This window comes from Chryseobacterium sp. CY350 (genome assembly GCF_027945075.1).
In the GTDB taxonomy this organism is placed as follows: Bacteria; Bacteroidota; Bacteroidia; order Flavobacteriales; family Weeksellaceae; genus Chryseobacterium.
Map to the genome: position 1 here is coordinate 980,414 of NZ_CP116034.1, position 57,671 is coordinate 1,038,084.

The window sequence follows — 57,671 nt, forward strand, 5'->3', positions numbered from 1 at the left end:
TATTTCAATATTGGTTTCTGCAATTTCTTTGTTTTTCGCGTTCACCATGTAAGCGAAAGCAACTGTAAATAACACCGGTAATGCAAAAATTCTACGCGCATAACCGAATTTGGTTTGTGGTTTTTGTAACATTTTAAGTCTTTTTTTAAGGTTTGAACTTAGAAACGGACTGGTCGCTGGCAACTCTTTTCCGGAAAAGTGGCTCGCTAATAGCATCTGCGCAAATGCTTTGGTGTCCGATTTTTTGACGGCTTTTTTATCAGCCAGATATTCGTGAATTAAGCTTATTTCTTTTTTGATGATATGAAAAAACGGATTGAACCAGAAAATCGAGGTAATAATCTCCATTAAAATCTTATCGTAAGAGTGTTTCTGTTCGATGTGAACCATTTCGTGCTTCAAAATCTGCTTTCCGATGTCCGAATTGATGACGATTGTATTCTTCCAAAACAGATTTTTAAAATATGAAAACGGAGCTTCTGAAAGGTTAGTCTGGTAGAAATTGACGCCTTCAAAAGTTTCTTTCTGAAACTGATTTTTAAACTGAGCAATTTTTAGAATGCCATAAAGTAATTTCCCTAAAAAATAGAGAGACACCAATCCCAGAGCTGAAAAAATAATTCTAAAATAAATGTTATCATGGTCTGTAGAGTTATTTGAATTAAAATTTTGCAACTTATTAAGAAGCACATAAAGATCGTTGCTCACCTCAATTGTAAAATCTTCTACTTTCACCAGCGGCAGTAAAATCGAGATCAACATGGCCGACAAAAGATAAAATCTGTTATAATGATGAAACGTCTTGTCTTTCAAAGACAACTGATAATACAAAAACATTACACCCGAACAGATGATTACTTTTCCAAAATATAAAATCAGTGTTTCCATGTTAATCCTTGTTTTTTAGTTCATTTAAAAGCATTTCAAGATCTTCAACAGTCATTTCGTTTTTTTCAACTAAAAATGAAACGGCACTTTTGTATGATCCTTTGAAATAATTTTTCACCAGACTTTTCATGGTCTTACCAGAATATTGCTCTTTAGAAACAAGAGGAAAATATTCGTGCTGCCTTCCGTAAACGTTATAATCTACAAATTCTTTATCCTTTAAAACTTTCAGAATCGTAGAAACGGTATTGGTATGAGGTTTCGGCTCCGGGAAAAGATCCAGAACATCTTTTAGAAAACCTTTTTCGATTTTCCATAAATACTGCATGATCTGCTCCTCCGCTTTTGTTAAGTTCTGAATTTTCATAAAATCATTTTTAAGATTCTAATTGGTAGCATTTATCAAATATCACTATCAAATTAGTTATACAAATGTAGAAATAAAATTCATCCCGACAACTATTTTTTTAGTGATAAACGCAAATTAGATATATGTAACTGATAATCAGAAAGATATTTTTAACCCAAATATATTGAATTACTAACAAACTAACTTTTATGTGTAATCGATTGTTACTAAAAATCATGTTTAAATTGTAAATTCTTAAAACTTGTTAATATTTATTAAATAAAATTAAAATCTACTTGCTTAAACTGAGAAAATATATTTATTTTAGTGCTTTAAAAATTTCTCATGAAAAGATATAATCTACTTACTGTTTTATTATTGTTTATTTTTAGCCTTACATCAGCGCAGGTTTCTTCAGTTTTCGGTTCTGTGACCGAAGCAAAATCAAAAATAGAAGCCACAGTTCCGGTTGTAGTGGAACATTTAAAAAAGATCAGTGAAAAGCAAGGTGATGCAACAGTTTTAACAAACGGAAAAGCAGCCTTAAAAAATGAATACAACAAAGTTTCTCAGGAATTCGAGCTATACAAAGGAAATATGGCAAGCTGTATTTTGGGAAAATCAAAAAAAGCGACAAAGTGTATGAACTATCATACACAATTCTTCAGAAATACTTTGGGAATCTACGAAAACTACATCAATTACATTACTAAAAAGAACGGTTATCTTGGTGTATCTGATGACAGTATCAAACTTGATTTTAAACCAACAGAGCTCGCTACGAAAATTGATAAAGATTTTCAAGGTGCAGCAGGAGCGGTAAAGAAAATGAAAGGAAACAGCAAATCTAGCTACTTCGATCATCTGAAGTCAGAAGATATGAAACTTCAGAACTTTGATACTTTGGCAAACTAAAAAAAAATATCCCGCTTCATGAAGCGGGATATTTTTTTCTTATAATTAACTTACAATATATTCTGATATCAAAGGCTGATCTTTAGTGTTGTCCCAAAATAGCTTCCAGTCTTCTGTAACGTCCATATCTATCTTCTGATCTTTCATTTCTGCCACGTAACGCACCTTAAAATTAACTGCAAACCAATCTTTACCTTCTTTCGTAATTTTTACATCACTAATATGATGTTTGGTGTTTGACAACATATTATTTTTCGATTCGGTAAACCAATTTGAGAAAGCTGCATGACCCATAAAAAGATCATTTCCAGGAAATTTCATCTTCACATCTTCAGATAAATATTGAGTGAAAAAGCTATTATCATCTAATTGATCAAAATGCTCAAACCATTTGTTCATAAAAGATCTTATCTTTTCTAAATTATTTTCTCGTAAATTTTCCATTTTTATATGTGTAATAATATTTAATTCTTTCGATTCGAATTTCAAACTCTTTCCTTTTAACCGCATAAGTAGAAAAGACAATAAATTTCATTATCTTAATTTAATTTCTCTTTTTATAGACTAATAAGATTTGCATATTCTTGTGAACTTTGGTAGCACATTTCATTCCAATAATGAATTCAAAAATAAAAGCACAAAAAAAGGAGAACTACTTTCGTAATTCTCCTGTTGGTAGCGGGAACCGGACTCGAACCGATGACCTTCGGGTTATGAGCCCGACGAGCTACCTACTGCTCCATCCCGCGGTGAATTTTTAGAGTGCTTACCGAAAGCACTGATCTTAGTAGCGGGAACCGGACTCGAACCGATGACCTTCGGGTTATGAGCCCGACGAGCTACCTACTGCTCCATCCCGCGGTGTATTTTTAGAGTGCTTACCGACAGCACTGATCTTAGTAGCGGGAACCGGACTCGAACCGATGACCTCCGGGTTATGAGCCCGACGAGCTACCTACTGCTCTATCCCGCGATATTGGATTGCAAATATACGAATTAATTTTAAAAATGCAAGTTTTTCCTGCAAATAAAGCAGTTCCCGAAAATAATTTAAATATTTGTACCTTTGTTTATGGCAAAAATTTTAAGAATATATCCCGACAATCCGCAGGAAAACCTTATCAATGAGGTCATTAAAACCTTAAATAATGGCGGGTTGATTATTTATCCTTCTGATACCGTTTACGCATTGGGCTGTAATATTTTTGATATTAAAGCCATGGAAAAACTGGCGCAGATCAAAAAACTGAAGTTAGATAAAGCTAAATTTTCTATCATCTGTAACGATCTCAGTCATCTTTCGGATTTTACTAGACCGGTAGACACTTCTGTTTTCAGATTTTTAAAGAGTCATCTTCCTGGTCCGTTTACGTTTATTCTTGAAGCTAACAAAAGTTTACCGTTAGCTTATAAAAATCATAAAACTATCGGGATTCGTGTTCCGGATCATTCTATTCCTCAATTGATCGTAGAAAAGCTGGGTCATCCTATTGCGTCAACATCCATCAAAGATGACGATGAAATTATCGAATATTCTACAGATCCTGAATTGATTGCTGAGAAATACGATCATCTGGTAGATATCGTGATAGATTCCGGTTATGGAGACAACGTAGCTTCTACTATAGTTGATCTTACATCTGGTGAGCCGGAAATAATCAGACAGGGAAAAGGGGAAATTTAGAAGAGTTTATGATGAGTCTTAACGGGAAATATTCTATTGGCATTCTACTTACGTTTGTATTACTTGCCTTTTCAATGCTTTATTCGATTCCTTTGATCAATTATTTTTTTCATTTTAAAACCATTACTGCTGATCTTTTCTTTTATAACAGACTTTCGATCTGGTTTGTATTGATACTTATCGTTGTCTACAATTTATCTTTTGAGAACAGGTCATTCTTCGTTTGGGCAGACAAAAAATATTCTTTAGGATTTTATTTTGCAGCAGTATTTGCTCTTTACCTAATATGCGTGGTCGGGGGCACTGTTCTTAATGGAATCATCATGCTCATCACTCATGAAAAAATAAGTGACAAGCTGGTGCAGCTCAGTTCGATTTTTAAAAACAATTACTTTCTGATTATTTTCACGTGTCTTACTGCGGGAGTTACCGAAGAATTATTAATGCGCGCTTACATTCAGCCAAGAATTGAAAAAATTTATAACAGTCCATCTTTGGGAATTATTGTCTCTTCATTACTGTTTGGGATCTTACACAGTACTTACGGAACAATCGGTCAGGTTGTTGTACCATTCTTCATAGGAATCGTTTTTTCATTATTTTATAAAAAATATTCCAACATTAAAATTTTAATTATCTGTCATTTCATGTTTGATTTTATTTCTGTAATGCTGATGAATACGATTGATCTTAAACAATTATCTGCCTTTTAAATTATGAAAATCATTACGTCACCTGCAAAATTAATGAATACGGAATTCTCGACAGATCTGTTAAGAAGTACCACTCCGAAATTCATTGATGATTCAGAATTTATCCATTCATTTTTAAAACCTAAATCTCCAAAATATCTTTCCGAGCTGATGGAAATTTCCTCAAAACTCGCAGATGAAAACTGGGACAGAAATCAGAAATGGAAACCAAAACCCACAGCAACAGATTCTGCTCCTGCAATGTATGCATTTACCGGAGAAGTCTACAGAGGTCTGGATGCTAAAACTTTAGATAAAAAAGCAGTCGATTATTTACAGAAAAATTACAGAATACTTTCGGGATTATACGGTTTGCTGAAACCATCCGATAAAGTGATGCTTTACCGACTGGAAATGGGAAGACCATTTGAGTTTGATGAGTACAAAAATTTATATTCTTTCTGGACGGAAAAAGTGACAGAACATCTCAATTCTGAGATGAAAAAAAATGAACTCCTTCTCAATCTCGCAAGCAACGAATACTTTAAAGTAATAGATCGGAAGAAACTTAATCATAAAATCATTGATTTTGAATTTTACGAATTGCGTGAAGGAAGCCTGAAAACCATCGTTGTTTATACAAAACATGCGAGAGGTTTGGTGGTAAGATTTTGTGCTGAAACACAGGCTAAGACATTGAATGACGTAAAAGCTTTCAACTATGAAGGCTACAGAATTGATGAAGAAAAATCGACAGATATTAAATTGGTTTTTACAAGATAAATGACAATTTCAGAATTTAAAAGACATTTTAAAAAAGAACTTTCAGATTTGTATACAGATTCTGAAACCGACTTTTTATATTCAATTTTTGCTGAAAAGTTGTTAGATTTAAATCAGATTCAACTTAGAATGATGTCTGAAAATGATTTATCAGATGAAGACGAAAGTAAATTTCAAGAAATAATTTCAGAATTAAAAACAGGAAAGCCATATCAACATATTTTAGGTGAAACCGAGTTCTACGGAATGACTTTTTTTGTGAATGAAAATGTATTGATTCCACGTCCGGAAACTGAAGAATTGCTGGAAATTGCAATTAGTAAAATTCAAAATTCAGATTTAAATTCTAAAGGTTTAAAGATTTTAGACATTGGTACCGGAAGCGGCGTAATTCCTTTAGTTTTAAAGAAATACTTTCCAAATTCTGAAATTTCATCCATTGATTTTTCAGAAAAAGCATTGGAAGTTGCAAAAAGAAATGCCGAATTTCATCAGCTTGACGTCAAATTCATTCATTCAGATTATCTGAATTTAGATCTGACCGAAAACTATGATATTATCATTTCAAACCCACCATACATCGGGATTGAAGAAGAAGTAGAAATCAAAGATTCTGTAAAAGGATTTGAGCCTAATATGGCATTATTTTCACCAACTTCAGATGCATTAATTTTTTATAGAAAGATCGCCAAAGATGCCGAAAAATATTTAAACAAAAACGGACTATTGTTTTTGGAAATTAATCAGAAATTGGGTCAGGAAACTTTAGAATTGTATGAAAACACTTTTTCGAAAGCTGAATTGATAAAAGATTTATCCGAAAATGACCGTTTTATTTTTGCCATTAAGTAAATTGTTCTATTAAAAAAATCTTCAAAAAAATCGGTTATTTCTAACCGATTTTTTTCTTTATAAATATTTCGTACGATAAATAGAGAAGTGGCAATGCCATAATTCCTATAAACATAGAATTTTCTATGGCCGCTTCAGGCTGAGTAGCAATTGCATAAACCAATCCGAAAAACGCTCCACCTAAGTGTGCAGCGTGTCCTAAATTATCCCATTGTTTAGGATTTAGCATCATATAGACTGAGTATCCAAAATATAAAAGTCCAAAAACAAAACCAGGAATTGGAATTGGGATAAAAAACATATATAGACTCATCTTAGGAGCCATCGCAATTGCCGCGAATAGCACCCCAGAAACACCACCACTTGCTCCGATTGCCGAGTACCACGGTTGTTTTTGATAAATAAACAGAGAGAAGATGTTGCCTAAAAGTATGGAACCTATATATATAATAATAAATCCTGCCGCACCAAATCCCTCCAAAATAACCGGTCCGAAGAAATATAAAGTCATCATATTAAACAACAGGTGCATCATATCTGCATGTAAAACCCCTGCAGAAAGCAATCTTATATATTCCTTTTTGTTCAGAATTGCGCCTACATTGAATTTATACTGTTCAAAAATACTCTGGTTGTTAAAAGCTATAAAGCTGATAATTGCGGTTATTGCTATGATTAATATTAATATACTCATATTTTAATTTTTAGTCTTCAGTATTCCCGGCATCAAACAAATCACCAATCGTGCCACCATCTTCATCTGCAGAAGGGGAAAATGGCTCATCATCGACTTCAGGCTCTTCTTCTTCCTCCGGTTCGGGAATAGTGACATTAATCGTCTTAACTTTAAATTTTGTAAACTGATTTCCTATTGCTTTTATTCCTTTCACGGCAATAAATTCATCAATATTAATCACTTCAGGATCACGTTCTTTTCCTTTATCTTTTGCAAAAATAATTTCTGCAGTTGCACCATTTGAAACCAAAATTCTTTCTATAAAAGATTTCGGATGTTCTGACGGCATAAAAGTCTGCGGATTGGTAGTATTCTCCAGCAAAAATCTCTTAATAAAATAAATATCTTTTTCGCCGTCATAATAAATACAGGTAATCGGTTGCTGTGGCCTCCACTTTTCCAGAATAATATATTCATCATCAAAGCGGTTTCCAAGGTCAAAACTGATCAATTTTGCTTCACCATGAGAATTGACAGTTAGTATCTTATCATCACCTTTGAAACTCCCCAGCAAAGTTCCGCGCACATCTGCATTGAGACGTCTCACCGTATCATCAAACCAGATTTTTCTCGGCGCCAAAGTAGAAACTCCTTCTTCTTTTAAATCTACTTTTTTCACTGAATATTTGGTTACCAGATTTCCTTTAGAATCCCGGCCTTTGATTCCTATTTCTGAAAAATCAATATCCATTTTATTTTTTCGGATTCTCGGATTTGGCTTTAAAAGTACTGTCACGGTCTCTGCCTCACCATTCGGATTTGCCGAGAAATAAAGAGTTTCAGAACCCCGCGCGTCTGAAGCTAACCGATAATCTGTATTTCTAGTCACTCCCGTTACCGAAAAACGCTTCATATAATACGGCCCCTGCATTCCTTCTCGGTAAATCATATTATAGACCGTTCTTTTGTCGTTTTTTTTCCAGATAGCAACGTGAAGAATATCTTTTCCGATGAAGGTTTTGGCTTCCACTTTTACGACTTTCATGCTACCGTCTTTTCTGAAGGTAATGATGTCGTCAATATCTGAACAGTCAAATAAAAACTGATCTTTTTTAAGCGAAGTTCCAATAAAACCTTCCTCAAAATTGGCGTAGAATTTTTCATTCGCAACCGCAACTTTTGATGCATCGATGGTATCAAAAATTCTCAGTTTAGTTTTGCGTTCTCGCCCTTTTCCGTATTTTTTCTGAATATTTAAATAATAGTCAATTGCGTACGTAATCAGATTTGCTAAATGATGCCTTACCTGCTCAATTTTACCTTCGAGCGATAATATATTTTCTTTAAATTTATCTAGATCAAACCTTGAAATTCTCTTAATTCTAATCTCCGTAAGCCTAAGAATATCTTCTTCTGTAACTTCTCGTAAAAGATGTGCTGTGTGAGGTTTTAGACCAATTGCGATTGTCTTCAAAACATCTTCCCAGCTTTTTACTTCTTCTATATCGTGATAAATTCTGTTTTCGATAAAAATTCTCTCTAAAGAAGAAAAATGCCAGCTTTCCTGCAATTCATTCAACTCAATCTCCAATTCTTTTTTCAACAATGAGACCGTATGATCGGTGTTCATTCGTAAGATCTCAGAAACATTTAAGAACATTGGTTTATCACCAACAATCACACAGGCATTAGGCGAAATCGTCACCTGACAGTCTGTGAATGCATACAAAGCATCAATTGTTTTGTCTGGCGAAACTTCGTTGTGGAGATAAATCAGAATCTCAACCTTATCTGAGGTATTATCTTCAATTTTCTTTATTTTAATTTTACCTTTTTCATTGGCTTTGATGATAGAATCGATCAGATCGCCGGTATTTTTTGAAAAAGGAAGCTCAGAAATCATCAAAGTATGCTTGTCTACCTGAGAAATCTTGGCTCTTGCTCTTACTTTTCCGCCTCTGTGACCGTCATTGTATTCTGAAACATCCAGAAAACCTGCCGTCAGAAAATCTGGAAAAAGCTCGAACTTTTTTCCTTTTAAATAGGCTACAGAAGCACTGATTAATTCATTAAAATTATGAGGAAGAATTTTTGTGGAAAGTCCAACACCAATTCCCTCAACTCCTTGTGCCAAAAGCAAAGGAAATTTAACGGGCAAATCTACTGGTTCATTATTTCTTCCATCGTAAGATTTTGACCAGACGGTTGTTTTCGGGTTAAAAACCACTTCCAAAGCAAAAGGCGTGAGTCTTGCTTCAATATATCTCGCTGCCGCAGCAGAATCTCCTGTATAAATATTTCCCCAGTTTCCCTGCGTATCAATCAGCAATTCTCTCTGCCCGATTCCCACCATTGCGTCGGTAATCGATGCGTCACCGTGAGGGTGATATTTCATTGTATTTCCAACGATATTGGCAACTTTATTATATCTGCCGTCTTCCAGCTCACGCATAGAATGCATAATTCTACGCTGAACCGGTTTGAAGCCATCGTAAACTGACGGTATTGCTCTATCTAAAATTACATAAGATGCATAATCCAGAAACCAGTCTTTATACAGTCCTGAAACTTTTTTTAAGCTTTCGCCTTCGTGAGAGTTTTCTTCTATCATTACTTCTTACTATCTTCTTTCTTTGTTTGCTTTGATTACTTTATTGAGCGAAAATTTGAGGTCGTTGATTTCTTTTTTTGTAAGGTATGAGATTTCATATTTTAAAGTCGTAGATCCGTTGTTTTTGCTGGAGATCGTCACGTACAATCTCTTGATAAAAAGCATAGTTATGGTCTCAAATTTTATTAATTTATACTTGGGAAATTCATCGCTCAGCGGCTTGCTGAGAAACGGGATAATATTCCTGTTTTTGATGTGGAGAGCCTCACCGTCACTGTCGTACTCGAAAATCTGGCGTCCGTTGACATAGAAAGTAATTAATAATATGAGAGGCAAAATAATCAAAAGATAGCTAAATCCCCCAAGAATATTAAACTTATATTTTTCTAATATAAAACCTACAACTCCTATACACAGTGACATTAGTATAAGTGTATTGAAGAAACTATAGACAGGAGTTTTCTTACGGTTACTTAATCTCATAAAAAATTAACTAAATTTTCTTTAAAGCTCTTCTGCTTCTGTGACAATCTCTTTGTCACTTATATTTGAATCTTCCACTACCAGATTTTCAAGGATAAAAACCTGTCTGTCCGGAGTATTTTTTCCCATGTAAAATTCCAGCAACTGCTCAATCGTCTGGTCTTTACCGAGAACGACAGGTTCTAAACGAATGTCTTTTCCGATGAAATTTTTAAACTCATCTGGCGAGATTTCCCCTAACCCTTTAAATCGGGTAATTTCCGGGTTTTTACCTAATTCATTTAAAGCTTTTACTCTTTCAAGCTCAGAATAACAATATCTTGTTTCCTTTTTGTTTCTAACTCTAAATAATGGAGTCTGAAGGATATATAAATGTCCGTTTTTGATTACATCCGGAAAAAACTGAAGAAAAAATGTGATCATCAAAAGTCTGATGTGCATACCGTCGACATCTGCGTCGGTAGCGATAATGACTTGATTATATCTTAAATCTTCAAGACTCTCTTCAATATTCAAAGCTGCCTGCAACAGGTTGAATTCTTCATTTTCGTACACCACCTTTTTTGTTAAACCATAACAGTTCAGCGGTTTACCTTTCAAAGAAAATACAGCCTGCGTTTCTACATCTCTTGACTTGGTGATCGATCCCGATGCAGAATCTCCTTCTGTAATGAAAATCTGGGTTTCAGCTTTTCTCTCTGCCTTCTGATCGTTGTAATGCTGTCTGCAGTCACGTAGTTTTTTATTATGAAGCGAAACTTTTTTCGCTCTTTCTCTTGCTAACTTCTGAATACCTGAAAGTTCTTTTCTTTCTCTTTCTGAGATCAAAATTTTTCTCTGAATCGCTTCTGCAATCTCCGGATTTTTATGTAAAAAATTATCTAATTTACTTTTTAAGAAATCGATAATGAAAATTCTTACCGTCGGACCATTCGGACCGATGTCATTAGAGCCTAATTTTGTTTTTGTCTGAGATTCAAAAACAGGTTCTTCAACGTTGATAGAAATTGCGGCAACAATAGATTTTCGAATGTCGGAAGCATCAAAATTCTTATTAAAGAATTCACGAATTGTTTTCACATAAGCTTCACGAAAGGCATTCAAATGAGTTCCGCCCTGCGTTGTATTTTGTCCGTTAACGAAAGAAAAATACGTTTCCGTCTGCGATTTGTCTGTATGCGTGACTGCCAATTCTATATCATTGTCTCTCAAATGAACGATCGGATACAGTACATCACTCTCCAACTCTTCTTCCAACAAATCTTTAAGACCGTTTTCAGAATAAAAAGTTTCACCGTTAAAAAGAATTTTCAAACCGGGATTCAGGTAAGAATAATTACGGAGCATTCTCTCAATATATTCTTTTCTGAATTTAAAATGAAGGAAAATATCTGCATCCGGCACAAAAGAAATCTCCGTTCCATTTCTGTCTGAAGTGTCTTTTTCTGCATGATCTTCGGTGATCATCCCTCTCGAAAATTCCGCCATTTTCATCTTCCCTTCACGGAAAGAGCGAACTCTGAAATAGTCTGAAAGCGCATTCACCGCTTTGGTGCCGACGCCATTCAAACCAACTGATTTCTTAAAAGCTTTGCTGTCGTATTTACCACCGGTATTCATTTTTGAAACGGCATCTACGACTTTTCCTAACGGAATTCCACGACCAAAATCACGGATCGTCACTTTTCCGTCATCCACTTTTATTTCTATCCTCTTGCCAGACTTCATCCTAAACTCATCAATCGAGTTATCGAGAATCTCTTTAAGTAAAATATAAATACCATCGTCCGCAGACGAGCCATCGCCCAACTTCCCGATATACATTCCGGGGCGCAGACGGATATGCTCCTGCCAATCGAGGGTTCTGATGTTATCTTCGGAATATACAGGGTTTATTTCTTGTGACATAAATTATTTCAGCAAACATACAAAAATACGAAATCGCGCAAAAATATCCGAATATTTCGACTCATTTTTTATGATATTTTCTTAGTAAATCATATGTTTTTGATCTCTCAATAAAATTCCTTTGATGATCTATTTTTAAATTTCAAAAAATACTGTACATTCGAATGAAGTAAAAAATTACGTTCATGATACAACTTCCTTTTTCTAAACTTTCTAACGTGGGAACCACAATTTTCAGTCAGATGACCCAACTGGCAAATGAAAACGAAGCTATTAATTTATCACAAGGGTTTCCTGACTTCTTGCCGGACTCCAAATTGCTTGATCATGTAAATCATTTTATTCAGAAAGGATTTAACCAATACGCTCCGATGGGCGGAATGATAGGGCTGAAAGAAGAAATCGCAAGAAAAATAGAAAAATCTCATCAAGCGATTTATCATCCGGATGCTGAAATTACAATTACTGCGGGTGGAACTCAGGCTATTTTTACCACAATTGCCACTTTTATTAAAATTGATGATGAAGTGATTATTTTCGAACCTGCGTACGACTGCTACGAGCCAACTGTGGAACTTTTCGGTGGTATTGTAAAACGATTCGAAATGAAAGCTCCTGATTATAAGATCGATTGGAATGCTGTCAAAAATTTAGTTTCAGAAAAAACAAAAATGATTATCCTGAATAATCCCAACAATCCTTCAGGAAAAATTTTGGAAGAGAATGACATTCAGGAATTAACTAAAATCGTAAAAGACACGTCTATATTGATTTTAAGTGATGAAGTTTATGAAAACATTGTTTTCGACGGAAAGGAGCACTTAAGCATCTGTCGATATCCGGAACTTAAAGACAGAAGTCTTTTAGTTGCATCTTTCGGAAAACTTTTTCACGTTACCGGATGGAAGATAGGATATTGCGCGGCTCCGAAAGCTTTGACAGACGAGTTTCGTAAAATTCACCAGTTTAATGTTTTCTCTGTTAACACACCAATTCAGCTTGCTTTGGCTGAGTACATGAAAAATGAGGAACATTATCTTAAATTGGATGAATTTTTTCAGGAAAAAAGAGATTTTTTAAGACAAGGTTTAGCAAATACTTCATTTGAATTACTGGATTGCGAAGGAACATATTTTCAAGCCTTAAAATATGATAAAATTTCGGATAAAAGTGATTTTGATTTTGCTAAAGAACTTACCATTAATCATAAAGTTGCGACCGTTCCATTTTCTTCTTTTTATAAAAATAAGCTGAATGAAAACGTGATCAGACTCTGTTTTGCCAAAAAAAAGGAAACTTTGGAAAAAGCGATTGAGAATCTTTCAAAAATATAATAGTTGAGAATTATTAAAAATCACAGAAGTATTTTTGACTTATACTGAAGATGGCAAATTACATACTACAGATGTTTAAAAAATAAAAAAAGCGCTTTCAAATGAATGAAAGCGCCTTTAAAATACTATATAACTAACTTTTAATATTTTTAAACATTAAATCTGAAGTGCATAATATCACCGTCTTGCACGATGTATTCTTTTCCTTCAACAGAAAGCTTTCCAGCTTCCTTTACTTTCGATTCTGTACCGTACTGTACATAATCATTGTATTTTATAACCTCAGCGCGGATAAAACCCTTTTCAAAATCAGTATGAATCACACCTGCAGCTTGAGGAGCCGTCCAGCCTTGCCCGATTGTCCAGGCTCTCACCTCTTTTACTCCAGCTGTAAAATATGTTTGAAGTTTTAATAAATCGTACGCTTTTCTGATCAAACGATTTACGCCAGGTTCCGTTAAACCTAATTCTTCCAGGAAAATTTCTCTTTCTTCGAACGTATCCAATTCGTTTATATCTGCTTCGATTTGAGCAGCTAAAACTACTACTTCAGCTTTTTCTTTCTGAGCCATTTCTTCGATCTTGGCAATCCATTCGTTTCCGTTTTTAATAGAATTTTCGTCTACATTACAAACGTAAAGAACTGGTTTATTGGTCAATAACTGAACATCTGCTATAATTGATGCTGCAAAATCATCCATTGGGAATTCTCTGGCATTTTTTCCGTCTTCGATAAATTTTTCAAGGTTATGAAGCGTCTCGTAAGTCAGGATATCTTCTTTCTTTCCTGATTTAATGAATTTTTTAGCTTTTTCAACTGCTTTACCAACAGTTTCTAAGTCTTTCAACTGAAGCTCGATGTCGATAATTTCTTTATCTCTCATCGGATCTACAGAACCTTCTACGTGAATAATATTCCCGTTTTCAAAACATCTTAAAACATGAATAATCGCCTCGCACTCTCTAATATTGGCCAAAAACTGATTTCCCAGACCTTCACCTTTACTCGCTCCTTTTACCAAACCTGCAATATCAACGATCTCTACAACAGCCGGCAAAACCCTCTCAGGATTCACCAGTTTTTCAAGCTCAAATAATCTCTGATCCGGTACCGAAACTGTTCCTAAATTCGGTTCAATTGTACAGAAAGGATAATTGGCAGATTGCGCTTTTGCATTGCTTAAGCAGTTAAAAAGAGTTGATTTACCTACATTGGGTAAGCCTACGATTCCACATTTCATAACGAAATTTATTTTATTGATGTTATGTCACCTTTCGGTTTCATATTGTAATATTAAAAGTTTTATCTTTAAAGTTTAGAATCTGAAACACATCAGAGATTTCAATTCCAATCTGAAAGCTTCAACTTTAAGCGTGCAAAGATACAAATTTTAAACAGAGATTCATAATAAAAAAATCTGCCAGAAATTGGCAGATTTTGAGAAATAATAAAATTTCAATTGTATTTTTAAGGATTATCTCCTGTAGCGTCTTGCGCCATTTTCACATCATCCGGAGCAGATTCTAGTGTTTTATCCAGAGAGAACAATGATTCGCCTGAAGCTCTGTCTCCACCTGCAATTTTTAATTTATCAATAAGGTTTTGCGCAAGAGTTTCTTCTTCAATCTGTTCTTTTACAAACCACTGCATAAAGTTCCACGTTGCCCAGTCTTTCTGCTCTAGAGACAGATCAACAATTCTGTAAATTGATGTCGTATTATCAACTTCATGTCTGAAAACACTATCAAAACATTCTGTGAGCGAGTTAGGATCATTTGGCGGAGCAGGAATTGCATCTACTTTTGGTTTTCCGCCACGGTTCAGAACGTATTCCATAAATTTTATTGAATGATTCCTTTCTTCCTGTGCGTGTCTGTAGAGAAAATTTGCAATTCCTCCGTAACCTTTGTCATCTGCCCAGATTCCGTAAGATAAAAAAGTGTGAGAAGCATGTATTTCTTTGTTCATCTGATCACTCAATGCTTTTTCTAGCTCAGGTGAAAGTCTATTAGTATCCATAATCATATATTTTTTTAGTGATTGCTATAAAGGATACAAAAATGATTCCGAGAAAATAGTATTTAATGATAATTCAAATTCGACGATCTATAACCAATTATATATCATTGTTTTAGCTAAATAATTTATAGTCAATCTAAAATAAAAGCCAGCTCAATGTTTTGAACTGACTTAGTATATTTTATTTTATTATTTTTTGAAATCTTCTACCTACTTCACCTTCTTTGCCATATAATCACTTTCATTTCCCAAACGGTCAATCGCTTTAATAGCAATCGCAGTAAGAGTTTTTCCGTTTTTTGTTTTGGCAATTTCTTTTGAAAGGTTTTCTAAAGTAAGAATTTCTGTTTCCCAAACTCCATTATATTGAGTAAAAAGCACCCATTGGAACACATTTTTTATATTTTTAGAACTCCAGCTTGTCTGGATAGAGACTCCATTCTCATTGGTGAAAAGTGTAGGTTTATCTAAAGGAACAGATTTTATCCACGGACTTTTTGGCGTGAGAGCTTTTTCTTTATACGGTCCGTTTTTCAAAGTCGGAAGCATATTTGAATTTTTCGTGAGCCCGGCAATACTCCAGTGAATTTCGCCTGCATCATTTACTAATATCTGTCTTGTAACTTCGATCTGATTTTTAATTTCTGTTGGTTTGTCAGAAACTCTGATTTCAACAGTATTCAGTCCCGGCCAAAGATGACGGTTCATGGTATTTTCTGATTTCCACCAGTTTAATAAAGAACCAAAAGGCTGACCTTTTGATTCTATAGGCCAATATAATTGAGGTGAAAAATAATCTACCCAGCCTTTATTTAACCATAATTTCGCATCAGCATAAAGCTCGTCAAATTGTGAAGAACCAACTACTCCTTCCGGAAATCCCGGTTTCCAAATACCAAACGGGCTGATCCCGAATCTTACGTAACTTTTTTCTGCATGAATCTCTTTATAAATTCTTTCGACAAATTTATTAACACTGTCTCTTCTCCAGTCTGCCCGTGTTAAAGTTCCTCCGGAATTTATATAAGCATTCCAGCTTGCAGAATCGGGAAAATCTCTTCCGCTGTTGTAAGTTGCATAAGGATAAAAATAATCATCAAAGTGAATGGCATCCAAATCATATCTTTTCACCAAATCTTTAACGACATTGGAAACATGACCCTGAGTTTTCGGATTCGCAGGATCAAACCAATACATCCCGTTCTTTAATCTAACCGTAAGATCAGAAAGTTTATTCACCATCGATTGGCTTGAGACCGCTCCACCGTTAGAATGATGCGCTCTGTAGGGATTTAGCCAGACATGAAGCTCCATCCCGCGTTTGTGAGATTCTTCGATCCAAAACTGCAGCGGATCATAGTTTGGATAAGGTGCCTCACCTGTTTTTCCGGTCAAAAAATAAGACCACGGTTCCAGTTCACTTGTATATAAGGCATCCGCAGAAGGTCGCGCCTGAAAAATAACTGCATTGAAATTATTTTCCTGGAGCATATTCAGCATATTGATGGCTTCCATTTTTTGCTGTTCGACAGAAAGATTATTTCTTGATGGCCAATTGATATTCGCAACACTTGCGATCCAGGCACCACGAAATTCTCTGTTTATTGCGGGAAGATTTACTTTAAAATCTTCTTCGATAATGGTTGTTGAGATCTGCGGAACTGTTTTCGGATCCGGAGTTTTAATTGTAGAAGTTTTGGTTTTAGCAACTGTTTTGGTTTTAACAGAATTATTCGACGCAGCACAAGAAGTTGCGAATGACGCTAAAAGACTTAATATAGAGACTAATTTTATTTTAGAGATTTTCATAGATGATCTTAAGAAAGAATTTCTGAATTGTTAAAAGGCAAAACTAATAATATAAAGATGATTTTAAAAATATCATCCCTAAAAATTTGGCTAAAAGCTTTTGAACAAAATAAATTTATTTTTTTAATAATTAAACGAACACCAACAAATCACTACTCTAGCCTTCCTTCACTGATAAATCCTTCACGACCGTCAGAAAGTTTCACATGAGACCAAAGACCATCTGATGCAAGAATCTTGACCTGTGTTTTTTGATCAATTGTGGATAATATTTCATACTGTGTGCCAGAACCAGCCCGAATATGAGTTCCTGCTTTAGCAAATCTTCCTGACATTTTTTCAAAACTTGATTCCCCAATAAACTTAGGAATAGCACGCTGACGAATGTACGGATAGGGATTCACTGCGCCACCAGTAGAATAAATCCCAAAATGCAGATGCGTGGCTCCTCCTGCTGCATTTCCTGTGTTTCCTACTAAACCAAGAGTATCACCGACTTTCACAAGATTCCCGGATTGTGTAAGAACACTGTCTAAATGTGCGTAGTAATGAGAATTTCCAATAGCATTGTCACGCAACCAAACTCGCTTACCGCCGAGTCCGTGATTTCCTGTTCTTATAATGTAACCTTCAGCAACGGCCACTACAGGCGTTCCCCGTGGCGCAAAAATATCTACACCTTCATGACTTCTGCCGCCACCGTCACGGCTCGCTCCCCAAAAACTCTGCACATTTTTATTTCCTTTTCCTGCTACCGGGAAATGCAGAGATGGTTGTGTGTAGATTTTTATTTTAAATGTCGCCGCATTATCAATTTCCGGCTGTAGAATAATTTTGTATGTTCCTGTATGATCAATGTTTTTTAAAAATCGATTATTTGTGATAAGGTCGGTTTTCGTTGTTTCTGCTCCGGTATTGTGATCTAAAAGATCCACAAATATTTTTTTATCTGAATTATATAGGTCGGATTCAATGATCAATAAATCTCCTTTCTCCAGTTCGATAGAATAACCCAAAGCCTCTGAACTCGAGTTAAAAACGGTTAATGATGAACCATCTTTTATTTTTAAATGATTTACTTTGGCGGAAGAGAAGCTTTTTTTCCAACCACTCATGAGGCTGTCGGATCCGGAAAAGCTGCGTTCATATTTTGCCCGTTCCGAGGTTTCGAAAATACTTTTAGGCATCTTTAATCCGTCACAACTTGTAACGAACAGAAATAACAGTAAAATAATTAATAGTGACTTATACTTGAACATTTTAGTTTAACTACAAAAATTTAGCCGCGAAGACCGAATAAGTTTCATCTGCTCAAACCCAACAAAAAAAGCCCCGAAAATCGAGGCTTTAGATATATTTAAGAATGTCAGATTAAGCTTTCGCTCCTCTTTCAATTCTTTTTCTTTCTTCTTCAGAAAGTACTTTCTTTCTCATACGGATGAAGTTTGGAGTTACCTCGATCGCTTCATCCCCCTGAATATATTCCATGCATTCTTCAAGAGAGAAAAGGATTTTCGGAGCGATGTTACCATCTTTATCCTTACCTGCAGCACGAATGTTGTTCAGCTGTTTTGCTTCTACGATGTTTACTACCATATCATTCGGCTTGTTTTGCTCACCGATCACCATTCCAGCGTAGATCTCCTCGCCCGGATCAACGAAAAACTTACCTCTATCCTGTAATTTAGCAATAGAATATTCAGTTGCAGGACCTTGAGATTTACTGATCAATACCCCAACAGATCTTCCAGGAATTGCTCCTTTGAAAGGTTTGTAATCTACAAAACGGTGAGCCATAATCGCTTCACCAGCAGTAGCCGTCAACATCTGAGAACGCAATCCGATCAAACCTCTAGAAGGAATTTCGAATTCCAAGTGTTGCATTTCACCTTTAGTTTCCATAATGTGAAGGTCACCTTTTCTCTGTGTTGCTAAGTCGATTACTTTTGAAGCAAATTCTTCAGGAACATCTACCACCATACTTTCGTAAGGCTCACATTTCACACCATCAATTTCTTTAAGGATAACCTGCGGCTGACCGATCGTCATTTCGTACCCTTCTCTTCTCATTGTTTCGATCAAAACTGACAAGTGAAGAATACCTCTACCGAATACGAGGAATGTATTGGCATCTTCAGTAGGCTCAACTCTTAATGCTAAGTTTTTCTCTAACTCACGCATCAATCTTTCTTTCAGGTGATTTGAAGTAACAAATTTACCATCTTTTCCAAAGAATGGAGAGTTGTTGATTGAGAACGTCATGTTCAACGTAGGCTCATCAATTGCAGTTCTTGGCAATGGATCCGGATTTTCTAAATCTACGAATGAATCACCGATCTGGAATTTATCAAAACCAACAATTGCACAAATATCTCCGGCCTTAACTTCAGTAACTTTTTTCTTACCTAAACCTTCGAAAACGTATAATTCTTTTACTTTTCCTTTTACGATTTTACCATCTTCCTGCGCAAGACCGATCCATTGTGATTCACTTACAGAACCCTGAATAACTTTACCAATAGCAATTCTTCCTAAGAAAGAAGAGAAATCTAAAGATACAATCTGCATTCTTAAAGGACCTTCTTTAGCTTCAGGAGCAGGAACATGTTCCAAAATTCCGTCTAATAAAGGGAAAATATTGTCAGTTTCTTCTAATGAAGTATTGAACCAACCTTGCTTTGAAGAACCATAGAATGTTGGGAAATCCAATTGTTCTTCGGTAGCATCCAGGTTATAAAATAAGTCAAAAACTTTATCGTGAACCTCATCCGGACGACAGTTTGGTTTATCTACTTTATTGATTACAACAACCGGTCTTAAACCTAATTCTAAAGCTTTCTGCAATACGAATCTTGTCTGTGGCATTGGTCCTTCAAAAGCATCTACTAATAAAAGTACACCATCTGCCATCTTTAATACACGCTCTACTTCACCACCGAAATCGGCGTGACCAGGTGTATCAATAACATTAATTTTTGTACCGTGGTACATTACAGAAATATTTTTTGATAAAATAGTGATACCACGCTCTCTCTCCAGATCGTTATTATCCATTATTAAATCTCCAGATTCCTGATTGTCTCTAAAGACGCTTGTTGCGTGGATTATTTTATCAACCAAAGTAGTTTTACCGTGGTCAACGTGTGCGATAATCGCAATATTTCTAATGTTTTGCATGAATGATTTTTACGGGTGCGAAATTAGTGATTTTTAATGAATTAACCATAAAAAGTTTTATTAATTAACAAATTCATAATGAGAAGCTTTTGGAAAGTTAAAGGTTTTTGGAGAGTAATAAAGGTTCAGATCTTAACTAAATCTAATGTTTAAAGCAACGTTTAGAATCAAATATTTAATTATTGCTATTCTACATTAATATAAAAAAGACTCAGATAAAAATATCCGAGTCTTTTATGTATTGCTTACACGATTTGCTTAAACGTTTTGGTCTTCGTGTTTGCCTTCATTAATTTCCTCCACCATCTTAGCATTAAAAGCCGGAAGATCTTTCGGAGTTCTGCTGGTAACTAAACCGTTATCGGTAACAACTTCACTGTCTTCCCACACCGCGCCAGCATTTTTCAGATCAATGCCAATAGAATTTACAGAAGTAAGATTTCTACCTTTTACAACATCTGCACTAATCAAAATTTGCGGACCGTGGCAAATCGCAGCAACTGGTTTGTGCTGGCTGAAAAAGTCGCGTACAAAACTTAATGCTTTTTCATTTGTTCTAAGCTGATCCGGATTAATGACTCCTCCTGGCAATACCAACGCATCATATTCTGTGGCAGAAACCTCATCAAGAGTTTTATCAACATTATATTCATTTCCCCAGTCTTTTTCTGCCCAAGCTTTAATGCTTCCAGATTCCGGACTGATAATATGAGCTGTCCAGCCTTGCTGTTCCAAATGCTCTTTTGGAGATTTCAGTTCGCTTTCTTCAAATCCGTTTGTTGCTAAGATTGCAATTTTCTTTGACATATTATTTTATTTTTTGATGTTATGCCATTAAGTAAGAAAAAATGATGCCGTGATAAAGGAATATATATTTAAAGAATGTTAAAGTTACAATACATTTTCAACGTTCAATATTTTAAGGTTGAAAAATATTACTATAAAAATCTGTGCTAAAATGATTAAACCTATTTTCAACAAAAAATTCGTCTTTGAAACCTTATGTCTGAAAATAACCATTGCCAGAACGGCTCCTATCGTACCTCCAATAAATGTCAGAATCAATAAAGAAAACTCTGAGATTCTTCTTCTGTTTTTTACAGCTTTCCATTTATCTAATGAAAAAGTAAAAAAAGTGATCAGATTGATGACGATAATAAAGTACAACATAATGGCAAATCTAAAGCAAAATAAGTTTAACAAAAACATTTAAATATCATTCAGCAGAATAAAAGTTTTACATTTGTCACCCAAAAAAATAATCCGATGACCGTAAACGATCTCGCAGGAAACTATTCGATACAGGGAACTAACCAGGAAGAAAACAGCAGCATTTATCATGGTTTTTTGACTTTACGAGTGGATGAAAACGCCCGCATCGTAGCCGAATGGATCATCGGTGATCACATTCAACATGGTACAGGTTTTTACAAAGACCAGATTCTGATCATCAATTTCAGTTACGAAGGTGAAGGCCAGAAAATATACAAAGGTGTCGCGGTATACCGCTGTCTTTCTCAAGATATTTTAGATGGATTCTGGTCTGAAAAGCATGGTGATCCTTTGTATTTGGGGAGTGAGTATTGTGTGAGGATTCGGGAGCAGGGGTTTTTGAATTGATGCTATTTCTTAATTGCTTTCTCTTAAACCATGAAGGAACTGGCTTTGTACATTGGCGTAGATAAATCTACTTACTCCAAAATTGAAAAAGGATTAAGAGAACTTACGGTTTCGGAACTTAGTAAAATGGCTAAACTTTTTAATCTTACCACAGATCAGATTATTAATTACAATGAAAATATAATTCCTAAAGAGATTGTGATAGAAGATAAATCGACTCTCGAGCAAATGGAACTCATTCAGCAGCTAGACGAAGAAGATAAAAGCACCGTCTTTAAAATCATCGATAAAATGCTTACTACTAAAAGGTTTAAAGATTTCTTTAATATAATGTCTCTGCTGTATAAAAACACAAAAAAACCTCGCATTTTGCGAGGTTTTTTATCTTTAAAGGAGCAAACTTTGCGTAGCGGTTTTTTTCCATAATTTCTCTATCGTGACACATCGTTGTCGTTAGAGTTCTTGAGCCATATACTATCAATCACTGAAAGATTATTGCCTACAATTGCAAATCTATTATTTTCGAAAATTTTAAAATCTAATTTATAGGATGTTTCTTTACCAAATATAATTGTTTTAATTTTTTTTACACTTTTTACATATTTATTACTTTGTGTAAAAGAATTAAATTTAATTTTTGATAAATGTAATTTCAATGACTCTTTTTTATAAAGAATTTCAGTAGAGTCTATTTTTTTATCATTTTTAGTTAAATAGATTACACTTTTATTATTGTTCAACAATTTAATTTGATAATTATTTTTGAAACTATCTTTAAAAGAATATTCACGATAACTACCACAAGATATTAAGGTTAGCGAAAAAAATAGCACTAAAATATTTTCTTTCATCTTAATTAATTTGAATTAAATTGTTGATCTGGTATTCCTTCAGGCGGATATAATGGAATGACTCCAATAAATCCAGGAATACGCGGTGATTGAGCGGATACACCAATATCATTAACCATATTAGCATTAACACTACTAATATTAGAGATTGTAGTTGTTGGAAAAATTCCGCTTTTAAATAAAGTTTGATTTAAAATATTTCCCTGATCCTTAATGTTATGAGAGTTATAAATAAATTTTCCATCGAATGAATATTGTGCTTTATATGCAGCAACTTCATCATTAACGCCATAACCCTGACCTGTTCCAATATTATATTCGCCTCTTGCGTTTTGTCCTCCGTGTTTCACTTCGTGAAGTGTCAATGCTGTATCATTCCCAACGTACATTGTTACTTCTCCATTGCCAGTCTGTCTTGTATTATATGTTCATTGATACTATTTCCATCCGATTTTCCACCTGCTTTATCAAATTTATATTCTGTGGTCTTATCATTTCGCATATCAGAAATATCAGATTTCGATTTATTTAATTCAGCAATTCTATCACCTTTATCACTAGCATTTCCTTTTTGTAATTCGTTTATCTTATTAACTAATGTTTTTTCAAGAGGCTGCGCTTTCTTTTCTGCTTCTTTGCCAAAATATTCTACACCACGTCCATCTGGGTCAATGAAACGAATTGGATTATTTACAGTATAGTTGTAAGTAGACTGCCTTCTATATTTCTCCGCCAGCGGATCTACAACACCCCATCTACCAATATCCGGCATATAGAACCTTGCCCCGTAATCATACATTCCGGTCTCCTGCAATTCCTTCCCGTTGTACTTATATTGATACCTATTCATAGTTGTTGCAGTGTAATTATGCATCAACCCAAAAGGGTAATAATTATTGACTTCCACAACCTCTCCCGGCATCCAGTAATCATAACATGCCATATTACCATCTCCCATATCTTCACAATATTTTGAATTCATATCGCGTGGCAAAATCCCGCCGTCATGATTGGAATCGGCATAGCTCAAACGTATATTTTCAAATAGACCAGATCATTTATTTTTATTAAATAATCCCCAATAAGTTGCTTTTGCTCCATTTTCATAACTTTTATCATATCTGCTCAAAACGTCTCCATTTTTAGGATCTAATTCAATTACCTTTATTTTTTTACTATCCGAACTATCTTGAATATACCATACATCTCTTTTTTTATTATGAAAACTTGCATTTGTTAATGATTGATAACAAATATTTTTCAACCCATTTGCTTTAGCAACTTTCAGCGCGTTTTTGGGTGATAAATATTCTTTGCTTTTTATTTTATTATAATAATTCATTATAAATTTGTAATCATAATCAGAATATTCTTTTTATTAACAGTTTCACAAGTATATGTGCTTTCATGAAATGGCTTACCTTTATATAAAAAGCCGTACTGATAATATTCAAGATAGTCGAAATTAGGATATTTATCCATAAACTTTTTTATTTCTGAATGATTTTCAATATTCAAGAATATATTATCATATTGTTCATTATTTGGATCATTAGTCAAAACATTAATGGAGCTTTTATTTTTATAATATTTTATATTTTTTTTAAAGAATCTTTCACCAAAAGATTTTTTAAATATAGAATCATACTGTAATCTACATTGTTCTTTCAGTTCAATTTTATCTTGTGAGAAAATAGTTATACTTAAAAAAAGAAATAAAATGCAATATTTTATTTTCATATTTATTATTTTAATAAATTCCAATAAGCAGCTTTTTCGCCTTCTTTATAACCTCTCTCGAAAAGGGTTAAAACCTCTCCAGATTTAGGATTTACTTCAATCACTTTAGATCTTTTTTCATTGCTACAGTCCTGTATTTGCCATACATCTTGATTTTTATTATAAAAACTTGCATTTGTTAATGATTGATAGCAGATATTTTTCAAACCATTTGCCTTAGCAATTTTTAGTGCTTTTCTAGGCGATATATATTCTTTATTCTTTATTTTATTGTAATAATTCATTATGAATCTGTATTCATAATCAGAATATTCTTTTTTATTAACAGTTTCGCAAGTATATGTCATTTGTGAAAATGGTTTTCCTTTGTACAAAAAACTGTAATTATAATAATCCAGATAATCAAAATATTGTGCTTTATATATTTTTTTTAAAAATTCCGTATTATTTTTATTAACTAAAAAAGATATAAACATATCATCGTCCTCACTTTTAACGTCAACAGTATCTAACACTCTTAAAAAATATTGTTCTTCATCAAATCGAATATTTTTTTTAAAAAATTTTTCTCCAAAATAATCTTTAAATATAGAATCATACTGAAGCTTACATTGTTCTTTTAAGTCTATTTTATTTTGTGAAAATAAATTGATTCCAAAAAAAACTAACAGTATATAGTATTTTATTTTCATATCCATTATTTAATTGATTTTAATCTACCATTTGAACCACACTGTCTTGGCATTGCTTTAAGAGTCTGTGATTCGGCAGGGGTGATATACTTAGATTCCACTACCCCATATCCACTCACATTTCCTTTAGGTGTTATAGAAGTCATATCAGTTCTACCAATAATCGCTCTAATAGCATCATTGGTAATCGGTGAGCCTTTAAAGGTTGTGATTTTTTTAGATCCTGAAGTTGTTATCAGTATATCATCTGTTGTATCCATCATCAAACCAGGATCTCCGTGTACACCTCCTAGATTATGACCTATTTCGTGGTTAAAATCATGTTCAAATTTACTGGCATAATTCAATCCTTCGAAGCCATTACTTTATTTGCATCTGATACAATACTTTGTCTATCTGCCTCAGCCGTATTAGCAGCATCAACGGTTCCATTAGAAATATAGTTTCCTAATCTTGTGACAGTACCATCGCTGTTTTCAACTTTGTCAGATTTAGCAGAAGCAATTGCCGCATCCATACTTTGTGATTCCGTTGCTGAAAGCTTAAATATTGCATAAATTTTTCCTCCTTCGGTATTTATTTCTCTTGCAACTCCATTATTATTATAAGTAGAGATTGATGCTCCTAAACCCTGCTTTTGTTCTTTGGTTAAACCAAAGTGGTAATAATTTGCTGTCACAATAAAAGGGTCATCTATGGTTCCTGTACCTGTTACTCCTCCGTCTCTACCATCAGGATCTACATATCTAATTGGATTATTTAGAGTGTAATTATATGGAGTTAGAGAGATATACTTCTCTGCCAACGGATCAACAACACCCCATCTACCAATCTGGCATATAGAATCTCGCTCCGTAATCATACATTCCGGTCTCTTGCAGTTCCTTGCCATTGTACTTATACTTATAAGCATTCTACGTGGAGATTACATAGTGATTCAAATATATTTAGTTACAATTATATGGATTACATTTTTCTAAATTCCCCATAGAATTAAAGTGTAGTACCCATGATTTAGGATCATAGCCTTCATAAGAGTTTTCAATATTGATTTGTTCTAATTTATTTTTCCTGAATTTTTCAAATAATTTTGGATTGCTATCTTTATCAAAAATATAAAACGCATTTACAGATTTTCTATAAACATCATAATCTTTCCTAAATTCATTTATTTGATTTTGATTTTCAAATCTACAAATGGTAATTGTAAGACCATTATATATGTACTTATTTATGTTATCGTTATCCACTTCTGTAATATCTGGTTTTTCTTGAAAATATAATGCAAAAACAGAATTATCAATTTTTATTTTTGCCTTCTCAGAAAATTGATTAATAATATTTTCAGTCAGATTAATATCATTTACTGATATAATACTTTTTTGCTGAGCTTTACAAGAGCTAACTAAAAATAATGTTACAATTAGAATTATTCTTTTCATTTTATTTTTTGCCTTGGTTTGTTATGGATATTATCTTTTGACCATCAAAATTTATTCTAAGTGCCCCTTGTATATAATTTGGAGAATACATAATAAATTTAGCATTTGGATATTTCCCTGCTACTTTCATATCTCCACTTTGCAAGCCATGACTGTAGCTAAATTTTCCAGTTTCTGGAGAATAGTCGACATTGAAGCCACTCGGTGAATTTGAATAAGGGTCAGGATGACTATGTTCGGATTCTATTAATTGATTGCCTAACATAACTAAGGCAACTTTATCTTCTATATGAATAGTTCCTACAAAACTAAATTTATCATTTTTACTATTTGTAAATACATTTCGATTAAACTCAACATTAGTATTTTCAGCTAAATAATCAAAAACATTTTGTGCTGTTTCACTATTACTTCCAAATTTTATATAATCATATTTTTTTTCAATAGTATCGCCAGAGGCATTGGTAATTTCTACTTTTTCCGAACCTGAATTTTTTGCTATAAATCCTTTCTCACCCACATCAACACCACCATCATTCTCTGCTTTTAAATTTCCACTACTGTCAAAATTCTTTGAAGCATAAATTACATCTCTGTCTGATTCTGCTTTCCATGCTAGATTCCCGTCATTATCAACCTCATAAATGTCCTCGAGCATTCCTGTTGGATCTGTAAAAGTTATAGGATTATTATATCCATATCTAAATGGGGATAAATTTGGAGCTTTCTCTGCCAGTGGATCTACCACACCCCATCTTCCAATATCCGGCATATAGAATCTCGCACCATAATCATACATACCGGTCTCTTGGAGTTCCTTGCCATTGTACTTATAATTATAATCTTAAATTAATTATTAGATCTTAACCATCCAATTTGATAATAGTTCATATCTTCTATTAATTTTGTAAAAAAATCAGTTTCATACTTCGAATTTTTCATGCAGTCATACATTACAGGAAATCTTCTCTCAATGTAGGAATCATTATTTACAACTTTATACATTAATGTAAATCCATCAGTAGCAATACAATTATCTATACCAGTATCGTCTTTTAAAGGATTTTGTAGCCATCTATTATTACCTTGATTTTGAAGTTTTATTTTTTTTTCTGATATTACTTTACCTTTTTCTAAATTATAAATATTTATTTCATCATTAGAATAACTCCACATATAAGAATGTTCAAAAGATAAAGAGCCTAATGAAAAAACATTTCCATTTGATTTATACAATGAATTATAAAGTTTTTTATTTTTTGATATAATATCATTTGCCACATTTTTAGTTTGGCAAGAGAAGCATATAGAAGATGCTATTATATAAATGAAAAGAATAATATATCTCATGATTTTATTTTATTATTAGATTATTAACGATAGATTGTACATAATCCATAGTAGCTTTTATACCCGCATTTTCCCAATCTGTTAGGTTAACAGTTACAACACTACCTGTTCCATTGTAATATGTAACACTATTAGTACCAGTTCCAACCACAAATGCATTTCCATTGTAGCCTCGATCTTCTAAAATTCCTTGAACATCATAATCAGCACCTGAAGGATTTGAATGTCCTAGCTTAGTAGTAGAAAGTTTAACATCAGGGTGATCATGCCAATACATTTCTAAATTTGATGCATCTTTAGGAATTCCCCCTTGAAATAATTTCATTCCAGCTTCTGTAACAATTTGCCCCTTCTCATTTTCATATTGTTTTGCAGCTCCTCCTTCATTACTCCTAGTAGGTTTGCTATCACCTTTAAATGCATATCCTCCATTTTCTCGTCCTGACTTTTTAGTATCGGAAATAGATTCGCGAACACTATTCAGCCTACTTCCAGTAGGAATAAGTGCTATCTTTCCACTATCCGACAAATCCCCTGTATAATTCTCCCCTTTTTTTGTTGCCTTCTCAACGTCTCTTCTAACACTTCCTGTTGCTATGTAAACTTTTCCTGTGTTTTTACCATCATTACCTATTAATTTAAGTCTATTGCTAAATGCACTAGCTAAACCATAAATAGGATCCATAATTTGCATTCCATCGGGATCAATAAATCGAATTGTGTTATTTATTACATAAGTATAAGGAGACCATCTTCGGTATTTTTCCGCTAAATGGTCTGTAACCCCCCATCTTCCAATATCCGGCATATAAAATCTAGCTCCGTAATCATACATACCCGTCTCTTGCAACTCCTTTCCGTTGTACTTATACTGATAGTAACCTCGTAATTGCGAGGTTTTTTTATTATCTGCCACACGATAAAATCGTGCGGTAGCGAGGGGAGTTATTATTGTTTATTTATTCTTTAGGATGTGTATGAACGTTAGAGACCTTTATGTCGACATTACAATTTAAATCATTTGTGATTTGTTTAGGCATCGCAGTGGAAGTCATCTCTTTTTTATATACAGAAAGGTTATCTTTACAGAAATAATAATTTACTGCTTTTTTTGCATCATCTCTAATATATCCCATATCTTCTGTCAAAACTTTTACAGAGTCAATAACTTTATATTCAGACAGTTTTTCAATAATTTTAGGATCTCTTCCTTTTTTATCATCATACCAATAAAATAGTTTTTTTCCAAATTCAGTATATTGATCTTCAATACCTCCTGTGGGGGATCCATTTACAATATATATTTTATTATCATCACCTAAAATACTAACTCCAATAATTCCAGAATTATATTCTTTATAATAAATAGAAAACGCATCATTTTTTTTTGCTAGTGAAGAAGTATGACAAAAATCTATAATAGCATTATTAATTGCTTTTTCATAATTTCCAGTCTTGATTAATTCTTTTTTCCATGTTGAACAGTTTTGAGCAGTAAAAGCCAAAACTATTATGTATATATAATTTCTCATTCTAATCATTTGTATAATCAATTTCCTGAACACCATAAGGATAGTTTGCTTCTTGAGTTAAAATTATAAAATTATAAAACATTTTTTTATTATTAATATCATTTTTAAAATCTATATCTGAGCGTGATGCAGATTCAATAGTTCTTCTATCATATCCCATAGTTGGATGCACATGATAATCTGTTATTGTAAAAAAATTATTAAGACTTGGATTATTTCCTGAATAACATTGATGTAAAGATGGGTAAGACTTACTATAAGTATTATTTTTATATTTATCAATATAAAATTTACTAATTGCTGCGTCTTTACTACTATCTTGAGACAAAAATGCACCTGATATTTCGGTTCCAACGTAATTAGATAATTTAATTGCAAAATCTTTTGCCTGTGCTAATGTTGGTTGACCTTTCCCACCCACATCTATTACATTATCACTAGTCTTAAAATTTTGACCATCTTTTAAAATACCTTTTGCAATATTATCTACCTCAACTTTTACGTTACCTTTTTTATCTAAAACTGCATTACCTTCTTTATCTGATTTAACTATTCTATCTGGATCATCATTGGTTTCACCAACTTGCTTAGTTTGTCCTGTCTTTTTATTAACCGTATAGTCCGTAAGAGGAGCCCTTCCATCAGGATCAATAAAAATTACAGGATTGTTAAAAGCATAATTATAAGGACTATGACGAGTCATTAGTTCCGCCAGCGGATCCACGACTCCCCACCTACCAATATCCGGCATATAAAATCTTGCTCCATAGTCATACATTCCCGTCTCTTGAAGCTCCTTTCCATTATATTTCATTTGATAACTATTCATCGTTGTTACTGTATAATTATGCATCAATCCAAAAGGATAATAATTGTTGACTTCCACAACTTCTCCCGGCATCCAGACATCATAACATGCCATATTACCGTCTCCCATATCTTCGCAATATTGTGAATTCATATCACGTGGCAAAATTCCTCCGTCATGATTAGAATCGGCATAGCTCAAACGAATATTCCCCAAATGATCAGTATAATTGTAAATGTACAGATTTTTTTCAAAATCAAAATAGCCTTCAGAAGTAGGAACAAACTGAAGTCCAGCAACCAGAACAGTTGAAGGTGAGGTTACATACTGAAAACCATCTAAATAAATTGTTGATTTTACACTATTCCCTTGATAATAAGATTTTGAGACTTTTACTCCATCTGCTCTATAATTATAAAAAGTTGTTTTGGTGAATTTTCCCGGCATGCCATTGATCTTGTCGGGAAGATTCAGAAAATTATACTCTATAGATGCAATCCCTTTATCTTTATGAGTAATCATGTTGCCATTATCATCGTAAGTGATTGTATTATGGGTAGATAAAGAAGGATAACCATTGCTGTTGCCAATCTGTTCTTCGGTCACTTTAGTCAGCCTGTTACCTGAATAATCATATTTCAGATTATCGATTGATAATGCCGTGGTGCTTCCCGAAAGCAAACCTGCAGATCTTTGTAATCTTGTGATATTGCCGTTGCGGTCATATTCCATTCTTTCGAAATATTCTTTGGAGGCTTCAGAACCTTCTTTCTGGTAAAATCCTGCAGACAGACGATTCAAATTATCATAAACATATCCGTATCTTTTCAAAGGCTCGTTCTCTTCTGTTGCTGTTCGCCAGTCTACTTCTGCAATATTCCCGTTGAATTTGGGCTTTACCTTGAGATCCATAAAATCAGTATTGGGATTTTCAAGTCCGTCTACCTGATTATATTTTATTTTATACCCGAACAAATCAATTCCCAAATTCGCAGGATCATTGATCTGCGTCATCCAACCGCGGATGTTGTAGGTGTAGTCTACCTTCTGAAGTCCCATTCCTAAAACTGTACCGCCAACTCTTTTCGTTTTCAGTTGCGAGAGCTCATTATATACATTCTGAGACAAAATTTCTTCTGCCCTGTTATCAATTTTATGCTTATGGGTCAGCAATCTGTTTTGATGATCGTAGGTAAAAGTTTCAGTGATCACTTTTTCGGTATCTGTAGCCAATCTTTTATGATAGGTTTTCATTTGCAATACTGCACCTGCAAAATCCAGCTCAGATTCAGTTTTGGTGTAGCCTCCAAGATGATTGATAGAGTAGGCTCCGACAGGTCTTCCTTTTCCGTCATACCAGGTATAGTTTTTAGTCCAGCTATCATCTTCAATGTTTCACGAAACCCATTACAGGAAGGCTTTTGGTGCTTCTCTTAAAACTTCTAAACTTAAAAATATTGCTGCAATAATGTTCTGTTTCCGTATACAAAACAGAACTTATATAACACAAAAAACCTCGCATTTTGCGAGGTTTTTTATTTATCTGTTCGGGAAGACTACGGCAACATAAGTCTGTATTTATTTTGATCCTTCAATCTATAAACATATATTTTGTTTGCAGCCTTCGTAGAATCTAGTTCAACTTTTATAGGTGTCTTTTTTACGTAATCAATTCCATCATCATATTCTATTACATTTTTTATTGGAAATGACATTGTAAAGATATATTCATCTTTTTTATTTAGCTCATCTTTTGCCTCTAAATCTATTCCAATTTTTTTTAATCGAGGTTCATAAGAAATGATATATCCCAATTTACCATCTAAATGTGATTGTTTGTATAGGGAATCATTAAAAATTTTAAAATTATATTCACCTACAAATTCAGTATCAACTTTCTTTTCTTTATTAATAAAATAAAAGAGTAAAAATATTATCAATAGAAAAGATATTCCTAAAATTATTTTTTTATTCATAAGTTAATTTTTAAGGATAAACTCTAAAGTTCCCAGACGGAAGACTCATTGTTTGTGATGGTGATTGGCCGTTTTTAAAATATTGCCAAACTCCACCATAATACCATTGAGTAGTTGCCTGACCAGAACTGTTAAAATTAACTTTTTTGTTTGTTCCTCTAACTTTATCAACTCCGGTATCTCTACTGAATCCTTTTGCCAATGTTGTCCCTGCAGTCATTGGTGAATCATCCGGATTATTTGAATTACATGTATTTAAAAATAACGTAGCTTTTGAAATATCAGCTTTTGGATCTGGTAAGTCTGATATTTTTTTACCTTGTGTTCCTGTTAAATTAGTTTTACCATTATTGGTAGAAACTATGTATTCGCCATCGAAAGTATCTTGATTATTATCAGGATCTATATTTAAGTGCAACTGTTGATTACTTCCATGATGATTCATAACAATTTCAGAAGGCTTCCCTTCCATATCTCCCCAATCTTGAGCAAAGTCTTGTTCAGTCATTGCATCACTTAGTGCAACACTACCTTTTCCAAATTTCTTTTCGTACTCATCGTATTGCTGCATCGTTTGGTCACCAAATCCATCTGCAACATTTGGGTTATAAAAAATATAAACTTTTACTTTTTTTAATTGATCTGAAGATAATTCTTTTCCATTTTTATCTCTCCAATCCTCATTTTCCATTCCATCGGGATCAATAAACCTAATCGGATTATTAAAAGCGTAGTTATAAGGGCTATGACGACGCATTTTCTCCGCCAGCGGATCCACAACACCCCATCTTCCGATATCCGGCATATAAAATCTCGCACCATAATCATACATTCCGGTCTCTTGCAGTTCCTTGCCATTGTACTTATACTTATAAGCATTCTACGTGGAGATTACATAGTGATTCAAATATATTTAGTTACAATTATATGGATTACATTTTTCTAAATTCCCCATAGAATTAAAGTGTAGTACCCATGATTTAGGATCATAGCCTTCATAAGAGTTTTCAATATTGATTTGTTCTAATTTATTTTTCCTGAATTTTTCAAATAATTTTGGATTGCTATCTTTATCAAAAATATAAAACGCATTTACAGATTTTCTATAAACATCATAATCTTTCCTAAATTCATTTATTTGATTTTGATTTTCAAATCTACAAATGGTAATTGTAAGACCATTATATATGTACTTATTTATGTTATCGTTATCCACTTCTGTAATATCTGGTTTTTCTTGAAAATATAATGCAAAAACAGAATTATCAATTTTTATTTTTGCCTTCTCAGAAAATTGATTAATAATATTTTCAGTCAGATTAATATCATTTACTGATATAATACTTTTTTGCTGAGCTTTACAAGAGCTAACTAAAAATAATGTTACAATTAGAATTATTCTTTTCATTTTATTTTTTGCCTTGGTTTGTTATGGATATTATCTTTTGACCATCAAAATTTATTCTAAGTGCCCCTTGTATATAATTTGGAGAATACATAATAAATTTAGCATTTGGATATTTCCCTGCTACTTTCATATCTCCACTTTGCAAGCCATGACTGTAGCTAAATTTTCCAGTTTCTGGAGAATAGTCGACATTGAAGCCACTCGGTGAATTTGAATAAGGGTCAGGATGACTATGTTCGGATTCTATTAATTGATTGCCTAACATAACTAAGGCAACTTTATCTTCTATATGAATAGTTCCTACAAAACTAAATTTATCATTTTTACTATTTGTAAATACATTTCGATTAAACTCAACATTAGTATTTTCAGCTAAATAATCAAAAACATTTTGTGCTGTTTCACTATTACTTCCAAATTTTATATAATCATATTTTTTTTCAATAGTATCGCCAGAGGCATTGGTAATTTCTACTTTCTCAGAACCTGAATTTTTTGCAATAAATCCTTTCTCACCTACATCAACACCACCATCATTCTCTGTTTTTAAATTTCCACTACTATCGAAATTTTTAGAAGCATAAATTACATCCCTTTCTGATGCTGCTTTCCATGATAAATTCCCATCATTATCAACTTCATAAATATCTTCAAGCATTCCTGTTGGATCTGTAAAAGTTATAGGGTTATTATATCCATATCTAAATGGAGATAAATTTGGAGCTTTCTCCGCCAGTGGATCCACAACACCCCATCTTCCGATATCAGCCATATAAAATCTCGCTCCGTAATCATACATACCTGTCTCCTGAAGTTCCTTTCCGTTGTACTTATAGTTATAGTAACCTCGCAAGTTGCGAGGTTTTTTGTGTTTATCTGCTCAAAGTTGGGAGACTTTTTACTGCAGGGAGACTATCAATATAACATAAACCTTTCAAGTTATCAGACCTGTATATGTTATCCATACCTCTCTCTCTACATATCTCTGTTTGTTCATCAAATTTTATACAGTCTGGAACAAATTCAAGAGGGCTGCCTGTTGCTACATTTTTAGGTATGTAATCTTCCGGTATAATTATTCTATTAAGATTAAATAAGTTATATTTATCTCCTAACTTAATTGTCTTACAATTAGTAATTACTTCTTTCTTTGAGACAACTTTATAGGTTTTTTTCTCAAAACTTAAGTATACTAAATAATAATTATTAATTGAATCAATTTTGAAAACAGTATACTTTGGTTCATCATCAACTTCAATTTTTTTGCTTACATGATTAGTCATACAGCCAAACTGCAATGCTAAACAACAAAAAATAGATAAAAAAAACATTTGTTTTTTAATATGGTGTAAATGTTCCATTTGGATATTTTGTAAAAATTACGTTACCACTTGAAATAAATTGGGCACTCTTCACATTATTACCTATCGGCCCAAATGAAAAGCCTGCTGGATTCCTAAGGATTATCCCATCATTTGTCATATATTGAATCTCAATACTTCCTCCTGGTTGCTTAACAGCTGCGTTGTGAGCCCTCAAATAAACACTTGCGGGATTTGCTGCATCAGCTTGAGTTGCAGCACCTACAAAATTACTCTCGGCTCTAGATATTAAACTCCCTTCATAGGCTTCTGAAACTTCGTGCAATACACCTTCTCCCGGTTTACTGGCAAAATCGCCCATCCTTCCCAATATTTCAGGATTAATTGCTTGTTCTGCTGTGACGATTCCTGTAGCTGCATCTAAAGAGTTTCCTAAAAATGCACCTCCATTATGCGTTATACCAGTACTTGTAGTAAGTGTGTTTTCAGCCGCTACATTAACTAAAACAGAATGATCGTTTATGATTTTAGCAACTTCGGCAGCATTCCCAGATAAAGTTCCTGTAGAATTTTGAGTATAACTAACATTTCCACTTGCATCCCTTGATAGTGTAATGTCAGAGCCTGCAGATTTTTGCAATTCTGTTAAAGCTTTATCCGCTGATCCACCATTTATACGAATATCGGTGGCACTTCTTCCATCAGGATCAATAAATCTAATAGGATTGTTCATTACATAATTATATGGTGACCATCGACGGTATTGTTCACTTAGCGGATCTACCACACCCCAATCTTCCAATATCCGGCATATAGAATCTCGCACCATAATCATACATTCCAGACTCCTGAAGTTCCTTTCCGTTGTACTTATATTGATAACTATTCATCGTTGTTGTTGTATAATTATGCATCAACCCAAAAGGGTAATAATTATTTACTTCCACAACTTCTACCGGCATCCAGACATCGTAACATGCCATGTTACTATCATAAATTTATTTGGTTAAAGTAATCTTGACACCCATTACCTATTAATAATTTCACCAGAAATAGGAGTACAATCTCTGAAAATTGGATAGGCATATTGAAGTTTAGACTTCATTTTTTCTTTTTCCTCGTAATACTGTTTAGTATTTCCTTCTTGTATTATCCACCATTTTGAATGACCATCAAAATAGACAGTATCATTGTGTTTATTATTTTTATATTTTACAAACGCATATTCAACATAATCATTAAATTGTGGCTTTATATCATTAACATATTTTAAAACTTTGACTGAATCTAAAATTCTATCAAAACTAGAGCTACTAAAATCTTGTGTAATAAATGTTTTATCTTCAAAATTCATTCGCCAAAACCTAGCTATTTTAAAATCTACCTCTAAATCAGTAGATTCATTTATTTGCTTAAAAAGAATTACTTTCTCACTAAAATCTTTCCGATACAAACAGCTGGAGATTATTAAAAGAGAAGAAAGAGAAAGTAGTAAATAATTATTTTTTAATTTCATTGCTTTTTACATTTTTAACTGGAACATATATACCTTGATAAACAGTTCTTTGCGGTTCTTTAAGAGCCTCATTAATTTGATTTGAAAGAATGGTTGTGTATTGTTCTTCTTGATTTTTAAAACCAGGATTTTCCGATTTTTGTTTTCTTCTTTGGAACCAATTTGCATTATCAAAAATATGATTATAAGAATGCACCATTTCGTGACCTAATATGGAGGTTGGGGAGTTTATTTTATCTCCTTTAGTTAATTTACCATTTTCATATCTTTGTACAAGACCTTCAGAACTTTCATTATTATATAAAACACCCTCTTCATCGTTAAATCTTATCCGCCCAATTTGATACAAATCACTATCCCATTTATTATTCTTTTTGTCATAACCCATTCCGAAAGTGAATTCAGATGAAAAATCACTTTTAACAATTCCTAATGTTTTTTTATGGTCTATCAATTTTTGCATAATATTTATATCTTTAATACCATCACCATTAGTATCTATGTTCATTGCATCACTTTCATATAAAGTATCTAATGCAGATATTGCATTATCCAAAAAATTATTTCCAGTACTTTTTCTGGCAGCAGAATATGAATAAATGAATTGTTGTTTTCCTTTGTCATCTTCATAATAAATGACAATTTGTCTTCCGTCAGGATCTTTGAAAAATACAGGATTGTTGAATGCATAATGATAAGGACTAGCTTTAATATATCTTTCTGAGAATGGATCACCAACTCCCCATCTTCCAATATCGGGCATGTAAAACCTTGCTCCATAATCATACATTCCAGTCTCTTGGAGTTCCTTACCGTTGTACTTGTATTGATAACTATTCATCGTTGTTGCAGTGTAATTATGCATCAATCCAAAAGGGTAATAATTATTGACTTCCACAACCTCTCCAGGCATCCAGTAATCATAACATGCCATGTTACCATCTCCCATGTCTTCGCAGTATTTTGAATTCATATCGCGTGGCAAAATCCCGCCGTCATGATTAGAATCTGCATAGCTCAAACGTATATTCCCCAAATGATCAGTATAATTGTAAATGTACAGATTTTTTTCAAAATCAAAATAGCCTTCAGAAGTAGGAACAAATTTTAGTATTGCTGAAGAACTGGGACATCCTAAGCAGAAATCTACTTTGTTATCATACTGAAAACCATCCAGATAATCAATCTCTGTACTTGACATTGCAAATGAATTAGCCAACATTTTTTTTAGCTTTGTACCATCTGCTCTGTAAATATATGAAGAGGAACTTCCTTTTTTGCCACTTCCACTTATAACAGTTGAAGGTAGATTCAAATAATTATAAACAATTGAATTAATCCCTTTATCTTTATGAGTAATCATGTTGCCATTATCATCGTAAGTGATTGTATTATGGGTAGATAAAGAAGGATAACCATTGCTGTTGCCAATCTGTTCTTCGGTCACTTTAGTCAGCCTGTTACCTGAATAATCATATTTCAGATTATCGATTGATAATGCCGTGGTGCTTCCCGAAAGCAAACCTGCAGATCTTTGTAATCTTGTGATATTGCCGTTACGGTCATATTCCATTCTTTCGAAATATTCTTTGGAGGCTTCAGAACCTTCTTTCTGGTAAAATCCTGCAGACAGACGATTCAAATTATCATAAACATATCCGTATCTTTTCAAAGGCTCGTTCTCTTCTGTTGCTGTTCGCCAGTCTACTTCCGCAATATTCCCGTTGAATTTGGGCTTTACCTTGAGATCCATAAAATCAGTATTGGCATTTTCAAGTCCGCCTACCTGATTATATTTTATTTTATACCCGAACAAATCAATTCCCAAATTCGCAGGATCATTGATCTGCGTCATCCAACCGCGGATGTTGTAGGTGTAGTCTACCTTCTGAAGTCCTATTCCTAAGATTGTGCCGCCTACTTTTTTGCTTATTTAAACCATCACTAACTTTGATACACGAGGAATGATCTTCAGTCATTTAGATATGTTTTTATAGCCAAAAATAAACAAGAGCAGGAATCGCCTACTCTTGTTTTGATTGTTTAATTTTTAATAAGTTCTGAAAATCAGTGATTTGTATTTTTGGAAATGCTTATCACTAACTCTGCAACATTACCATAATTCTTAGCTTTTCTTTTTATTTTACAATAATGCCTAAGTTATTTATACAATCCATAAATTCTTTCTTTTTTTCTTCATTAAAATTAGGCAAGCCTTCTATGCCATTCTTTATATCATTATATTTAACTCTGACAATTCCATAACTATTTATTTTTTTATTTGTAAAATAGTAACTTTTAGCGTAAATTTTGGGTTTCGGGGTATTTTTATCTATTTCTAAACATTTTTTTAAATCGCTTACTTTATTGTGAATTACCAGCTCATACCTAAAATATTCATTCTGATATTTCTCCTTAAAGTCTTCCATGGAAATTTTTTTAGTATAGAATATAAAATCGTTTTCTTTGGCTTTGACCTTAACTTTGGTATATGAAAGACTGTCAAGATGTAATTTATATGGGCTTGTTGTAATTTCACAAACATCATGGTTATCTAAGACAATTATTCCATTATAGAATCCTTCTTCATCATGAAAACCATCTTCTATATAAATATGAGAATATTTTTTGTCAGGAATAATATGACAGGATTTAGCACCTAACAATCTGTATGTTAATAAATTACTTTTAACTCCTTCTATTAAAGTCGAATCAATATGTTCAATATCATAATATATATAATTATCCTTTAATAAATATTCATTCATCTGTTTAAGGGACTTCTTTTCCTGAGAAAAACAAGAATTTAAAACGAGTATGCTAAAAAACAAAACAACTTTTTTCATTTGATTTTTTTTAAAATTATTATTGTCCGCGATCTTTAAACTTTTGTAAAAGAAACATAGCAGCTGCCCCATGATAATTATATTTATTTTGCAATATATTATTATTTACTTTCAAAACATCGGCAGAACTTGGAATAGGGGACGTTTGACTCCCGTCTGAATTATAATAAATGCTACTTCCTGCATTATCTATTAATCTTCCATTATTATTAGGAATACAACGAGAGCCAATGCAATTACTTCCGTAGTTGGTTCTTAGTGGAAGACCTGTTTCAGCTCTTATAATATTCTCAACGTGACTGCCATAAATTTCAGCTGTAGTTGCATCAGGACCAAATCTACCATCTGGCTGTGCAATTTCACCCAATGCAAAATTTCCATAAACATGACCCATTTCGTGTGCAATTATTGAATATAAAGGAGAATATTTAGCATCCTTTCCCAGTGTTGTCCAAACACCTTTTCTTGAGTTAGGATTTATATCAATAATATTACTTATAGCATGTCTTATTTGTGAATCTCCAGATGTATAATTAAAATTTATGTCCCTATTTTTTCCGCCTTGGTCAAAGTAGTTAATCATTGTATTTCCAATGGATGTGTTTTTATCCAAGTAGCTTAGTGCAGATACAGTTTGTATAACATAATCTGATAAAGTTGTTTCGTCTACACCAGTCCATTTCCCGTCTACCTTATGTTGAGTAGCCCCATTATGATACCTATACTGAGAACCATTTTGATCATTTATATATATCCATTCTCCATTTATATCAATGTATTTTATTGGATTTCCTGCAACGTAATTATATGGTGATAAAGAATTATAATTCTCACTGTAATTGTCCATCACACCCCATCTACCAATATCGGGCATATACATTCTCGCCCCGTAATCATACATTCCGGTCTCTTGCAACTCCTTTCCGTTGTACTTATATTGATAACTATTCATCGTTGTTGCAGTGTAATTATGCATCAATCTAAAAGGGTAATAATTATTGACTTCCACAACCTCTCCCGGCATCCAGTAATCATAACATGCCATATTACCATCTCCCATATCTTCACAATATTTTGAATTCATATCGCGTGGCAAAATCCCGCCGTCACCATTAGAATCTGCATAACTCGAACGTACATTTCCCAAATATTTTATGTATACCTCAATATTCTTTTGTTGAAATAAATGCTCTTGCTTTTGATCCTGGAATTTTGTTCCAGAAGGCAGCTTTTTCTGTATTATAATAATCCCTTTTATATAAAGACAATAATTTACCTGTCTTAGGATCTGCTTCTAATATTGTTATTTTTTTATTATCATCACATGATTTTACAACCCAAATTATCTCACCTTTATGATAATAACTATATTCTGTGAGACTTTGATAACAAATGTTTTTTAACCCATTTGATTTAGCTAATTTTAATATTTTCTTAGGATTCAAATAAACATTATTCTTCAACTTATCATAATAATTTAAAATTTTTTTATTTTCAAAATTTAATTGCTCAGTATTATTACTAAAATCATATCGGTAAATATATTGATAGAACGAAAATCTTTTAAATAAAAATTGAAATGTATAATAATACATATAAGTAATATTAAAATTTTGTTGTTAAATTTTGATAATAATTTAATATTTTCTTCATTCACAAAAAAATTATTTGTTGTCAAATAATCTTCACTATTTATATCTAAAGTATCGACACTTATAAAAGATTGTTTTTGATTATATTTAACACTCTTTTTAAAGAATTCTTGTCCAAATGATTTTATAAATATAGATTCCAATTTTAACTTATATTTTTCCTTAGAAATTATATCTGCATCTGTTTGTCCAAAAATTATTATACTTAAAAAAAGAAATAAAATGCAATATTTTATTTTCATATTATTATTTTAGTAAATTCCAATAAGCCGCTTTATCAGCTTTTTCATAATACCTCTCATAAATGGTTAAAACTTCTCCAGACTTTGGATCAAGCTCTACTACTTTAGCTTTTTCTTTATTGCTACAATCCTTTATCTGCCAAACATCTTGGTTTTTATTAAGTAAACTTGCACTTGTTAATGATTGATAGCAAATGTTTTCCATACCATTTGCTTTAGCAATTTTTAAAGCTTTCTTAGGAGATAGATATTCTTTGTTCTTTATTTTATTATAATATTCAAGAATTTCTTTATTAATTAGATATAAAACTTCTTTATCGTTTACTAACTCACACAGAAATATTCTCTTATAAAAAACCTTCCCTTTATATAAAAAATTATAATTATAATGTTCTAAATAATCGAAATTAGGATAATCATTTCTGTATTTTTGTATATCTAATTGGTTATTTACGTTTAAAAAGATCATTTTAAAATCATCATCATTTTCTATATCATTTGTCAGGAACAAATTAATATAACTTTCATCTTTATTATACTTTATACTTTTTTTAAAAAACTTTTCTCCAAAAAATTCTTTAAATATAGAATCGTATTCGCTTTTACATTGTTCTTTTATAGTAATGTTTACTTGAGAAAATAAATTCACATTTAAAAAAATCAGTATGATGTAATATTTCATTTTCATAATTATATTTTATTTAATGGATTTTAATCTACCATTTGAGACGCCTGTGATTTGTTTTTTTTCTTCGGCTGTAATATACTTTGAATCCACTACACCATAACCACTTACATTTCCCTGTTTTGTTACAGCTGTCATATCAGTTCTTCCAATTATTGCTCTGAGAGCATCATTAGTAATGGGTGACCCTGTCATTGTCGTTGTTACTTTAGATTTGGAAGTTGTTACCATTATATTATCTGTATCGTCCATCATTTTGCCCGGATCTCCATGTATTCCTCCTAAATTATGACCTATCTCATGATTAAAATCATTTTCAAATTTACTGGCATAATCCAGTCCTTCAATGGCCATTACTTTAGTTGCATCTGATACAATACTTTGTCTATCTGCCTCAGCCGTATTAGCAGCATCAACGGTTCCATTAGAAATATAGTTTCCTAATCTTGTGACAGTACCATCGCTGTTTTCAACTTTGTCAGATTTAGCAGAAGCAATTGCCGCATCCATACTTTGTGATTCCGTTGCTGAAAGCTTAAATATTGCATAAATTTTTCCTCCTTCGGTATTTATTTCTCTTGCAACTCCATTATTATTATAAGTAGAGATTGATGCTCCTAAACCCTGCTTTTGTTCTTTGGTTAAACCAAAGTGGTAATAATTTGCTGTCACAATAAAAGGGTCATCTATGGTTCCTGTACCTGTTACTCCTCCGTCTCTACCATCAGGATCTACATATCTAATTGGATTATTTAGAGTGTAATTATATGGAGTTAGAGAGATATACTTCTCCGCCAACGGATCTACAACACCCCATCTACCAATATCCGGCATATAAAATCTTGCGCCGTAATCATACATTCCGGTTTCCTGAAGTTCCTTCCCGTTGTACTTATATTGATAACTATTCATCGTTGTTGCAGTGTAATTATGCATCAACCCAAAAGGGTAATAATTATTGACTTCCACAACTTCTCCCGGCATCCAGACATCATAACACGCCATATTACCGTCTCCCATATCTTCGCAGTATTTTGAATTCATATCACGTGGTAAAATCCCGCCGTCATGATTAGAATCTGCATAGCTCAAACGTATATTCCCCAAATGATCGGTATAATTGTAAATGTACAGATTTTTTTCAAAATCAAAATAGCCTTCAGAAGTAGGAACAAATTTTAATATTGCTGAAGAACTGGGACATCCTAAGCAGAAATCTACTTTGTTATCATACTGAAAACCATCCAGATAATCAATCTCTGTACTTGACATTGCAAATGAATTAGCCAACATTTTTTTTAGCTTTGTACCATCTGCTCTGTAAATATATGATGAGGAACTTCCTTTTTTGCCACTTCCACTTATAACAGTTGAAGGTAGATTCAAATAATTATAAACAATTGAATTAATCCCTTTATCTTTATGAGTAATCATGTTGCCATTATCATCGTAAGTGATTGTATTATGGGTAGATAAAGAAGGATAACCATTGCTGTTGCCAATCTGTTCTTCGGTCACTTTAGTCAGCCTGTTACCTGAATAATCATATTTCAGATTATCGATTGATAATGCCGTGGTGCTTCCCGAAAGCAAACCTGCAGATCTTTGTAATCTTGTGATATTGCCGTTGCGGTCATATTCCATTCTTTCGAAATATTCTTTGGAGGTTTCAGAACCTTCTTTCTGGTAAAATCCTGCAGACAGACGATTCAAATTATCATAAACATATCCGTATCTTTTCAAAGGCTCGTTCTCTTCTGTTGCTGTTCGCCAGTCTACTTCTGCAATATTCCCGTTGAATTTGGGCTTTACCTTGAGATCCATAAAATCAGTATTGGCATTTTCAAGTCCGTCTACCTGATTATATTTTATTTTATACCCGAACAAATCAATTCCCAAATTCGCAGGATCATTGATCTGCGTCATCCAACCGCGGATGTTGTAGGTGTAGTCTACCTTCTGCAGTCCCATTCCTAAAACTGTACCGCCAACTCTTTTCGTTTTCAGTTGCGAGAGCTCATTATATACATTCTGAGACAAAATTTCTTCTGCCCTGTTATCAATTTTATGCTTATGAGTCAGCAATCTATTCTGATGATCGTATGTAAAAGTTTCAGTGATCACTTTTTCGGTATCTGTAGCCAATCTTTTATGATAGGTTTTCGTTTGCAATACTGCACCTGCAAAATCCAGCTCAGATTCAGTTTTGGTGTAGCCTCCCAAATGATTGATTGAATAGGCTCCGACAGGTCTTCTTTTGGTATCGTAATAAGAGTAGCTTTTCGTCCAGCTGTCGTCTTCAATATTCTTTACCAAAGTCATTATAGGAAGGCTTTTGGTGCTTTTCCCCAATGTTGCTGCATTATCCGTTAAGATCGTTTTCCCGTAAATAGTAGAAGGAAATGAAGGATTGAAGCTGTAAGAAGGGTAGCTGTCGTAATAGTTAACTGATAATACGGTTTCTATATCAACAAAATAACCGTTGCTGTAATAGATCTGCATCCCGTTTTTCGTAAAACCTGAAGGATGTCTAGCTTCAGTAATCACCAAATTTCCTGTCTGGTTTTGCATACTCGTTCTGTCTCCACCAGCTAAAATCCCTGTGTAAATGACTCTTCCGAATTGGTCATACTTTGTAATTAACCATTTACTGTTTGCACGCATATTGGCATCCTGAGTCATGATGAGACGGTCTGCTTTATCGTATACCATATATTCCCAACCTTTTCCGGGAAGTTTCTTTTCAACCAATCTATTGTCTCCGTCATATCGGTATTGGTAGCAAAGGTTATCCAATGTGGTTTGGTCTACAGTTCCTATGGATGCCAAAGGCGGTACTACAAAAGCAAGCTGGTTGTATTTGTTGTAAATATAATAGGTATCGGCATTTTCAGAGGTACTGACTGCTTTTCTTACTAAAACGGTCTGCCCTCTAGTGTTTTTAAATTCGGTGGTTACATTGCCGTCTTCATAAGTGACCGTGTTTTTATAAAGTTGTCCCTGAGGATAACTTCCACCGTCACTTACTCCTGATTTTGTGGCTCCGTTTTCCCATACTGTTGTTTTGGCGTATTTTTTTACCTCGCCGTTGATATTGGTATCATATCCGAACTGTACAGGTTTATTTGCCCAAGCCGTACCTACCTGAATCTGCTGCTGTATCCTGTCTAAAGGTGAATTTTCCGGTATTTTTTCCGAATAGATCTTTTCGGTCCCGTAAATAGATGGCTGTGTCGCATTACTCAGCGCATTGGGAACAATAGCACCGTTCATCGTTCCGGATTGCGGAACCGGAAGATAGTCTTTCAGCTGTCGTCCGAACTGGTTATATTCAATATGAGTTACCACATCTTTTCCTGTGGGTGATGCTTTTACATTCACTACCTGCTTAGGTCTTCCTAAGCCGTCAAAATACTGCACAGTCTGAATCTGTTTTGCAGACGAGCTCGATGTGGTAACAGGCTCAAGATATATTCTGGTCTGTACATAGTTTTCTGTATTGGTTGCCTGTGCATGGTAAAGACCCGCTACAAACAGCATACTAATGGGGATAATAAGTTTTTTCATTGTGTTTTTATGGTTTGTAGTTATACGTGTTTTCCTTTAGTATTTTGCCTTGTTCATCTACGATTTTCTGAAGTCTGCCCGCAGAATCATAGAGGTAAATTTCTCTTATTCCGGACGGCGGCGTAAGACTTCTTACACCTGTTAAAGGATCATAGGTATAGGTTGCAATCTGAAAAGCAGATAAACCCGGTTGATTTCTAAAATTATCGAGCGCATTTAAAAAGGCTGTTTCATCATTATTAGTAACCGCCAGAGCATCTGCATTTGAAGCCGCAACAATTGCCGTTGCCAAGCTACTGACCTGGGCATAGGTGGCTCCTGTAATTTTGGCGATCGGCAGAGTACCGTTGTAGCCCCAGATTACAGCAGTTGGAATTCCATCTTTCGTGGTGTACTGCATCACATTACCATTTACATCATATTGATCGTAGGTTATTTGTGTAGTCATAGATCCTGTAAGAAGATTCTTCGAAAGAACCGATGTAGGAAACAGGTGAGAAGGTTCGTCATATTTGCTTTCCGTTTTAGAAACTACCTCCCCATTAAAAAGAGTTCTTGTTTCAATCAGATTTTTGTACATGTTTTTATTCAGAAGCTTACTGATCTGTTTGCTGTACGGATAGTCATAATAAGTCTCCGTAATATCACCCTGATCGCTTGCTTCTTTAGTGTATTCCACATTGAAGTCATTTTTATTCACCAGTTTTTCGCTCGAGCTAGTTACTGATCTGTTTTGTGGAAAAAATGCAGTGCTGGTAATCTTATGCTTTTTTACATAAATGGGAATCAGTGTTGTGTAACCATAAATATCTTCAATAATAAAAGGATTGATATTAAGGTTATCATAGGTATACTCATGATTTTCGGAAGCAACTTTCTGATTTGTTGAGCTATACACTTCTTTGCTGAGTAATAAACCCCTGTTATTCAAATCTTCCAGATAGTTCATCGAAGAAGTATAATTTGTTATCCAATTATCAGGTCCTATAAATGTATATTTTGAGTAGCCACCATCTGCATTGACCTCTTTAACATTTTTATAAATAATATTTTTATTAAGCTCAGTATCTCCGTACATGGTAATATAATCTGATCTTTTTGACAAACTTATAAACGGTGACAGCGTACCGCTGGAAGTTTCGTTATCCGAGAATCTTTCATAATGGTAAATTTTATAATTGGAAGGCAAGACCGCCGATTCTGAGTCAAAATATTCGATGCTTTTAATTCTAGCACCATATTTACTTTTATAATTATGATTTGATACATTAATATCAGTAAGTTCAAATACAGAAAAATTTCCAACACCGGTAGTATTTCCGCCGACCGTCACTGTATGTGGTCCAGGTAGTCCTACTGGGATATACATTCTGCCATATGCGTCTGCTTCATGGGGAATATTTTGATTGTCATAATAAAGGGCTATGACGGGGATCGCTTCGGGGTCAAGCAATGGACTCGGATCGTAGCCGATTACCTGAAAGCAAAAGACAAGATTTCTGTGATCAGGTGTGTTTGCGCTGCCAGGTGTCACATTGAAAGTAAAGGTACTGTTGATTTTAGTGTCAAAATTAGAAGAAGTAATAAGTTTGTAGTATTGTGTTTCTTTATCATGTTCATATGAAATAGTAGATCCTGTAAGTGGGCTTTGTGTTACAGAAGTTCTGTTTACATAATATTGGCTAGACTCAAAATTAAACTTTACATATCCTTTGGTAGGTAATATCATTTTAGATAGAGTTCCGATGGTCGAATACTTAGGATTATCCGTCCACTCTCTCACAGGTTCGGGATCTGAAGTACAAACATCAAATCCAAAATTGGGCGAAGGACCATATTCTCTTTCTGTACCCGTGCTGTTATAGGCAAATGAATAGGCTTCTATTTCATTTCCCTGATTATTTTTTCTGGTGATCTTATCAAGAACAGTGGTATCATATGCAACGTTGCCACCATAAAAATATTTGTAGTAAGTCAATCCTCCATAAGTTAAATCGATTTGTTGCAGTAATCTGTTTTCTTGATCCTTAAGCTCCAACTTTTTAACAAGATAACAGTCAGACATATGGGTGGAGTTAGATTTATATCTGTTTTGAGGATAATAATCATATTCCAGATTGATCTCACCATATCCTTTTGAAATGATTTTTTTTGGCTTATAATCTGTAAATATTATATTAGGCATCTCGTTATAATGATACTCTGCATATTCTACCGTAATGATCTCCTGATTTTGGGCATCTAAAACTTTACTGAGGTAATAGGCTCCTTTATAATTGTAACTATGGCTAAGAGCTTTGCCTGTCTTATCAAAAAAATACTGATTTCCAAACTCGTCGGTAATTTTAAAGTTCAAAATATCAAAATACTTAGTTGTAGAATTAGTAAATTCTATTTTTTCTTTTGATGTGCCTAAATTCTGAACTGTGATGACATTTGTATTATTTGCTTTCCTGAAAACAAATTTACCGGACATCCCAAATGCATTAAAGTAAAAGACATCATTAAATTGAAAATATTCCATATTCATGAGAGGATTGTTGGCTGCTGCTTCATCAGGACCGCCAATTACTGTTTTCGAAATCACATTATTAACATTCATCATACTCCAGCCCAGACCAACATCAGATGACTGCTGAAAGCGAACTGCATTTTTTGAATGATAAGACATACTGACATTGATGTTAACATTTTTATTTTTGGTGGGTAAACTAAATCCCGGTAAATCTACTTTCGGAACCCCTGTAGAAATATCAACCGGAGTATCTATATAGGTCGACAGATAGGATACGGTTGGAATTGGTTTGAAAATATCAACAGTAGTGTTTTGTGATGATATTTTCACATAAAATATCGTTATAAAAAAGATTAGGTATTTCATCGTGTTTTTATTTTTTAATCAATTTAGCATTCGCGCTTTTATTTGTATCCGTTTTCACCATCACCAGATACGCCCCCTGAATCAAATTCTGCGTATTAATCTTAGTCACTTTATTTTTAGTTTTCAGGCTTTGGAGCTGTCTTCCACCCATATCATACAGCGTAATATCCGCTTCTTTAAATTCAAAACCAATCTCAACATAACAGTAATCAGATACCGGATTCGGATAGATCTTAATATCCTGCTTCTCAATCAGCTGATCCAATTGCTTATCTCCTAATTTTACAATTTTCCAGTTTTCTTTCCCCAATTCTTCAGCACTTGTTCCTGCCAGAATAATCGAGCCGTCACGATTCAATTTAATGTCAGATAACCTTTCTTCCTTTTTTCTCGATTCTCCTTTTACATGCTTTCTCCATTGCTCATTACCATCAGAGTTTAAATAAAGCATCCAGAAAGTTTCATCGTCAGCTTCAATTCTGCCTTCCGCCTGCGTGTAACCTCCGAGTAAAATTCCTTGGGTTAAATCTTTATTCTTTTCTCTTTCATCTTTTCGCTGAATCACATTCATCCCCATCAGGACATCTCTGTTTTTGAAATTGTAAGATTTCTGCCACAGTTCTTCACCTCGGTCATTTAAGGAAATCAGCCAGATATCGGTTCCTTCTTCAATTCCAACCGTTTTATTTCCTGATCTTTCGGATCTCGATTCTCCGCCAACGATATAGCCTGTAGAAGTCATCGCCAAAGTTCTCAGATGATCGTCACCTTTTCCTCCGAAATTCTTTTCCCATTCTACTTTCCCTTCTTTATTTAGTTTGACAACCCAAAAATCTCCTTCCCCGAAATTTTCAGTTTTCTTAGATCCACCAACATTACTTCTTGAGTAAATTCCAAGCAAAGCACCACCGTCAACCGTTGGAATCATCTTTTCAGCTTCATCGAGACCTTTCCCGCCTAAAATAATCTGAGATAATTCTTTCCCGTTTTTATCGAGTTTTGACACGATGACATCTTTAGAACCAAAACCTTTCGGCGCATGCTGAACATTTCCGGCAACAAAAAACCCGAAATCAGTCGTCTGAATCACGGCTTTGGCTTCTTCATCCTGAGACGATCCCAAAGTTTTTTGCCACAGTTCGTCACCAAATTCATTAATTCTGATGAGCCAGATATCGCTTCCGCCTTTTGTATCTTCTTTTTTATCCAATCCTTTCCTGGAAAATGACGTTCCTGCCAATAGGAATCCACCTTCCTGTGTAGAAACTGCTGATGAAAGAAAATCATGATTTTGTCCAGAGAAATATTTTTCCCAGACTTCTTCACCCTGTTGATTCAGTTTCACCAAATGAAAATCATAACCGTTGTTTTGTGTGTTTTCGGAAGTCAGTTTTTTTGATTGAATAGAGCTTCCTGTAATGAGATATTGCTGATCGATGGTTGTGGTAACTTGTGAAAGAAAATCCTGAGTGGATGATTTAATATCTTTCTGCCATACAACACCCTGAGCATACAGTACGGCAGCAGTGCATAAGAAAAGTGCACTCACGTAGAGTTTTTTCATGATTTGAGTTTTTTAATTGTTGTTAATTTTTCGCTAATATAATATTATATTTAATTCCTGCTATAAGGAAAACCATAATCTTTATACAATTTAGATATGTTATTTATGGTCAGTTGGTTTTGTATCATATCACTTGTTGTTTTTTAATTTTAAATGATATTCATGCAAATATCAATGCCTAATGCGACAGAAGTTGACGTATTATTTATTTTAAATTTATTTGTTGATTGTAGAAAATAAGAAAGGCGCAGAGCAGAAGTCAAACCGTATTAGAGGTACTGCGAAGAACCCGACAACCAGAAAGACTACGCCCGCGCCAGTAGTAGACACAGGCGTAAGTCTATCAAAATTTGGTTGTCCTAGAAGATTCGCAGTTTCCTAATACCAATTTGATAGCTTACGCTTTTATTTTTTCGTTAAAATCTACTGCGAATATAAAAAATATTTTAGAATTTTTAGTGTAAATAAATTTAACTTAATTTAAATAATCTCTTATTTTAAGAACTTTAATTAAAAATATTATTTTAAAATATCAATAAAAGGCGTTGGTGTATTAAAATATTTTCTAAATTTGTTCAAATCCCTAACTAATCAATATATGAACACTAATCAATCAAACAAACTCAACATGGCAAAAACCCTTAAGCAGTTTTATTCCGTTGAACAAGGAAAATACGCAGGTAATAATCCTCTAACTGCAAGAATTTCAGAACTGAATACGATCGTCAGCAATCTGGATGCTCTGGCAGAAATTCAGGCGACCGACACCACTGCAAATACAAATTTAAAAACTGATGCCGGAACTTTAATGATCAATCTCACAGTAGCGTACGCCAATACCGCTGCAGATTATTTTGATGACAAAGACAGCCCACTTGCCAAACAGTTGACCACCAGCAAGTCGAAAATAAAAAACATGACCGGTGTCGAAGCTAAAATTTATTGTCAAAAGCTGTATGGTATCGTAAACGAAAATACAGATGATCTTGATCCCGACTATGTAACCGCTTCTGAAGCGCAGGATTGGCAAGCCGCAATCAATAATTTTGATGCCAAAGCATATGATGCAAGTGTACATATCGATACTACGCAAAATGCAACTCAGGATCTGGATAAGGAATTTAAAAAACTCGGTACCTGTCTAAATAAACTAGACAGGTTGATGAAAAAATACGATATTCTTAATCAATCGTTCTACGGAAACTATAAAATTTCGCGCAAAACATCAAATCTGGGAACCCGTCACAACAGTGAAATTCCCACTAATTAGTAAATAAATAGATAAAATGCCTGATTTCATGATCGGGTATTTTTATGAGATCATTTCTCCTAAATCTGTCAAGAACGCTTTCAGAAGGCTAAAGATCATTTTCGACGCAGACAGTTAATATTCCGATGCAGACAGATTGTTCGCCGAGCCATACAGTAAGCATTCCATAGAGTTAAGATCATCATCCGAATCTTACAATTGACATTCCGAGGTAGACAGATGACGTTCTGATCCATACAGCAGACATCCCTAATCATACAGCTCATGGTCTGAGCAGTTCAGATCGCTTTCCTCGCCCGATAGATGACATTCTCCTACAGACATTTCGCATTCCGACACTTATGGCGCAAATTTAATAACAGCACTCTGATATTCCTAAATGTTTAACCAAATGATGTGATAGATAGTTGACCTCTATCGGATCAGTTGATAACGTTCAAGCTAACTCATTAAACAAAATGAAGTTGAAAGGTTATAATAAAGAAGAAACGATCAACAGATCACTGAATATAATTATCAGATAACAGCACTAAATATAAATATTATATTTCAATCCTGCTATTCGCGTTGATTTCCAGCTAAAAAGCAAAATCATTTATGTTGGTAGAAATGTTATATGTCTTTCAAAACTGATGGACTCCAAGATTCAAATTCAACAAAAAATTAAGTGTTAATAACATTTATTTCTCCTAAGTAAGAAAAAAACGTATTTTTGAAAAATTGATTATAAAAAACACAATATACTATGAATTCTTTGGTATTAAAAAGAATGGCCTTAGCGTTTGCATTATCTGCTCCCTATGCTTTTACTCAGGCTCAAAATAAAGCCGAAACGGCTCTTCAGAAGTTCGCAGAAAACTATCCTCAGGAAAAAATTCATCTTCTTTTTAATAAAGATCATTATGTTGCAGGAGAAAATCTGTGGTTTAAATCTTTTGTCTTTGAAGGCTACAATCGGTCAAATATTTCTACGTCTCTTTTTGTTGAACTTTATGACAGCAATAAAAAACTGCTCGACAAAAAAATGATTCCTCTTCTGAAAGGCGAAGGAAGCGGAAGTTTTACATTACCAGCAACCTTAAAGGAAGATGTCTATTTCGTGAGAGCATATACAACATGGATGACCAATTTTAGTGAAGATTTTAATTATCTGCAGCCTATTACAGTTTATAATCCTTCATCTACACAAAAACTTGTTGAAAACGCTGAAAAAGTATGGTCAGCCACAGTACATCCGGAAAGCGGAACTTTTGTTGAGGGTATTGAAACAAAATTTGCAGTGAGATTACGTTCTCCGGGTTCTACATCAACAAACTGGAATGGCTATGTAACAGATTCTGATAATCCGGATCTTCATATTGTGAAATTCACTGGTTTTGACAAAAACGTAGGCTTATTCAATCTAAAACCTCAAGCGGGCAAAAATTATCAGCTAACAGTACAGGATGACAGCGGAAAAAAAATCCAGCTTGATCTTCCAACGGTTACTTCTTCCGGGCTTAACATTCAGGTTGAAAGCAACGAAAAATCGGTGAAATACACTCTCCGAAGTAAAAATATGCCGGCAGAAAATCATCCTTACAAGATATTAGGCACAATTAATAATACTCTCGTTTACAAGGCAATCATATCTAAACTTTCTGATGCCCAATCTGCATCAATACCTACAGATAAACTGATCAATGGAATTTTGAGACTCACTGTTTTTGATAATAAAGAAAATGTAATAGCAGAGCGGCTTTGTTTTGTACAGCCTAAAACACTGCATATCAAAAAACCAAGCATTATTCCTCATCTGAACAGTCAGGAAAAATCGGCAAATGCCCTTACGATAGGAAAAGAGAGTAAATTTGAAAGTTACACTGTTACTGTCTTGGATGCTGACAGCAACAGTCCCGAAGAAGAAAACAGTTTGTTGAGTACATTCTGGCTGAGTGGAGATCTTAATTCACCGATTTACAAACCTGCACAATATTTTTCGGAAAACAGTAATTCGCAGGCTTTGGATGCTCTTTTAATTTCTGAAAAATGGAAACGCTTCGAATGGTATTCTATTATTGCAGGCAATTTTCCTTTTATAAAAAACAAACCCGAGTCTTATATTTCTTACAAGGGAAAGGTTTTGGCACAGGGGAAACCTGCGGTAAATTCAGAATTAAATTTAATATTCAAAATGCCTGATTCTGGCTTAAAATTTCACCAGATAAAAACAGATAATTCAGGTTTTTTTGTTTTAGACAATTTAGTTTTTGAAGATACAATGTCATTTTCTTATCAGCTGAATACTGGTGATAAGTCAATCGCCAACAGTACGCAGGTTTATTTTCAGCCCACATTTAGTTTTGTTCCTTTAAAAAAAGACTTGCCTTCAATTTCTATGAAATTAGCTGACAGAATACAGGGAGAAGAGCTTCCTGCTAAAGTTACTAAATCTATTTCTAATATTACTTTCGAAAAGTTTATCAATGAAAAAATTACTGATATTGAAGAAGTTAAAATAAAAGTCGATAGAAAAAACAAAACCAAGATGCTCAATGATGCATTAAGCAGTCCATTGTTTAAAAGTATGAGCGAAATGGTTTTTGACTTTGTGAATGACAACACGATGATCGGTGGGAACAATATTCTTCAGTGGCTTCAAGGTAGAGTTCCCGGTTTGCAGATCAGATCACAAGGAGCCAACACTACTGCAACCATGCGTGGCGGTACGGTTGATATTTTCTTAGATGAAATGAGAACAGATGCATCACAAATCTCCATGCTTTCTGTTTCAGATGTTGCCATGATAAAAGTAATGAGAGGATTTTTCGCCGGTAGTTTTGGAGGCGGCGGAAACGGAGCAATCGTAATTTACACAAAACGTGGTGGAATAACGGGATCAGTTGATAACGGACAATCTAAGTCATTAAATGAAATGAAGTTGAAAGGTTATGACAAAGAAGAAACTTTTAACAACACAATGTATAAAGATATACAGCCAACTGATCGTGCTAAAGATACACGCAGCACATTGTATTGGAATCCCAATTTACAAAAAGATGACGCAGGATCAGCAAAAGTCGAGTTTTACAACAATGACTACTCTACCCAATTTAAAGTAATCATTATAGGATTTGATCAGGACGATAACCTACTCTATTACAATGAAAATTTAAAATAAAGAGTTTCACAAAACCAATTGCATTCAAGCAGTTGGTTTTTGTTTGAATCTGCATTTGTCTTTAATAACTTAAAAAAACAGTAATTTAGCACTTCCAAAAATTCTGAATGACGACTACACAGTTTATACAATCTACACTCAATATATCCGATAAAAGTATTAATGCTACCCTAAAATTACTTTCAGAAGACTGCACCATTCCTTTTATTTCGCGTTACCGAAAAGATGCAACAGGAAATCTGGATGAAATACAGATCGAACAGATTTCGAAACTCAATAAACAGTTTGATGAAATTGTAAAACGCAAAGAGAGCATTTTAAAATCTATTGAAGAGCAGAATGCCTTATCCTCTGAATTAAAACTTAGAATAAATGAAAGTTTTGACATTCAGGAACTGGAAGATCTGTATCTGCCTTTCAAAAAACGCAGAAAAACAAAAGCTGATGCTGCCAAAGAGAAAGGTTTGGAACCTTTAGCTAAAATTATCATGAGCCAAAAAGCAAATGACATTCAACATTTGGCATCAAAATATCTGAACGATCAGGTCTTATCTGAAGACGAAGCATTGCAGGGCGCAAGAGACATCATGGCAGAATGGATCAATGAAAATATGTACGTCCGTAAAAACCTCCGCCGACTTTTTCAGCGAAAAGCAGTCATCACTTCAAAAGTGGTAAAAGCTAAAAAAGATGACGAAGGCGCACAAAAGTTTTCGCAGTATTTTGAATGGGAAGAAAGTCTCAGCAGAACGCCATCACACAGGCTTTTAGCAATGCTCAGAGCCGAAGCGGAAGGTTTTGTGAAAACAAATATTGACATTGATAAAGATGAAGCGATTGATTTTATTGAAAATGCTATCATTAAATCAAAAAATGAAAGCTCCGAACAGATTTTTTTAGCTATAAAAGATTCCTATAAACGACTTTTGGAACCGGCAATTTCTAACGAAACATTACAGGAAGCCAAAGAAAAAGCAGATAAAAAAGCAATCGAGATCTTTTCTGAAAACCTGAGTCAGCTTCTACTCGCTCCGCCTTTGGGAGAAAAAAGAATTCTTGCGATTGATCCCGGTTATAAAAGTGGTTGCAAAGTAGTCTGCATCGACGAAAAAGGAGATCTACTCCATAATGAAACGCTTTATCCGCATGCACCTCAGAATGAAAGCGGAATGGCAATGAAGAAAATCCGCTCGATGGTGAATGCATACAATATCCAGGCAATATCGATCGGAAACGGAACTGCAAGTCGCGAAACTGAATTTTTCATTAAAAAAATCGCTTTTGATAAGCCTTTGCAGGTTTTTGTAGTTTCTGAAGCCGGAGCTTCGGTTTATTCTGCAAGTAAAATTGCGAGGGATGAATTTCCTAGTTATGATGTGACCGTTCGTGGTGCAGTTTCCATTGGTAGAAGACTGGCCGACCCTTTGGCCGAACTGGTAAAAATTGATGCAAAATCTATCGGTGTCGGACAATATCAACACGATGTAGACCAGACTCAATTAAAAAACGAACTGGATTCAACAGTCATGAAATGCGTAAATTCTGTCGGAATTAATTTAAATACAGCAAGCAAATCTCTGTTAAGCTACGTTTCAGGAATCGGCGAAAAAATGGCCGAAAACATCGTGAATTACCGTGCTGAAAATGGAGCTTTCGAAGACAGAAAGCAATTAAAAAAAGTTCCAAGATTAGGAGAAAAAGCATATCAACAGGCGGCAGCTTTTATCCGGATTACGAATGCGAAAAATCCTTTAGACAATTCTGCCGTTCATCCTGAAGCGTATGGAATTATTGAAAAAATGGCAAAAGATTTAAGTATAAAAACCAATGAACTGATTGCCAATAAAGAAAAAATAGCGCAGATTGATCCTGAAAAATACACCAATGAGACGATTGGTATTTTGGGAATTAAAGATATTTTAAAAGAGCTTGAAAAGCCAGGTTTAGATCCGAGAAAAGCTGCAAAAGTTTTTGAATTTGATCCAAACGTCAAAAGCATCAAAAATCTCAAAACAGGAATGATTCTTCCGGGAATCATCAATAATATCACCGCTTTCGGATGTTTTGTAGACTTAGGGATCAAAGAAAGCGGATTGGTTCATATCTCCCAATTGAAAGAAGGTTATGTTTCTGATGTCAATGAAGTGGTGAAACTTCATCAACACGTTCAGGTAAAAGTGACTGAGGTTGATGAGGCAAGGAAAAGAATTCAACTGAGTATGATTCTGTAATTAAAAACTCATGAAAATTTCAGAACTGAAAAAGAAAGTCAGGTTTGGGAAATTAAGAAACTGCTTGATCAAGATATTTTAAAACAAAAAAATCTGTGAAATCTGTCGATAAAATATTCTCACACAGATTTCACAGAGATAATTTAAATTCTTACAAAGGATATTTTATCGCTTTATCCAACTCAATAGGATTATTATATTTTCTTACAGATTCTCTCAAGCGCTCATTCACTTCACGCGTATTGCTTTGGTTTACTTTGGTTCCGTCGTTCAGGAAAAATTCTTCACTCGATTTTGTGCCACCAGAATTATTTCTAAGCGCATTGATCGGAGAATCATAATATTTCAATTTTGCATTTCTGTACTTATCATAATCAACAGCAACACTTTGTGACGTAAAATAGGAAATGTATTGGTTGACATAAGGTTTTGAAAGTTTCTGATTTTTCACCAGTTCAAACTTGTAATTGTTTTGGTCGTCATAAAGTTCAACAATCAATCCTGGCAGTCCGTGAAATTTATATGGCCCTTCCTGAAAAGGAATTTCGGCAGTAAACCAGGCAATCCAATTTCTTCCGCCCCAAGTTGTTGTGGCTTTTTGTAAATTTAAATCTCTTACCTTCTTTTTTTCGTTGGTCAATTTCCAGTTTTGAGTGTTTTCTGAGGAAAGTTTAAGAACAATATTATCAAGAATATCATAATCATCGTACTTATGTTTTCCGGGTTGATGTACAAGAATACTCGATGTATTGAATTTCGAATCTTTCGGAATCGTAAGATTGTTGGTAACCAAAGAATCACCTACAAAGAAGTCTCGTGGATAATATTTTATTTCTTTTAAATCGATATCCAGATGATAATTTTCTTTTGTGGTAATATTTTGTGTAGAATCTTTTTTGTACTCTACATCATAAATAAAGCGGTGAGCCTGCGCATTTGAAGCCAATGATGCGAAAAAAAATGCTGATAAAAAGATTTTTTTCATAGTGTTTTATTTCTGATTGATAAATTCCTGTTCTTCTTTTGAAAGTAAAATGGTGGTTTCTTTATCTTCTTTAACCGGAACATTTTCCCAGATATTCTTGCTAAGATCTACCTTTGAAACCAAACCCTTCTTCGTAGATTTTGCAAATGT

At 33.9% G+C, this 57,671-nt stretch carries 55 protein-coding genes, 3 tRNA genes and 5 pseudogenes (2 of these 63 running past the window's edge); 11 read left to right on the forward strand and 52 right to left on the reverse strand.

Features of this window, described 5'->3' with window-relative positions:
* On the reverse strand, positions 1–888 hold the start of the coding sequence (locus tag PGH12_RS04475; protein WP_267599301.1) for a M56 family metallopeptidase. 1,062 nt of this gene lie to the left of the window's left edge; 888 of the gene's 1,950 nt are visible here — the first part of the coding sequence; it begins with the start codon at positions 886–888; its stop codon lies beyond the left edge, outside the window.
* Position 889: 1 nt separating this feature from the next.
* Complete coding sequence (locus PGH12_RS04480; protein ID WP_267599302.1) at positions 890–1,255, reverse strand: BlaI/MecI/CopY family transcriptional regulator; 366 nt, start codon at positions 1,253–1,255, stop codon at positions 890–892.
* Between the two features lie 327 nt (positions 1,256–1,582).
* Here PGH12_RS04480 and PGH12_RS04485 point away from each other — a divergent pair, with 327 nt between their 5' ends.
* Complete coding sequence (locus PGH12_RS04485) at positions 1,583–2,152, forward strand: hypothetical protein (protein ID WP_267599303.1); 570 nt, start codon at positions 1,583–1,585, stop codon at positions 2,150–2,152.
* 45 nt (positions 2,153–2,197) lie between these two features.
* Here the strand turns inward: PGH12_RS04485 and PGH12_RS04490 are convergent, their stop codons facing one another.
* The 4 genes from PGH12_RS04490 to PGH12_RS04505 form a co-directional block, all read right to left on the reverse strand.
* A complete protein-coding gene (locus PGH12_RS04490; protein WP_267599304.1) occupies positions 2,198–2,596 on the reverse strand; it encodes a nuclear transport factor 2 family protein in 399 nt (132 codons plus the stop codon).
* A 229-nt stretch (positions 2,597–2,825) separates the two neighbouring features.
* Positions 2,826–2,901: transfer RNA gene (locus tag PGH12_RS04495), tRNA-Met, on the reverse strand.
* A gap of 39 nt (positions 2,902–2,940) precedes the next feature.
* A tRNA-Met gene (locus tag PGH12_RS04500) sits at positions 2,941–3,013 on the reverse strand.
* A 39-nt stretch (positions 3,014–3,052) separates the two neighbouring features.
* A tRNA-Met gene (locus PGH12_RS04505) sits at positions 3,053–3,125 on the reverse strand.
* A gap of 99 nt (positions 3,126–3,224) precedes the next feature.
* Between PGH12_RS04505 and PGH12_RS04510 the strand changes: the two genes are divergently transcribed.
* The 4 genes from PGH12_RS04510 to prmC are packed head-to-tail and all read left to right on the forward strand — an operon-like array spanning position 3,225 to position 6,163.
* On the forward strand, positions 3,225–3,836 hold the full coding sequence (locus tag PGH12_RS04510; RefSeq protein ID WP_267599305.1) for an L-threonylcarbamoyladenylate synthase: 612 nt from the start codon (positions 3,225–3,227) through the stop codon (positions 3,834–3,836).
* Between the two features lie 8 nt (positions 3,837–3,844).
* Entirely contained in the window at positions 3,845–4,549 is a 705-nt protein-coding gene (locus tag PGH12_RS04515; RefSeq protein ID WP_267599306.1) for a CPBP family intramembrane glutamic endopeptidase, read from the forward strand.
* A 3-nt stretch (positions 4,550–4,552) separates the two neighbouring features.
* Positions 4,553–5,311, forward strand: a complete 759-nt coding sequence (gene yaaA, locus PGH12_RS04520) for a peroxide stress protein YaaA (protein WP_267599307.1) — start codon at positions 4,553–4,555, stop codon at positions 5,309–5,311.
* The gene (gene prmC, locus PGH12_RS04525; RefSeq protein ID WP_267599308.1) at positions 5,312–6,163 is read left to right on the forward strand and encodes a peptide chain release factor N(5)-glutamine methyltransferase; all 852 of its coding nucleotides are present in this window, start codon (positions 5,312–5,314) and stop codon (positions 6,161–6,163) included.
* Positions 6,164–6,203: 40 nt separating this feature from the next.
* On the opposite strand, the gene PGH12_RS04530 is transcribed toward prmC, so the two are convergent.
* The 4 genes from PGH12_RS04530 to PGH12_RS04545 all read right to left on the reverse strand — a co-directional run bounded on the left by PGH12_RS04530 (position 6,204) and on the right by PGH12_RS04545 (position 11,841).
* Positions 6,204–6,857, reverse strand: a complete 654-nt coding sequence (locus PGH12_RS04530) for a rhomboid family intramembrane serine protease (protein WP_267599309.1) — start codon at positions 6,855–6,857, stop codon at positions 6,204–6,206.
* Between the two features lie 10 nt (positions 6,858–6,867).
* Positions 6,868–9,450, reverse strand: coding sequence for a DNA gyrase/topoisomerase IV subunit A (locus PGH12_RS04535; protein WP_420710317.1), 2,583 nt, complete (start codon positions 9,448–9,450; stop codon positions 6,868–6,870).
* A 9-nt stretch (positions 9,451–9,459) separates the two neighbouring features.
* Positions 9,460–9,873, reverse strand: a complete 414-nt coding sequence (locus PGH12_RS04540; protein WP_267599310.1) for a hypothetical protein — start codon at positions 9,871–9,873, stop codon at positions 9,460–9,462.
* A gap of 81 nt (positions 9,874–9,954) precedes the next feature.
* Positions 9,955–11,841, reverse strand: coding sequence for a DNA topoisomerase IV subunit B (locus PGH12_RS04545; protein ID WP_267599311.1), 1,887 nt, complete (start codon positions 11,839–11,841; stop codon positions 9,955–9,957).
* Positions 11,842–12,026: 185 nt separating this feature from the next.
* On the opposite strand from PGH12_RS04545, the gene PGH12_RS04550 reads away from it, so the two are divergent.
* Positions 12,027–13,175 carry a methionine aminotransferase gene (locus PGH12_RS04550; RefSeq protein WP_267599312.1) on the forward strand — a complete coding sequence of 383 codons (1,149 nt, stop codon included), beginning with the start codon at positions 12,027–12,029 and terminating at the stop codon, positions 13,173–13,175.
* 149 nt (positions 13,176–13,324) lie between these two features.
* Here PGH12_RS04550 and ychF read toward each other — a convergent pair whose 3' ends face one another.
* From ychF to PGH12_RS04585, 7 genes are all read right to left on the reverse strand, one after another.
* A complete protein-coding gene (gene ychF / locus PGH12_RS04555; protein WP_267599313.1) occupies positions 13,325–14,416 on the reverse strand; it encodes a redox-regulated ATPase YchF in 1,092 nt (363 codons plus the stop codon).
* A gap of 227 nt (positions 14,417–14,643) precedes the next feature.
* Positions 14,644–15,195 (reverse strand): ferritin, encoded by a 552-nt coding sequence (locus tag PGH12_RS04560; RefSeq protein WP_267599314.1) that lies wholly within the window; start codon positions 15,193–15,195, stop codon positions 14,644–14,646.
* A 210-nt stretch (positions 15,196–15,405) separates the two neighbouring features.
* The gene (locus PGH12_RS04565) at positions 15,406–17,004 is read right to left on the reverse strand and encodes a glycoside hydrolase family 10-like protein (RefSeq protein WP_267599315.1); all 1,599 of its coding nucleotides are present in this window, start codon (positions 17,002–17,004) and stop codon (positions 15,406–15,408) included.
* 152 nt (positions 17,005–17,156) lie between these two features.
* Complete coding sequence (locus tag PGH12_RS04570) at positions 17,157–18,191, reverse strand: M23 family metallopeptidase (RefSeq protein ID WP_267599316.1); 1,035 nt, start codon at positions 18,189–18,191, stop codon at positions 17,157–17,159.
* A gap of 184 nt (positions 18,192–18,375) precedes the next feature.
* Positions 18,376–20,181, reverse strand: coding sequence for a translational GTPase TypA (gene typA / locus PGH12_RS04575; protein ID WP_267599317.1), 1,806 nt, complete (start codon positions 20,179–20,181; stop codon positions 18,376–18,378).
* Positions 20,182–20,439: 258 nt separating this feature from the next.
* Entirely contained in the window at positions 20,440–20,988 is a 549-nt protein-coding gene (locus PGH12_RS04580) for a type 1 glutamine amidotransferase domain-containing protein (RefSeq protein ID WP_267599318.1), read from the reverse strand.
* 84 nt (positions 20,989–21,072) lie between these two features.
* A complete protein-coding gene (locus PGH12_RS04585; protein ID WP_267599319.1) occupies positions 21,073–21,351 on the reverse strand; it encodes a DUF1294 domain-containing protein in 279 nt (92 codons plus the stop codon).
* A 96-nt stretch (positions 21,352–21,447) separates the two neighbouring features.
* Between PGH12_RS04585 and PGH12_RS04590 the strand changes: the two genes are divergently transcribed.
* Both PGH12_RS04590 and PGH12_RS04595 read left to right on the forward strand, forming a co-directional pair.
* Complete coding sequence (locus PGH12_RS04590) at positions 21,448–21,801, forward strand: hypothetical protein (protein ID WP_267599320.1); 354 nt, start codon at positions 21,448–21,450, stop codon at positions 21,799–21,801.
* Positions 21,802–21,831: 30 nt separating this feature from the next.
* On the forward strand, positions 21,832–22,227 hold the full coding sequence (locus PGH12_RS04595; RefSeq protein ID WP_267599321.1) for a helix-turn-helix domain-containing protein: 396 nt from the start codon (positions 21,832–21,834) through the stop codon (positions 22,225–22,227).
* Positions 22,228–22,232: 5 nt separating this feature from the next.
* On the opposite strand, the gene PGH12_RS04600 is transcribed toward PGH12_RS04595, so the two are convergent.
* The 33 genes and pseudogenes from PGH12_RS04600 to PGH12_RS04750 all read right to left on the reverse strand — a co-directional run bounded on the left by PGH12_RS04600 (position 22,233) and on the right by PGH12_RS04750 (position 49,875).
* The gene (locus tag PGH12_RS04600; protein ID WP_267599322.1) at positions 22,233–22,652 is read right to left on the reverse strand and encodes a hypothetical protein; all 420 of its coding nucleotides are present in this window, start codon (positions 22,650–22,652) and stop codon (positions 22,233–22,235) included.
* 5 nt (positions 22,653–22,657) lie between these two features.
* On the reverse strand, positions 22,658–23,041 hold the full coding sequence (locus tag PGH12_RS04605) for a hypothetical protein (RefSeq protein ID WP_267599323.1): 384 nt from the start codon (positions 23,039–23,041) through the stop codon (positions 22,658–22,660).
* Between the two features lie 2 nt (positions 23,042–23,043).
* Positions 23,044–23,682, reverse strand: coding sequence for an RHS repeat domain-containing protein (locus PGH12_RS04610; RefSeq protein ID WP_271286794.1), 639 nt, complete (start codon positions 23,680–23,682; stop codon positions 23,044–23,046).
* A gap of 24 nt (positions 23,683–23,706) precedes the next feature.
* Positions 23,707–23,994 carry a hypothetical protein gene (locus PGH12_RS04615; RefSeq protein WP_267599324.1) on the reverse strand — a complete coding sequence of 96 codons (288 nt, stop codon included), beginning with the start codon at positions 23,992–23,994 and terminating at the stop codon, positions 23,707–23,709.
* Positions 23,994–24,392 carry a hypothetical protein gene (locus PGH12_RS04620; protein ID WP_267599325.1) on the reverse strand — a complete coding sequence of 133 codons (399 nt, stop codon included), beginning with the start codon at positions 24,390–24,392 and terminating at the stop codon, positions 23,994–23,996. Before PGH12_RS04620 ends, PGH12_RS04615 begins: the two co-directional genes overlap by 1 nt.
* A 5-nt stretch (positions 24,393–24,397) precedes the next feature.
* Positions 24,398–25,084 (reverse strand): hypothetical protein, encoded by a 687-nt coding sequence (locus PGH12_RS04625; protein WP_267599326.1) that lies wholly within the window; start codon positions 25,082–25,084, stop codon positions 24,398–24,400.
* A 5-nt stretch (positions 25,085–25,089) separates the two neighbouring features.
* A complete protein-coding gene (locus tag PGH12_RS04630; protein ID WP_267599327.1) occupies positions 25,090–25,431 on the reverse strand; it encodes a hypothetical protein in 342 nt (113 codons plus the stop codon).
* A gap of 353 nt (positions 25,432–25,784) precedes the next feature.
* Positions 25,785–25,998, reverse strand: a pseudogene (locus PGH12_RS19100) (RHS repeat-associated core domain-containing protein); the annotation flags it as partial.
* Positions 25,999–26,031: 33 nt separating this feature from the next.
* Positions 26,032–26,526: a hypothetical protein gene (locus PGH12_RS04640; RefSeq protein ID WP_267600128.1), complete on the reverse strand. Its 495-nt coding sequence runs from the start codon at positions 26,524–26,526 to the stop codon at positions 26,032–26,034.
* Between the two features lies 1 nt (position 26,527).
* Positions 26,528–27,184: a JAB-like toxin 1 domain-containing protein gene (locus tag PGH12_RS04645; protein ID WP_442867867.1), complete on the reverse strand. Its 657-nt coding sequence runs from the start codon at positions 27,182–27,184 to the stop codon at positions 26,528–26,530.
* Positions 27,179–27,367 (reverse strand): annotated as a pseudogene (locus PGH12_RS19105) (RHS repeat-associated core domain-containing protein); the annotation flags it as partial. The pseudogene PGH12_RS19105 and the gene PGH12_RS04645, both read right to left, overlap by 6 nt.
* 8 nt (positions 27,368–27,375) lie before the next feature.
* Positions 27,376–27,876: a hypothetical protein gene (locus PGH12_RS04650; RefSeq protein WP_271286797.1), complete on the reverse strand. Its 501-nt coding sequence runs from the start codon at positions 27,874–27,876 to the stop codon at positions 27,376–27,378.
* Between the two features lie 691 nt (positions 27,877–28,567).
* Positions 28,568–28,753, reverse strand: a pseudogene (locus tag PGH12_RS19110) (RHS repeat-associated core domain-containing protein); the annotation flags it as partial.
* Between the two features lie 82 nt (positions 28,754–28,835).
* Complete coding sequence (locus PGH12_RS04660) at positions 28,836–29,408, reverse strand: hypothetical protein (protein WP_267600119.1); 573 nt, start codon at positions 29,406–29,408, stop codon at positions 28,836–28,838.
* A 1-nt stretch (position 29,409) separates the two neighbouring features.
* A complete protein-coding gene (locus PGH12_RS04665; protein ID WP_271286799.1) occupies positions 29,410–31,470 on the reverse strand; it encodes an RHS repeat domain-containing protein in 2,061 nt (686 codons plus the stop codon).
* Positions 31,471–31,772: 302 nt separating this feature from the next.
* Entirely contained in the window at positions 31,773–32,192 is a 420-nt protein-coding gene (locus tag PGH12_RS04670) for a hypothetical protein (protein WP_267600126.1), read from the reverse strand.
* A 685-nt stretch (positions 32,193–32,877) separates the two neighbouring features.
* Positions 32,878–33,072 (reverse strand): annotated as a pseudogene (locus PGH12_RS19115) (RHS repeat domain-containing protein); the annotation flags it as partial.
* A 33-nt stretch (positions 33,073–33,105) separates the two neighbouring features.
* The gene (locus PGH12_RS04680) at positions 33,106–33,600 is read right to left on the reverse strand and encodes a hypothetical protein (protein WP_267600128.1); all 495 of its coding nucleotides are present in this window, start codon (positions 33,598–33,600) and stop codon (positions 33,106–33,108) included.
* A 1-nt stretch (position 33,601) separates the two neighbouring features.
* Positions 33,602–34,258: a JAB-like toxin 1 domain-containing protein gene (locus tag PGH12_RS04685; RefSeq protein WP_442867868.1), complete on the reverse strand. Its 657-nt coding sequence runs from the start codon at positions 34,256–34,258 to the stop codon at positions 33,602–33,604.
* Positions 34,253–34,441 (reverse strand): annotated as a pseudogene (locus PGH12_RS19120) (RHS repeat-associated core domain-containing protein); the annotation flags it as partial. The pseudogene PGH12_RS19120 and the gene PGH12_RS04685, both read right to left, overlap by 6 nt.
* 31 nt (positions 34,442–34,472) lie before the next feature.
* Entirely contained in the window at positions 34,473–34,961 is a 489-nt protein-coding gene (locus PGH12_RS04690) for a hypothetical protein (RefSeq protein WP_267600121.1), read from the reverse strand.
* Positions 34,939–35,655: a hypothetical protein gene (locus PGH12_RS04695; RefSeq protein WP_271286802.1), complete on the reverse strand. Its 717-nt coding sequence runs from the start codon at positions 35,653–35,655 to the stop codon at positions 34,939–34,941. The genes PGH12_RS04690 and PGH12_RS04695 overlap by 23 nt, the downstream gene beginning before the upstream one ends.
* Before the next feature lie 34 nt (positions 35,656–35,689).
* Positions 35,690–35,905, reverse strand: a complete 216-nt coding sequence (locus PGH12_RS04700; protein ID WP_271286803.1) for an RHS repeat-associated core domain-containing protein — start codon at positions 35,903–35,905, stop codon at positions 35,690–35,692.
* Between the two features lie 44 nt (positions 35,906–35,949).
* The gene (locus PGH12_RS04705) at positions 35,950–36,438 is read right to left on the reverse strand and encodes a hypothetical protein (protein ID WP_267600122.1); all 489 of its coding nucleotides are present in this window, start codon (positions 36,436–36,438) and stop codon (positions 35,950–35,952) included.
* Positions 36,422–38,293, reverse strand: a complete 1,872-nt coding sequence (locus tag PGH12_RS04710) for an RHS repeat domain-containing protein (protein WP_271286804.1) — start codon at positions 38,291–38,293, stop codon at positions 36,422–36,424. The genes PGH12_RS04705 and PGH12_RS04710 overlap by 17 nt, the downstream gene beginning before the upstream one ends.
* A 283-nt stretch (positions 38,294–38,576) precedes the next feature.
* The gene (locus PGH12_RS04715) at positions 38,577–39,284 is read right to left on the reverse strand and encodes a hypothetical protein (RefSeq protein WP_267600116.1); all 708 of its coding nucleotides are present in this window, start codon (positions 39,282–39,284) and stop codon (positions 38,577–38,579) included.
* Between the two features lie 19 nt (positions 39,285–39,303).
* Positions 39,304–40,431 carry an RHS repeat-associated core domain-containing protein gene (locus PGH12_RS04720; RefSeq protein WP_267600115.1) on the reverse strand — a complete coding sequence of 376 codons (1,128 nt, stop codon included), beginning with the start codon at positions 40,429–40,431 and terminating at the stop codon, positions 39,304–39,306.
* 16 nt (positions 40,432–40,447) lie between these two features.
* Positions 40,448–40,747 (reverse strand): hypothetical protein, encoded by a 300-nt coding sequence (locus tag PGH12_RS04725; protein WP_267600114.1) that lies wholly within the window; start codon positions 40,745–40,747, stop codon positions 40,448–40,450.
* Between the two features lie 38 nt (positions 40,748–40,785).
* Positions 40,786–41,178 (reverse strand): hypothetical protein, encoded by a 393-nt coding sequence (locus PGH12_RS04730; RefSeq protein ID WP_267600113.1) that lies wholly within the window; start codon positions 41,176–41,178, stop codon positions 40,786–40,788.
* A 4-nt stretch (positions 41,179–41,182) separates the two neighbouring features.
* Positions 41,183–41,860, reverse strand: coding sequence for a hypothetical protein (locus PGH12_RS04735; protein WP_267600112.1), 678 nt, complete (start codon positions 41,858–41,860; stop codon positions 41,183–41,185).
* Between the two features lie 15 nt (positions 41,861–41,875).
* The gene (locus PGH12_RS04740; protein ID WP_271286805.1) at positions 41,876–45,430 is read right to left on the reverse strand and encodes a DUF6443 domain-containing protein; all 3,555 of its coding nucleotides are present in this window, start codon (positions 45,428–45,430) and stop codon (positions 41,876–41,878) included.
* A gap of 7 nt (positions 45,431–45,437) precedes the next feature.
* Complete coding sequence (locus PGH12_RS04745; RefSeq protein WP_267596940.1) at positions 45,438–48,311, reverse strand: hypothetical protein; 2,874 nt, start codon at positions 48,309–48,311, stop codon at positions 45,438–45,440.
* A gap of 7 nt (positions 48,312–48,318) precedes the next feature.
* Positions 48,319–49,875, reverse strand: coding sequence for a T9SS type A sorting domain-containing protein (locus PGH12_RS04750; RefSeq protein WP_267596941.1), 1,557 nt, complete (start codon positions 49,873–49,875; stop codon positions 48,319–48,321).
* Positions 49,876–50,473: 598 nt separating this feature from the next.
* Between PGH12_RS04750 and PGH12_RS04755 the strand changes: the two genes are divergently transcribed.
* From PGH12_RS04755 to PGH12_RS04765, 3 genes are all read left to right on the forward strand, one after another.
* Positions 50,474–51,145: a hypothetical protein gene (locus PGH12_RS04755; RefSeq protein WP_267596942.1), complete on the forward strand. Its 672-nt coding sequence runs from the start codon at positions 50,474–50,476 to the stop codon at positions 51,143–51,145.
* 745 nt (positions 51,146–51,890) lie between these two features.
* The gene (locus tag PGH12_RS04760) at positions 51,891–54,305 is read left to right on the forward strand and encodes a hypothetical protein (protein ID WP_267596943.1); all 2,415 of its coding nucleotides are present in this window, start codon (positions 51,891–51,893) and stop codon (positions 54,303–54,305) included.
* Positions 54,306–54,412: 107 nt separating this feature from the next.
* Positions 54,413–56,536 carry a Tex family protein gene (locus PGH12_RS04765; RefSeq protein WP_267596944.1) on the forward strand — a complete coding sequence of 708 codons (2,124 nt, stop codon included), beginning with the start codon at positions 54,413–54,415 and terminating at the stop codon, positions 56,534–56,536.
* A 151-nt stretch (positions 56,537–56,687) separates the two neighbouring features.
* Here PGH12_RS04765 and PGH12_RS04770 read toward each other — a convergent pair whose 3' ends face one another.
* Together PGH12_RS04770 and PGH12_RS04775 are read right to left on the reverse strand one after the other, a co-directional pair.
* A complete protein-coding gene (locus PGH12_RS04770) occupies positions 56,688–57,521 on the reverse strand; it encodes a GLPGLI family protein (protein ID WP_267596945.1) in 834 nt (277 codons plus the stop codon).
* A gap of 6 nt (positions 57,522–57,527) precedes the next feature.
* Positions 57,528–57,671, reverse strand: the 3' portion of a protein-coding gene (locus tag PGH12_RS04775) for a hypothetical protein (RefSeq protein WP_267596946.1). 1,005 nt of this gene lie beyond the right edge of the window; 144 of the gene's 1,149 nt are visible here — the last part of the coding sequence; its start codon lies beyond the right edge, outside the window; it ends in the stop codon at positions 57,528–57,530.

Excerpts from the sequence above, each read along its gene's own strand:
- PGH12_RS04480 (WP_267599302.1), bottom strand. The coding sequence starts at position 1,255 with ATGAAAATTCAGAACTTAACAAAAGCGGAGGAGCAGATCATGCAGTAT.
- PGH12_RS04485 (WP_267599303.1), top strand. The coding sequence starts at position 1,583 with ATGAAAAGATATAATCTACTTACTGTTTTATTATTGTTTATTTTTAGC.
- PGH12_RS04490 (WP_267599304.1), bottom strand. The coding sequence starts at position 2,596 with ATGGAAAATTTACGAGAAAATAATTTAGAAAAGATAAGATCTTTTATG.
- PGH12_RS04510 (WP_267599305.1), top strand. The coding sequence starts at position 3,225 with ATGGCAAAAATTTTAAGAATATATCCCGACAATCCGCAGGAAAACCTT.
- PGH12_RS04515 (WP_267599306.1), top strand. The coding sequence starts at position 3,845 with ATGATGAGTCTTAACGGGAAATATTCTATTGGCATTCTACTTACGTTT.
- yaaA (WP_267599307.1), top strand. The coding sequence starts at position 4,553 with ATGAAAATCATTACGTCACCTGCAAAATTAATGAATACGGAATTCTCG.
- prmC (WP_267599308.1), top strand. The coding sequence starts at position 5,312 with ATGACAATTTCAGAATTTAAAAGACATTTTAAAAAAGAACTTTCAGAT.
- PGH12_RS04530 (WP_267599309.1), bottom strand. The coding sequence starts at position 6,857 with ATGAGTATATTAATATTAATCATAGCAATAACCGCAATTATCAGCTTT.
- PGH12_RS04535 (WP_420710317.1), bottom strand. The coding sequence starts at position 9,450 with ATGATAGAAGAAAACTCTCACGAAGGCGAAAGCTTAAAAAAAGTTTCA.
- PGH12_RS04540 (WP_267599310.1), bottom strand. The coding sequence starts at position 9,873 with ATGTCACTGTGTATAGGAGTTGTAGGTTTTATATTAGAAAAATATAAG.
- PGH12_RS04545 (WP_267599311.1), bottom strand. The coding sequence starts at position 11,841 with ATGTCACAAGAAATAAACCCTGTATATTCCGAAGATAACATCAGAACC.
- PGH12_RS04550 (WP_267599312.1), top strand. The coding sequence starts at position 12,027 with ATGATACAACTTCCTTTTTCTAAACTTTCTAACGTGGGAACCACAATT.
- ychF (WP_267599313.1), bottom strand. The coding sequence starts at position 14,416 with ATGAAATGTGGAATCGTAGGCTTACCCAATGTAGGTAAATCAACTCTT.
- PGH12_RS04560 (WP_267599314.1), bottom strand. The coding sequence starts at position 15,195 with ATGGATACTAATAGACTTTCACCTGAGCTAGAAAAAGCATTGAGTGAT.
- PGH12_RS04565 (WP_267599315.1), bottom strand. The coding sequence starts at position 17,004 with ATGAAAATCTCTAAAATAAAATTAGTCTCTATATTAAGTCTTTTAGCG.
- PGH12_RS04570 (WP_267599316.1), bottom strand. The coding sequence starts at position 18,191 with ATGCCTAAAAGTATTTTCGAAACCTCGGAACGGGCAAAATATGAACGC.
- typA (WP_267599317.1), bottom strand. The coding sequence starts at position 20,181 with ATGCAAAACATTAGAAATATTGCGATTATCGCACACGTTGACCACGGT.
- PGH12_RS04580 (WP_267599318.1), bottom strand. The coding sequence starts at position 20,988 with ATGTCAAAGAAAATTGCAATCTTAGCAACAAACGGATTTGAAGAAAGC.
- PGH12_RS04585 (WP_267599319.1), bottom strand. The coding sequence starts at position 21,351 with ATGTTGTACTTTATTATCGTCATCAATCTGATCACTTTTTTTACTTTT.
- PGH12_RS04590 (WP_267599320.1), top strand. The coding sequence starts at position 21,448 with ATGACCGTAAACGATCTCGCAGGAAACTATTCGATACAGGGAACTAAC.
- PGH12_RS04595 (WP_267599321.1), top strand. The coding sequence starts at position 21,832 with ATGAAGGAACTGGCTTTGTACATTGGCGTAGATAAATCTACTTACTCC.
- PGH12_RS04600 (WP_267599322.1), bottom strand. The coding sequence starts at position 22,652 with ATGAAAGAAAATATTTTAGTGCTATTTTTTTCGCTAACCTTAATATCT.
- PGH12_RS04605 (WP_267599323.1), bottom strand. The coding sequence starts at position 23,041 with ATGTACGTTGGGAATGATACAGCATTGACACTTCACGAAGTGAAACAC.
- PGH12_RS04615 (WP_267599324.1), bottom strand. The coding sequence starts at position 23,994 with ATGAATTATTATAATAAAATAAAAAGCAAAGAATATTTATCACCCAAA.
- PGH12_RS04620 (WP_267599325.1), bottom strand. The coding sequence starts at position 24,392 with ATGAAAATAAAATATTGCATTTTATTTCTTTTTTTAAGTATAACTATT.
- PGH12_RS04625 (WP_267599326.1), bottom strand. The coding sequence starts at position 25,084 with ATGAAAATAAAATACTATATACTGTTAGTTTTTTTTGGAATCAATTTA.
- PGH12_RS04640 (WP_267600128.1), bottom strand. The coding sequence starts at position 26,526 with ATGAAAAGAATAATTCTAATTGTAACATTATTTTTAGTTAGCTCTTGT.
- PGH12_RS04645 (WP_442867867.1), bottom strand. The coding sequence starts at position 27,184 with ATGCTCGAGGACATTTATGAGGTTGATAATGACGGGAATCTAGCATGG.
- PGH12_RS04650 (WP_271286797.1), bottom strand. The coding sequence starts at position 27,876 with ATGAGATATATTATTCTTTTCATTTATATAATAGCATCTTCTATATGC.
- PGH12_RS04660 (WP_267600119.1), bottom strand. The coding sequence starts at position 29,408 with ATGAGAAATTATATATACATAATAGTTTTGGCTTTTACTGCTCAAAAC.
- PGH12_RS04665 (WP_271286799.1), bottom strand. The coding sequence starts at position 31,470 with ATGAAAACCTATCATAAAAGATTGGCTACAGATACCGAAAAAGTGATC.
- PGH12_RS04670 (WP_267600126.1), bottom strand. The coding sequence starts at position 32,192 with ATGAATAAAAAAATAATTTTAGGAATATCTTTTCTATTGATAATATTT.
- PGH12_RS04680 (WP_267600128.1), bottom strand. The coding sequence starts at position 33,600 with ATGAAAAGAATAATTCTAATTGTAACATTATTTTTAGTTAGCTCTTGT.
- PGH12_RS04685 (WP_442867868.1), bottom strand. The coding sequence starts at position 34,258 with ATGCTTGAAGATATTTATGAAGTTGATAATGATGGGAATTTATCATGG.
- PGH12_RS04690 (WP_267600121.1), bottom strand. The coding sequence starts at position 34,961 with ATGGAACATTTACACCATATTAAAAAACAAATGTTTTTTTTATCTATT.
- PGH12_RS04695 (WP_271286802.1), bottom strand. The coding sequence starts at position 35,655 with ATGAACAATCCTATTAGATTTATTGATCCTGATGGAAGAAGTGCCACC.
- PGH12_RS04700 (WP_271286803.1), bottom strand. The coding sequence starts at position 35,905 with ATGGCATGTTACGATGTCTGGATGCCGGTAGAAGTTGTGGAAGTAAAT.
- PGH12_RS04705 (WP_267600122.1), bottom strand. The coding sequence starts at position 36,438 with ATGAAATTAAAAAATAATTATTTACTACTTTCTCTTTCTTCTCTTTTA.
- PGH12_RS04710 (WP_271286804.1), bottom strand. The coding sequence starts at position 38,293 with ATGACGCAGATCAATGATCCTGCGAATTTGGGAATTGATTTGTTCGGG.
- PGH12_RS04715 (WP_267600116.1), bottom strand. The coding sequence starts at position 39,284 with ATGAAAAAAGTTGTTTTGTTTTTTAGCATACTCGTTTTAAATTCTTGT.
- PGH12_RS04730 (WP_267600113.1), bottom strand. The coding sequence starts at position 41,178 with ATGAAAATAAAATATTGCATTTTATTTCTTTTTTTAAGTATAATAATT.
- PGH12_RS04735 (WP_267600112.1), bottom strand. The coding sequence starts at position 41,860 with ATGAAATATTACATCATACTGATTTTTTTAAATGTGAATTTATTTTCT.
- PGH12_RS04740 (WP_271286805.1), bottom strand. The coding sequence starts at position 45,430 with ATGAAAAAACTTATTATCCCCATTAGTATGCTGTTTGTAGCGGGTCTT.
- PGH12_RS04745 (WP_267596940.1), bottom strand. The coding sequence starts at position 48,311 with ATGAAATACCTAATCTTTTTTATAACGATATTTTATGTGAAAATATCA.
- PGH12_RS04750 (WP_267596941.1), bottom strand. The coding sequence starts at position 49,875 with ATGAAAAAACTCTACGTGAGTGCACTTTTCTTATGCACTGCTGCCGTA.
- PGH12_RS04755 (WP_267596942.1), top strand. The coding sequence starts at position 50,474 with ATGAACACTAATCAATCAAACAAACTCAACATGGCAAAAACCCTTAAG.
- PGH12_RS04760 (WP_267596943.1), top strand. The coding sequence starts at position 51,891 with ATGAATTCTTTGGTATTAAAAAGAATGGCCTTAGCGTTTGCATTATCT.
- PGH12_RS04765 (WP_267596944.1), top strand. The coding sequence starts at position 54,413 with ATGACGACTACACAGTTTATACAATCTACACTCAATATATCCGATAAA.
- PGH12_RS04770 (WP_267596945.1), bottom strand. The coding sequence starts at position 57,521 with ATGAAAAAAATCTTTTTATCAGCATTTTTTTTCGCATCATTGGCTTCA.